Origin of the sequence: Asanoa hainanensis (assembly GCF_900188485.1) — a bacterium.
GTDB lineage: Bacteria > Actinomycetota > Actinomycetes > Mycobacteriales > Micromonosporaceae > Asanoa > Asanoa hainanensis.
On record NZ_FZPH01000028.1, the window covers coordinates 1 to 57,671 of the forward strand.

49 protein-coding genes (1 of these 49 running past the window's edge) are annotated in these 57,671 nt (G+C 69.6%); 38 read left to right on the top strand and 11 right to left on the bottom strand.

The window, feature by feature from the left end; translation table 11 throughout:
* Nucleotides 1-114: 114 nt before the first annotated feature.
* Together CHC05_RS38105 and CHC05_RS38110 are read right to left on the bottom strand one after the other, a co-directional pair.
* On the bottom strand, nucleotides 115-453 hold the full coding sequence (locus CHC05_RS38105; RefSeq protein WP_089255524.1) for a hypothetical protein: 339 nt from the start codon (nucleotides 451-453) through the stop codon (nucleotides 115-117).
* 59 nt (nucleotides 454-512) lie between these two features.
* The gene (locus CHC05_RS38110) at nucleotides 513-1,613 is read right to left on the bottom strand and encodes a hypothetical protein (RefSeq protein WP_089255525.1); all 1,101 of its coding nucleotides are present in this window, start codon (nucleotides 1,611-1,613) and stop codon (nucleotides 513-515) included.
* A gap of 111 nt (nucleotides 1,614-1,724) precedes the next feature.
* Here CHC05_RS38110 and CHC05_RS38115 point away from each other — a divergent pair, with 111 nt between their 5' ends.
* The 15 genes from CHC05_RS38115 to CHC05_RS38185 all read left to right on the top strand — a co-directional run bounded on the left by CHC05_RS38115 (nucleotide 1,725) and on the right by CHC05_RS38185 (nucleotide 12,564).
* Nucleotides 1,725-2,228 carry a hypothetical protein gene (locus CHC05_RS38115; protein ID WP_144022963.1) on the top strand — a complete coding sequence of 168 codons (504 nt, stop codon included), beginning with the start codon at nucleotides 1,725-1,727 and terminating at the stop codon, nucleotides 2,226-2,228.
* 5 nt (nucleotides 2,229-2,233) lie between these two features.
* Nucleotides 2,234-2,686, top strand: a complete 453-nt coding sequence (locus tag CHC05_RS38120) for a DUF4262 domain-containing protein (RefSeq protein ID WP_144022964.1) — start codon at nucleotides 2,234-2,236, stop codon at nucleotides 2,684-2,686.
* Nucleotides 2,687-2,731: 45 nt separating this feature from the next.
* Nucleotides 2,732-3,541, top strand: coding sequence for a hypothetical protein (locus tag CHC05_RS38125; RefSeq protein WP_089255528.1), 810 nt, complete (start codon nucleotides 2,732-2,734; stop codon nucleotides 3,539-3,541).
* A gap of 16 nt (nucleotides 3,542-3,557) precedes the next feature.
* Nucleotides 3,558-3,926, top strand: a complete 369-nt coding sequence (locus CHC05_RS38130; protein WP_089255529.1) for a hypothetical protein — start codon at nucleotides 3,558-3,560, stop codon at nucleotides 3,924-3,926.
* A 154-nt stretch (nucleotides 3,927-4,080) separates the two neighbouring features.
* Nucleotides 4,081-4,578: a hypothetical protein gene (locus CHC05_RS38135; protein WP_089255530.1), complete on the top strand. Its 498-nt coding sequence runs from the start codon at nucleotides 4,081-4,083 to the stop codon at nucleotides 4,576-4,578.
* Nucleotides 4,575-5,015, top strand: coding sequence for a hypothetical protein (locus tag CHC05_RS38140; protein WP_089255531.1), 441 nt, complete (start codon nucleotides 4,575-4,577; stop codon nucleotides 5,013-5,015). The genes CHC05_RS38135 and CHC05_RS38140 overlap by 4 nt, the downstream gene beginning before the upstream one ends.
* The gene (locus CHC05_RS38145; RefSeq protein ID WP_089255532.1) at nucleotides 5,012-5,434 is read left to right on the top strand and encodes a hypothetical protein; all 423 of its coding nucleotides are present in this window, start codon (nucleotides 5,012-5,014) and stop codon (nucleotides 5,432-5,434) included. The genes CHC05_RS38140 and CHC05_RS38145 overlap by 4 nt, the downstream gene beginning before the upstream one ends.
* Nucleotides 5,435-5,655: 221 nt before the next feature.
* Nucleotides 5,656-6,018: a hypothetical protein gene (locus CHC05_RS38150; RefSeq protein WP_089255533.1), complete on the top strand. Its 363-nt coding sequence runs from the start codon at nucleotides 5,656-5,658 to the stop codon at nucleotides 6,016-6,018.
* Nucleotides 6,011-6,976, top strand: coding sequence for a hypothetical protein (locus CHC05_RS38155; protein ID WP_089255534.1), 966 nt, complete (start codon nucleotides 6,011-6,013; stop codon nucleotides 6,974-6,976). The genes CHC05_RS38150 and CHC05_RS38155 overlap by 8 nt, the downstream gene beginning before the upstream one ends.
* The gene (locus CHC05_RS38160) at nucleotides 6,976-7,779 is read left to right on the top strand and encodes a hypothetical protein (RefSeq protein WP_089255535.1); all 804 of its coding nucleotides are present in this window, start codon (nucleotides 6,976-6,978) and stop codon (nucleotides 7,777-7,779) included. The genes CHC05_RS38155 and CHC05_RS38160 overlap by 1 nt, the downstream gene beginning before the upstream one ends.
* 53 nt (nucleotides 7,780-7,832) lie before the next feature.
* Nucleotides 7,833-8,219, top strand: coding sequence for a hypothetical protein (locus CHC05_RS38165; RefSeq protein ID WP_144022965.1), 387 nt, complete (start codon nucleotides 7,833-7,835; stop codon nucleotides 8,217-8,219).
* Complete coding sequence (locus tag CHC05_RS38170) at nucleotides 8,216-9,424, top strand: tyrosine-type recombinase/integrase (protein ID WP_245871434.1); 1,209 nt, start codon at nucleotides 8,216-8,218, stop codon at nucleotides 9,422-9,424. Before CHC05_RS38165 ends, CHC05_RS38170 begins: the two co-directional genes overlap by 4 nt.
* Nucleotides 9,425-9,591: 167 nt before the next feature.
* Nucleotides 9,592-10,527: a hypothetical protein gene (locus tag CHC05_RS38175; RefSeq protein ID WP_089255538.1), complete on the top strand. Its 936-nt coding sequence runs from the start codon at nucleotides 9,592-9,594 to the stop codon at nucleotides 10,525-10,527.
* Complete coding sequence (locus CHC05_RS38180; protein ID WP_179266567.1) at nucleotides 10,524-11,951, top strand: hypothetical protein; 1,428 nt, start codon at nucleotides 10,524-10,526, stop codon at nucleotides 11,949-11,951. Before CHC05_RS38175 ends, CHC05_RS38180 begins: the two co-directional genes overlap by 4 nt.
* Before the next feature lie 196 nt (nucleotides 11,952-12,147).
* Nucleotides 12,148-12,564, top strand: a complete 417-nt coding sequence (locus tag CHC05_RS38185; protein WP_089255540.1) for a hypothetical protein — start codon at nucleotides 12,148-12,150, stop codon at nucleotides 12,562-12,564.
* Between the two features lie 170 nt (nucleotides 12,565-12,734).
* Here CHC05_RS38185 and CHC05_RS38190 read toward each other — a convergent pair whose 3' ends face one another.
* The 3 genes from CHC05_RS38190 to CHC05_RS38200 all read right to left on the bottom strand — a co-directional run bounded on the left by CHC05_RS38190 (nucleotide 12,735) and on the right by CHC05_RS38200 (nucleotide 15,166).
* The gene (locus tag CHC05_RS38190; protein WP_089255541.1) at nucleotides 12,735-13,001 is read right to left on the bottom strand and encodes a hypothetical protein; all 267 of its coding nucleotides are present in this window, start codon (nucleotides 12,999-13,001) and stop codon (nucleotides 12,735-12,737) included.
* Between the two features lie 111 nt (nucleotides 13,002-13,112).
* A complete protein-coding gene (locus tag CHC05_RS38195; RefSeq protein WP_218824815.1) occupies nucleotides 13,113-14,285 on the bottom strand; it encodes a S8 family serine peptidase in 1,173 nt (390 codons plus the stop codon).
* A gap of 110 nt (nucleotides 14,286-14,395) precedes the next feature.
* Nucleotides 14,396-15,166 carry a hypothetical protein gene (locus CHC05_RS38200; protein ID WP_089255543.1) on the bottom strand — a complete coding sequence of 257 codons (771 nt, stop codon included), beginning with the start codon at nucleotides 15,164-15,166 and terminating at the stop codon, nucleotides 14,396-14,398.
* Nucleotides 15,167-15,892: 726 nt separating this feature from the next.
* On the opposite strand from CHC05_RS38200, the gene CHC05_RS38205 reads away from it, so the two are divergent.
* The 4 genes from CHC05_RS38205 (at nucleotide 15,893) to CHC05_RS38220 (ending at nucleotide 18,085) form a co-directional block, all read left to right on the top strand.
* Complete coding sequence (locus CHC05_RS38205; RefSeq protein ID WP_089255544.1) at nucleotides 15,893-16,084, top strand: hypothetical protein; 192 nt, start codon at nucleotides 15,893-15,895, stop codon at nucleotides 16,082-16,084.
* The gene (locus tag CHC05_RS38210) at nucleotides 16,081-17,136 is read left to right on the top strand and encodes a hypothetical protein (protein WP_089255545.1); all 1,056 of its coding nucleotides are present in this window, start codon (nucleotides 16,081-16,083) and stop codon (nucleotides 17,134-17,136) included. Before CHC05_RS38205 ends, CHC05_RS38210 begins: the two co-directional genes overlap by 4 nt.
* Before the next feature lie 105 nt (nucleotides 17,137-17,241).
* Entirely contained in the window at nucleotides 17,242-17,619 is a 378-nt protein-coding gene (locus tag CHC05_RS38215) for a histone-like nucleoid-structuring protein Lsr2 (protein WP_089255546.1), read from the top strand.
* 217 nt (nucleotides 17,620-17,836) lie between these two features.
* Nucleotides 17,837-18,085 carry a hypothetical protein gene (locus CHC05_RS38220; protein ID WP_089255547.1) on the top strand — a complete coding sequence of 83 codons (249 nt, stop codon included), beginning with the start codon at nucleotides 17,837-17,839 and terminating at the stop codon, nucleotides 18,083-18,085.
* 87 nt (nucleotides 18,086-18,172) lie between these two features.
* Here the strand turns inward: CHC05_RS38220 and CHC05_RS38225 are convergent, their stop codons facing one another.
* From CHC05_RS38225 to CHC05_RS41915, 3 genes are read right to left on the bottom strand one after another with little or no spacing between them, the layout of a single operon-like run.
* The gene (locus CHC05_RS38225) at nucleotides 18,173-18,409 is read right to left on the bottom strand and encodes a hypothetical protein (protein ID WP_089255548.1); all 237 of its coding nucleotides are present in this window, start codon (nucleotides 18,407-18,409) and stop codon (nucleotides 18,173-18,175) included.
* A gap of 28 nt (nucleotides 18,410-18,437) precedes the next feature.
* On the bottom strand, nucleotides 18,438-18,926 hold the full coding sequence (locus CHC05_RS38230; RefSeq protein ID WP_218824816.1) for a DUF4231 domain-containing protein: 489 nt from the start codon (nucleotides 18,924-18,926) through the stop codon (nucleotides 18,438-18,440).
* Nucleotides 18,923-19,108: a hypothetical protein gene (locus tag CHC05_RS41915; RefSeq protein WP_179266570.1), complete on the bottom strand. Its 186-nt coding sequence runs from the start codon at nucleotides 19,106-19,108 to the stop codon at nucleotides 18,923-18,925. The genes CHC05_RS38230 and CHC05_RS41915 overlap by 4 nt, the downstream gene beginning before the upstream one ends.
* Before the next feature lie 226 nt (nucleotides 19,109-19,334).
* Here CHC05_RS41915 and CHC05_RS38235 point away from each other — a divergent pair, with 226 nt between their 5' ends.
* The gene (locus CHC05_RS38235) at nucleotides 19,335-20,276 is read left to right on the top strand and encodes a hypothetical protein (RefSeq protein ID WP_144022966.1); all 942 of its coding nucleotides are present in this window, start codon (nucleotides 19,335-19,337) and stop codon (nucleotides 20,274-20,276) included.
* A 108-nt stretch (nucleotides 20,277-20,384) separates the two neighbouring features.
* On the opposite strand, the gene CHC05_RS38240 is transcribed toward CHC05_RS38235, so the two are convergent.
* The 3 genes from CHC05_RS38240 to CHC05_RS38250 form a co-directional block, all read right to left on the bottom strand.
* A complete protein-coding gene (locus tag CHC05_RS38240) occupies nucleotides 20,385-20,705 on the bottom strand; it encodes a DUF6300 family protein (protein WP_089255551.1) in 321 nt (106 codons plus the stop codon).
* The gene (gene dnaE, locus CHC05_RS38245; RefSeq protein ID WP_089255552.1) at nucleotides 20,702-24,244 is read right to left on the bottom strand and encodes a DNA polymerase III subunit alpha; all 3,543 of its coding nucleotides are present in this window, start codon (nucleotides 24,242-24,244) and stop codon (nucleotides 20,702-20,704) included. Before dnaE ends, CHC05_RS38240 begins: the two co-directional genes overlap by 4 nt.
* A 208-nt stretch (nucleotides 24,245-24,452) precedes the next feature.
* Nucleotides 24,453-25,649: a helix-turn-helix domain-containing protein gene (locus CHC05_RS38250; protein ID WP_089255553.1), complete on the bottom strand. Its 1,197-nt coding sequence runs from the start codon at nucleotides 25,647-25,649 to the stop codon at nucleotides 24,453-24,455.
* A 395-nt stretch (nucleotides 25,650-26,044) separates the two neighbouring features.
* On the opposite strand from CHC05_RS38250, the gene CHC05_RS41110 reads away from it, so the two are divergent.
* The 18 genes from CHC05_RS41110 to CHC05_RS38330 all read left to right on the top strand — a co-directional run.
* A complete protein-coding gene (locus CHC05_RS41110) occupies nucleotides 26,045-26,869 on the top strand; it encodes a hypothetical protein (protein ID WP_144022967.1) in 825 nt (274 codons plus the stop codon).
* A gap of 50 nt (nucleotides 26,870-26,919) precedes the next feature.
* On the top strand, nucleotides 26,920-28,917 hold the full coding sequence (locus CHC05_RS38255; protein WP_144022968.1) for a carbamoyltransferase C-terminal domain-containing protein: 1,998 nt from the start codon (nucleotides 26,920-26,922) through the stop codon (nucleotides 28,915-28,917).
* Nucleotides 28,918-28,921: 4 nt separating this feature from the next.
* Nucleotides 28,922-29,791, top strand: coding sequence for a glycosyltransferase family 2 protein (locus CHC05_RS38260; RefSeq protein ID WP_179266571.1), 870 nt, complete (start codon nucleotides 28,922-28,924; stop codon nucleotides 29,789-29,791).
* Entirely contained in the window at nucleotides 29,788-31,077 is a 1,290-nt protein-coding gene (locus CHC05_RS42940; RefSeq protein WP_089255556.1) for a cytochrome P450, read from the top strand. The genes CHC05_RS38260 and CHC05_RS42940 overlap by 4 nt, the downstream gene beginning before the upstream one ends.
* Nucleotides 31,078-32,087: 1,010 nt before the next feature.
* Nucleotides 32,088-34,244, top strand: coding sequence for a non-ribosomal peptide synthetase (locus CHC05_RS42945; protein ID WP_245871436.1), 2,157 nt, complete (start codon nucleotides 32,088-32,090; stop codon nucleotides 34,242-34,244).
* A 51-nt stretch (nucleotides 34,245-34,295) separates the two neighbouring features.
* On the top strand, nucleotides 34,296-35,555 hold the full coding sequence (locus CHC05_RS38275) for a Zn-dependent hydrolase (RefSeq protein ID WP_089255558.1): 1,260 nt from the start codon (nucleotides 34,296-34,298) through the stop codon (nucleotides 35,553-35,555).
* On the top strand, nucleotides 35,552-38,686 hold the full coding sequence (locus CHC05_RS38280; protein WP_144022970.1) for an amino acid adenylation domain-containing protein: 3,135 nt from the start codon (nucleotides 35,552-35,554) through the stop codon (nucleotides 38,684-38,686). Before CHC05_RS38275 ends, CHC05_RS38280 begins: the two co-directional genes overlap by 4 nt.
* Nucleotides 38,683-39,627, top strand: coding sequence for a TauD/TfdA family dioxygenase (locus CHC05_RS38285; protein ID WP_089255560.1), 945 nt, complete (start codon nucleotides 38,683-38,685; stop codon nucleotides 39,625-39,627). Before CHC05_RS38280 ends, CHC05_RS38285 begins: the two co-directional genes overlap by 4 nt.
* Complete coding sequence (locus CHC05_RS38290) at nucleotides 39,624-42,311, top strand: amino acid adenylation domain-containing protein (protein WP_089255561.1); 2,688 nt, start codon at nucleotides 39,624-39,626, stop codon at nucleotides 42,309-42,311. Before CHC05_RS38285 ends, CHC05_RS38290 begins: the two co-directional genes overlap by 4 nt.
* Nucleotides 42,308-43,990, top strand: coding sequence for a condensation domain-containing protein (locus CHC05_RS38295; RefSeq protein ID WP_089255562.1), 1,683 nt, complete (start codon nucleotides 42,308-42,310; stop codon nucleotides 43,988-43,990). The genes CHC05_RS38290 and CHC05_RS38295 overlap by 4 nt, the downstream gene beginning before the upstream one ends.
* A 46-nt stretch (nucleotides 43,991-44,036) precedes the next feature.
* Entirely contained in the window at nucleotides 44,037-45,287 is a 1,251-nt protein-coding gene (locus CHC05_RS41115; protein ID WP_179266572.1) for a condensation domain-containing protein, read from the top strand.
* The gene (locus CHC05_RS41120; RefSeq protein ID WP_144022972.1) at nucleotides 45,284-45,619 is read left to right on the top strand and encodes an acyl carrier protein; all 336 of its coding nucleotides are present in this window, start codon (nucleotides 45,284-45,286) and stop codon (nucleotides 45,617-45,619) included. The genes CHC05_RS41115 and CHC05_RS41120 overlap by 4 nt, the downstream gene beginning before the upstream one ends.
* Entirely contained in the window at nucleotides 45,612-51,062 is a 5,451-nt protein-coding gene (locus tag CHC05_RS38305; RefSeq protein WP_089255563.1) for a condensation domain-containing protein, read from the top strand. The genes CHC05_RS41120 and CHC05_RS38305 overlap by 8 nt, the downstream gene beginning before the upstream one ends.
* The gene (locus tag CHC05_RS38310; RefSeq protein WP_089255564.1) at nucleotides 51,049-52,863 is read left to right on the top strand and encodes a CDP-glycerol glycerophosphotransferase family protein; all 1,815 of its coding nucleotides are present in this window, start codon (nucleotides 51,049-51,051) and stop codon (nucleotides 52,861-52,863) included. The genes CHC05_RS38305 and CHC05_RS38310 overlap by 14 nt, the downstream gene beginning before the upstream one ends.
* 411 nt (nucleotides 52,864-53,274) lie before the next feature.
* Nucleotides 53,275-53,577 (top strand): hypothetical protein, encoded by a 303-nt coding sequence (locus CHC05_RS38315; RefSeq protein ID WP_089255565.1) that lies wholly within the window; start codon nucleotides 53,275-53,277, stop codon nucleotides 53,575-53,577.
* Between the two features lie 463 nt (nucleotides 53,578-54,040).
* Nucleotides 54,041-55,372, top strand: coding sequence for a DUF2637 domain-containing protein (locus tag CHC05_RS38320; RefSeq protein ID WP_089255566.1), 1,332 nt, complete (start codon nucleotides 54,041-54,043; stop codon nucleotides 55,370-55,372).
* A gap of 1,087 nt (nucleotides 55,373-56,459) precedes the next feature.
* Nucleotides 56,460-56,714: a hypothetical protein gene (locus CHC05_RS38325; RefSeq protein WP_089255567.1), complete on the top strand. Its 255-nt coding sequence runs from the start codon at nucleotides 56,460-56,462 to the stop codon at nucleotides 56,712-56,714.
* 478 nt (nucleotides 56,715-57,192) lie between these two features.
* Nucleotides 57,193-57,671 carry the 5' portion of a hypothetical protein gene (locus tag CHC05_RS38330; RefSeq protein ID WP_089255568.1) on the top strand. The gene runs 955 nt beyond the window's last position, so only the first 479 of its 1,434 coding nucleotides appear in the window; it begins with the start codon at nucleotides 57,193-57,195; its stop codon lies off the right edge, out of view.

Here is a 57,671-nt window from a genome sequence, read left to right on the forward strand (position 1 = left end):
CGCCATGCGCCGCGGGGCCGCCATCTCCTTGGCGGCAGGCCGTGCTGGTCGAGGCGCTTCGTTTAGCGGTGACGGCGGCGGTTCCCGGTTGACCAGGTCACCGCCGGAGAGTGGCTACGGTCGGCTGGTGTGCCCGACGGTCCAGACGTCATCCTCGAATCTCCATGACCAGGGCAGGTGCCGGCCGGTGAGCCAGGCACCGATCGCGTCGACGAGGCGGTGGTGTACCGCGGCGTCGGCGGTGTGGTCGGTGCCGGTGGTGGTGAAGACCAGCAGCACGGTGGCGTCCGGGTCGGTCTCCTCGTCGGTGACCGATCGGCGGTGCTCGGGATCGAACTGCACCGCGACGTGCGCGGCCGCGCCCCGGAACTCCTCGGCGGTCAGCAGCGTCACGCCGCTGACGGTGGTGTGGTGTCGGGGCGCGGCCGCCGGGTAGCCGGCGATGGTCAGCACGGCCTCGAACAGGTCGTGCGCGTCGGTCGGCTGTTAGACGATGACGGCGCTGGTCACGCTCAGCGGTCGATGCCCGTCGACGGCTGCGGGTCGTCCTCGCCCGCGGTTTGAGGCGTGAAACCGCCGGCGGCCAGGGCGGCGACGAGGGCCTGGTAGCGCCGCTCGACGTCGTCGCGCTGCGCTTCGGCGGCGGTGGCCCGGCCGGTCAGCTCCTCGGCGTGGCGGCGCGCGTCGGCGTCGGCCTCCTCGAGCGCGGCCTCGGCGACGGCGAGCTGGTCGGTGAGGGCGCGGGCCCGTGCGGTGGCCTGGTCGCGGTCGGTGGTCGCGGTGTCGAGGGCGGCCTGGGTCTGTGCGATCTGGGTGGTCAGGTCGCTGTTGCGGGCGTCGGTGCGCTCGAGCTGGTGCTCGGCCGCGATCCGCTGGTCGTGTTCGGCGGTGGTCTGCGCCCGGGCGGTGTCGAGGTCGGCGCGGGTGGCGTCGAGGTGGGCGCGGACGGCGGCGAGTTCGGTCTCGAAGGTCGCGGCGCGTTGGTCGGCGATCTCGCGGCGGCGGGTCTGGTCGGCCTGCGCGGCCCGGGCGGCCTCGGCCGCGGCGAGGGCTTGGCCGTGTTGGCGTTCGAGGTCGGCGAGCCGGTCGGTGGCCTCGCGGACGCGCCGCTCGGCGTCGCGGCGGGCGGCCTCGGCGCGCCGCTCGGCGTCGGCCGCAGTGGCTACGGCCCGGGCCCGTTCGGTGTCGGCCTGGTGCCGGTCGCGGTCGGCCTGGTCGCGGTCGCGCTCGGCGGCCTCGGCCCGGGCGAGCGCTTCCCCCATGGCCTGCTCGGCGTCGGCGATGCGGGCCAGGGCGCCGCCGTCGACGGCGCGCACGAGCGTGACCGTGTCGATGAGCTGGTCGGCGAGGGCGGCCGCGGCCTCGACCAGGGGGCCGGCCGCGCCGCGGAAGCCATCCAGGGGCACGTCGAGCCCGGTGGCGCGCTCGGCGGACTTGCGCGCGGCGTCCATCTGCTGGCAGGTCTTGCCGTCCGGCCAGCGCGGGTTCGGGTCGTCCGGGCAGAACTTCACCGGGCGGCCGCGCCCGGCGTACGGCGGGAGCAGCCGGCCGCAGGGCGGGTACGCGCACGGCCGTCGCCGGGAATCGGCGGTCACGATGGTCTCGACGGTCACGCTGGACAGCCTACATTAAATCTTTCCAAGAAAAAATAACACTTAAAAATTATCAAAAAAGATAATCTAGCCGGACTGTCTCCATAGGATAATGACTGTTATCCTATGGACGTGACGATGACCCCCGGCTCCTCCGAACCCGGCCCGCCCGACGACACCCCGGCCGGCCCGCTGTGGCTGAACCCCTCGCTGCGCGCGAGCATGGACGCCCGGCTGCGGGCGCTCGACCACCACCTCGCCGCCGGCGACGGGGACGGCGCCGCCCACGACCTGGACACGCTCGCCGCGACCGCGGCCCGCATCGCCCGGCAGCTGCGCGGGCAGGACGCCCAGGACGGCACCATCCGGCCGACGATCAGCGTCGGCACCGGGCCCCTCGACGCGGCCGACACTGTTCCCCATGACCCGGACGACCCGCGCGAGCACAACCTCGCGGTCGCCGGCCGCATCGCGGACGGCGACGCCGCCTCGCCGGCCGCCGTAGCGGCGCTGGCCCAAGGCCTGCTCGACATCGCCCAGCTCGCCATGCCCGACACCTACTTCGCGACCGACTCGCGCTGCCAGCTCGCCCGCGCGGTGCTCGCCGCGACCGCCGCCACCCCAAACCAGGGGTGACCGCGATGGCCGGCACGCACCACGGCGACGCAGGCGCGCGGGACGCCGCCGACCAGCACAACCTGCGGGTCATCGCCGAGCACGGCTGGATGGTCCAGAGCGTCTTCCCGGCCCGGGGCGGGAACGGGGCGCCGTTCGCCTACACCGTCGGCCTGACCGCCGCCGGCCTGCCCGAGCTGATCGTCTGCGGACTACCGGCCGACATCGCCGGCCACCTGCTCAACACGGCGGCCCACCGCAGCCTCGGCGCCGAACTGCGGCCGGGCGAGGCCCTCGACGAGATCGCCTCGGTCCCGTTGCGGGTCGTCGACGCGCCCACCGCACCGGTCACGACCGCCCACCGTCTCTACCCCGACCGGACCGTGCGCGCGCTGCAGCTCGTGTGGCCGGACCTACACGGCCACTACCCGGGCGATGACCGCTGGTCGCTCGGCGACGCCCAGCCGGTCCACGCCTGATGGCCACCGACCTGCTGGCGCCGCGTGCGGGGACGGAGGACGACGGTGGCCGCTGACCGCGCCCGGAAGGTGCGCCTGTTCGCCCGCCGGCTGGAGCAGCGCTTCGGTGGCCGCTTCGAGGTCTCGTACGACACCGGCGCGAGGTGGCAGCTGGACTGGGTGGACGGGCCCGGCGAACCAGCCGTGCGCGCGCTGGCGGCCGCCGCCGATCTGGCCGGCGCCGACCTTCGCCTGTACCGGCGCTACTCGACCAAGGCGATCGCGGTCACGGCGATCCGGATGAAGACCGCGGGAAAGCTGGGCCGCCACGACGGTGGGCGCCATCCGCAGGAGATCGTCGAGTGGGAGGCCCTCGATCTGGACCACCCCGACCGTGGTACCGACGCGCTGCAGGACGCCCTGGCAGAGCTGCTCGTCGCCACGGCCATCGCGAAAGCGAAGACGGCCCGAGCCGACTGGGAAGCGACGCGGCCGCAACGGTGGGTGCCCGGCGGCAGCCCGGTGCCGCTGGACGCGACGGAAACCGCCGTCGACCTGATCCGCACGCGCGGCGTCGGCTGGCTCGTCGAACAGGTCATCGCCAACGGCGCGACGGTGCCGCCGCTGGTCGTGCTGTCCGCCCGCTACGCCGCGCACGCCGACGCCGGCGCCGCGGTCGCCTGGGCCCACCGGGCCCAACCCCTGCCGCTACACACCGCCGTCGCCCTCGCCCTAGCCGACGACGACCCGCCCGCCGCGGCGGGGGCGGCACTGCTCGCGCTCTTACCCGACCTGCGGGCCGAATGGGTCCGCACCGAAGCCGCCATCACCGCGGCCGCGCGTCGGGCCGGGCCGCCCGAGCCGGCCCCGCGCTAAGCGAAGGAGGGACACCGTGGGGTACGTCATCATCCGGCCGGCGGCCGACGCCGACGAGTACGTCATCTGGTGCACCGGAACCGAACAGCCCTTGGCGGTCGGCGACCGCGACGAGATCGCGGCCGACGTGGCCGCGCTCGAGCCGGACCGCGGCGACATCGTCGCGCGCCTCGACCACGTCGACCTGCACGGCTCGTCGATGACCGCCTACCCCTTCGGCTGGTGGGACCACGGCGCGTTCCTCTACCAGCACGGGCGCGGCCTGCTGCCCCGGAACCGCCTCGGCGAGGCGGCCCGCCTGCTCGCCGCCGCCGACCACGACACCGCGGCCGACGACCTTCTCGACCCGGTCGACGCCGGCGCCGAGGCACCCGGTGGCGACTAGGTCAAACCGACGGCCGTTGTGCCAGCGGCACCCCGCCGTCCGGGTCCGATCCACACCCCGGGCGATCCCCCAGACCACCGGTCCCTCCGGTGAAGATTGATATCCGAGCCCGTGGGCCGGCGCCCACGATCAGTCCCCACCGGAGAGACGGCCAATGACCGACCTGCCCAACCTGTACCCGGACCCGCCGGCGCGCCCGGTGACCTACGCCGACGCGCAGCGGGTGCACCCGCTGCACCTGGCCCGCAGGGTCGGTGACGTGGTGCGCTGGCTCGGCGACACTGACCTGGCGCTCGACGTCCCGCCCGGCGAGCCGCGTCGCGTCGCGCGGCTGCCGCTGGAGCTGGAGCACCTCGCGAGCGTCCGCGCCCTGCACGACCACCTCGGCCGCATCACCGCCAACCGGATCCACAACGCGGTGATCAGCGGCGCCACCGCCGAGCAGGTCACCCTCGCTACCGGGCTCAGCTCCGACGAGGTCACCGCGATCTGGACCACCTGGTCAGACGGTCAGCGACAGCTCGAACGCGACCTGCCCGACCTGCCGCAGCACACCAGGGCCTACGACTACGTCGCGAAGGTCCTCGGCGTCGTCGACGGGCCTCCGGCCGCGGCGGCCGCGCCCGACGGCGGCCCGGGCGGGCAGCGATGACCCGCGAGCGGTACGACCACCGCGACCCGTGGACCACCCGGGACCGGCTCAGCGCCCGCTACGAAACCAGCGTGGCCGCCGCCGAGCCGATTCACCGGCTGTGGGCCGCCGTGACCGCGCACGCCGAGCACGCCGCCAACGGCGGCGACGAGTACACCACCATGACCCCGACCGGAGAGATCCACTACCCGCTTCTGGGCCAGACCTTCCCCCGCCCGACCCCGCAGGACCTGCTCGACGGCCTGACGCTGGTCGACGAGACCCGCTACCACGCCGAGCGTCGCGAACTCGACCTGATCGACGCCGCGGTCGCCGCCGGCATCGGCTGGCAGCAGATCGGCGTCGCGCTGGGACACACCGCCGCCACCGCCGTGCGGGCCGCGAAGGCCCGCCGGGCACAGCTCGCCCGGCTGATCACGCAACACGAGACCCGGTGACCACGATGGACCTCATCCCCGCAGACGCGGTCCCCCGCTTCCAGACCCGACCGGACGGCGGGCTGGACATCGACACCGTCTACACCCGCTGCCCGCAATGCGGCATCGTGGCCACCAGCACCGGCGTCGACTACGCGATCACCGCCGGCGGCGACTTCGACCCCGGGGAGCCCGTCGAGCTGGCCTGCCCCGCGTTGCACCATTACCGCGTGACCGTCGCGGACTTCCTGCCGCGCGACGCGTCCTGCTTCTGCGTACGGTGCGGCTCCCCGATCGTCGTGCCGGCCACCGCCGACCAGGTCGTCTGCCTCACCTGCCGGCTCTACCAGGACGGCCCAGCCCGGCCCACCGATGCTGTGAGCCACTTTGAGGCGGCCGACGCTCTGTCACGTCCCCCCAAAGCTGCCCTCAAACGGTGACCCGCTCGAAGATGACCAAGCCCGCCGCACCCGGTCCGCCGGGACCCGCCAGGAAGGCCTCGATGCATCGTGATCGTTCGCGTACGGGATCATCATGGCCTCGTTGTTCACCGCGGCCGTGACCACCCCGTGTCGGCTGTCTGACCAGTGGCCGCACGACCGCGCGCGGATCGCCGCCGCCCGGCGAGGCCTGCGACGAGCGGCGGCGTGGGCAGGTCGCCGTGGCTGACACCGACCGAAGCGCCAGCCAGCACGAAGAGCACGAGGCCATGTCGACCCTGATTCCCCCTCATCTGGTCCGGCAGGGCTGGGCCTCCGAGGAAGACCGCCACCGCGAGGGGCAGCAACGTGCGCTCGAGGCCGCCGCCCGGCACCTCGCGCAGGCCCTGTCGGCGGCCCAAGCCGGCAGCGCGGACCCCCACGCCTTGCGTCAACTGGTGACCGAGGCAGCCGAGGCGGACCGGCACGGGGCCGCCGTGACCGCGATTGCTCGGCTCCGCTTCGCCCTGCCCGCGGCCGGCGCAGCCGAGCAACCACCGCCGCCTCGCACCGCACCGCAGGATTGGGACCCCAACGATGGTTGAGCTCGCGCCGACACCGGACCTACTCGACGCCGCCCGCCGCTGCGGCCGCCGTGAATGGACCGTCGACACCGTCTCGATTAGCACCAACCGGCACCTGGGCAAGCTGGTCGGCGCCGGCTTGGCCACGCTGTTCTACGTCACAGCGGAAGCCAAACACAGCGGGCAGCAGGACTACTGGCGGCTCACCGACGCCGGCGAACACTGGCTCGCCACCCACGACCAGGCACCCGCTTCGCCAATCGCGCCAGGCGCCGCTGCGCCCCGGGCACGCGGCCGCGGCGCCGAGCTTGCCCGGACCGCCGACGGGTTCGCGCCGGTCGCTGACCGGGACGTCGTCAGCGGCGAGGTCCTGGCCGCCGAGGAGCACTGGGAGACCGGCGACATCGTGTTGGCCGCCGACCGCTCCCTGTGGTGCCGCGCCCACCACGACGACATCGCTCAAGGGTGGCCGTGGGCGTACGCCGCCGAATACGCCCCGCGCCGGTCCGGCGGCTCCGTTCCGGAGGGTGCCGTCGAGGAACATGTCCCGGTGCGGCCGCTGACCCTGCTGCTGCGTGACGGGCGGCCGGTCATCACCGCGCCGCCGACCTTGGTTGGGTCGCCGTCGGTCGCCGCCCGGGCGGCCGAGCCCGAGCCGGCGCGGGCGCCGGCCGACCCGAACGCGTCGCTGCGCGCGGCGCTGCGGGACTGGGCCGCCTCCTGGGTACGCGGTGTACCTCCGCACCTGACCACAGAGGTCGCGGCCGGGGTCTTCGAGCGGCTGCTGGCGACCCATCCCGGCGCGGCGCCCGAAGTGATCGCCGTGGCGCTGATCGGCCAGGCCGATCAGTGGGACGAGGTCGACGCGGTGATCGCCGCCGTCCGGCGGTTCGTCGCGGCAGACCCACCGCGGGACGCGCGGCGGGCCGCAGCAGACGCGCCCGGATCGCTCCGCGCGACGCCCGATACGGGGCGCTGATGACGGGCACCGACCGCCCCCGGCGGCTACGCACCCTGGCCCGCGAGCTGGAGAAGCGGTACGGCGCGCCGGTTGAGCCGACCCATGACAACGGTCCTGTCTGGCGGCTGGAGTGGACCGACGGGCCGGGCATGGCTACCGTCCGCGCGCTGGTCGACGCCGCTGACCTGGCCGGCGCGCAGGTCCGGCTCTACCGCAGCCACTCGATGATGGCGATCGCGCTGACCGCGATCCGGCTCGCGGCCGCGGGCCGGCGCGGCCGCCTCGACGGAGGCAGCAGCCGGTCCGGTCCGCTGTGGCTGGTCGAATCTGAGCTTCGCGACCTCGACTCCCCCGACCGCCCCGATGACCCACTCCAGGAGGTCCTTGCCCGGCGTCTGCTGGCCGAGGCGACGGCAGCCGATCCCGGCGGCTACGTCGACGACCAGATGGTCGCGTCCCTGGTCCGCGATCGCGGGCTGGGCTGGCTCCTGGCCGAGGCCGCGCAGGCTGGCGCCGAACTCGCGCCGCTGACCGTGCTGTCCGCCCGGTACGCGCCGCACGCCGACGCGGACCACGCCGTTGCGTGGCGGGAGCGCGGCGCACCGTTGCCGTTGCAGGCCGCTGTCGCCGCGGCGATCGGCGACGACCACCTCAGCCCGGCGGCCGCGGTCGCGCTGCTCTCGGTGCTCCCCGACCTGCGCGCCGGGCTCTCCCGCACCGAGCAGCGTGCGGTCGTGGCCGCGCGCCGGTCCGGCCTGTCCGACGAGGCGATCGCCGCCGCGATGGTCGATCCTGCGGCCGCGTTGGCTGGTGGGCGCTGATGGCTGGCGATCGTCCCGCAGTCGGCCCGGGGCAAGACGGGGCGGCTGGACCGATGGTGATGCACCTGGTCGCCGGGTTCGCGTCCTCCGGAGCGAGATGGCGTGCGGTCTGCTCGTGCGGTTACACGACCACGCCCCGCGTCGACGAGCGACGCGCCTTGGCCGCGCTACACACCGAGCATGAGCTCAGCGTTCCGGTCTGTGGCCTGTGCGGGCACGACTACACCGGACGGTCCTGGCGGCAGCTCCGCGACGTCGACCTGCGCATCCTGGCCAGCGGCCCCGCCGGCGACCAGTTCCTGGCCTGCCGAGACCTGCCGCAATCCTGCCGCGACGGCGCCGCCCAACGCCAGATGCACCTGGACCGGGCCGCCCGCGAAGGCTTCGGGCTGCCGGTGCCGCCACCGCGACTCCGCGTCGTCCCCGGCGGCCGCCGATGACGGCGACCCCGCCCAGGCCGACGGGCACCATGGCGTTGAACCCGCACGAGGTGGGTCGCGCGCCCGCGTCGAGCGCCGCAGCGGACTGGGATCCAGCCGGCGCGCGGGTCGCCCGGCTCAGCGCCGACGTCGCCCGGCTGCCGGCCCTTCCGCCCGACGACGGCAGCCGGTACAGCATCCGCCGGCTGACCGTCGCCTGGCTGCTGGAGACCGAGTCACCGAAGACCGAGCAGGCCTACCAGCGAGACCTGTCCGTATACCTGCAGTGGTGCGAAACCGAACGACTCGACCCGCTGTCCGCCCGCCCCACCGACGTCGGCCAATTCCGGGTATGGCGGTCGCTGCGCGGCCGCGCCGGCCGCGCGGCCGCACCGAGCACCGTTGCCCGGGCGCTGGCAGCCGTGTCCAGCTGGTACACGTACCTGGTCGTCAACACCGACGGCCGGATCACCCGGAACCCACTCGACGGCGTCAAACGCCCGAAAGTCCCCAACGAGTCGGCCACCGTGGGACTCACCCTCGACGAGGTCGACGCGCTGCTCGCCGCAGCGGACGCGCGGGCCGCCGACCGGGCCGCCCGCTGGAGGGCCAACCCATCCCCCACCCTGCTCGCCAGGTACCTGGCCGCGATGCGCGACCGGGCCTTGCTACACGTCCTCGCCGACCTCGGTCTCCGCATCGACGAGGCCCTCGCCCGCGACGTTGACGACCTCAGTTACAACGCCAGCCACCGCACCCTGCGATTCGTGGGCAAGGGCGGCCGGCCCCGCGAACGACCGATGCCACCGGACACTGGCGCCGCCGTCGACGACTACCTCCAAGCCCGCGCGGCGGCCGCCGGGCTCAGCGTGAACAGGCTGGCCGGTCCCCTTTTCGCGACCGGCACCGCCGGCACCGGGCGACTGGCCGCCCCGAACGTCTTCCTGCTGATCCGGCGTCTCGCGGCCAAGGCCGGCATCCCCTCGGCGGCACGGCTGTCCCCGCACTCGCTTCGACACGCATCCGCGACCGCTGCCAAGCAGTACGGCGTCGCGCTCGAGGACGTCCAGGACGCCATGGGTCACGCCGACCCCCGTACTACCCGCCGCTACGACCGCGACCGGGAGAACCTCGACCGCGACCCCGCCTACGTTCTCGCATCGGGCCGGGCCACGCGCCGCGCCGCGAAGCGAAACGAACCCGCCGCTGGAGCACCGATCAGCTAACCCCCTCCGCCTTAGTGCTGAGTAGAAGACAGGAACCGAACCATGGACCCCATCACGGCAACCCAGCACGACAAGCCCCTGACCGTCGAAGAGCTCGAACGGGACTGACGTCCAACGGCGCCCGGCCGCCGGCACCAGCCCCATCCGCACCTCGTTTGAGGGAGCCAATGCGCTACCAGTACACCGTCACCGAGTTCGACGCCGCCACGGCGGAGATCGATCGGCACACCGGCGACGACACCGCCGATTGGGATTTGGACGGCGGCCACCGCCTCACCGCCGCGCGGATCGCCCGGACGATCGCCAACCAGTGGAAGCCGGCGACGCCGGCCGCGACGGCGTGGAGGGTTCAGGTACACGCCGGCGGCGAAGACGCCGAGGCGTGGGATCCAGCGAGCCGCGCCGGCCATGGAGGGCCACCGCCGCTGACCCGGGCGCAGTTGGGCGCCCAGCAGACCGCCGCGGCGCGGGCCGTCACCGAGGTGCTGGACCGGGTCGGCCGCGAGGTCGACACCGCGGGTGACCTTGCCGCTTTGATGGCGGCGTTACCGGCCCACACGCCGGTCAGCGTCGCCGAGACCATCCACATCGACCCCGACCTGCCCCCGGACGTCCCGACGGCCACCGCGACGACCGTGAAGAGCGTCAACCTGCTGGACCCTGACGGGGTCGACGTCATCGAGGACGACGGCCGGGTCCGGGAGTACGGGCGGCTCGTTCCCGGCGTGCAGCTGGGGGCCGTGGTCGTCGCCGAGGGGCGGCCGGTCCCGGCCACGACGGTGCCGTGGCCAGCGGCCGAGCGCGCGCTTGACGCCCTGGCCCGCGCTGACGCCGTCAGCGCGCTCGCCGCCTACGTGCGGCTGCTCGGAGAGGTCGCCGACCTGATCACCGACACCCCCGCTGGGCCTGACGGCACACCCGAGACGGTGCCGTCGTTCGTCAACGACGCCGGACTGCGCCAGCAACTCACGGTCGAGGCCGACCGGCTACGCCATGGCGCCGGCCGCCTGGAGGCGCTGCGGCAACAGATCGCCGCCCACGAGGCAGCCGAGGCCGCTCGGGACGCCCGGGACGCGGAAGAGGATCGTCGGTGGGACCGGTGACCGGCAGCAGGACGGCGCCGCCGCCGTCACAGCAGTGGGCGACGTTGAACCGGGTCCAGCAGGAGCTGCTTCTTGCGACGTACGTGCTTGACCAGGCGGCAGAGGCGCACGAGCGGGACGCGTGGTCCGACGGCCGGCGGCGTCGGCCTGCTGAGGAATGGCGGTGGCACCGGTTCGGGTACGTCGATGCCGGACCCGGCGCTCCGCCCGGCAAGGTGCGCGCCGCTCTGGACGCGACCACCCGACGCAGCAGGCGACTGCTGACCGCCCCGGCCGAGCTCGCCGATCTCGGCCTGGTCGACCAGCGCCTGGAGGAGGTTCCGCAGGGCTCGGAGCGGTGGTGGCAGCCACAGGTCCGGCTGCTATCGCTGCGGATGACCACCCGCGGTCGGCGAGTTGCCCGGACCAGCGGCGTCGACGACCGCAACGCCGGTCGGCCACCGCGCGGCCTCGTCTCGCAGTGGCTGTGGGAGGTCATTGTCGAGCTGTGGCGGGCTGGGCCTGGCGGCGTCCCCGCCGACACCCGATGGTCCGCCTGGCAATACCTCGAGGGGCGAAAGACAGGGCCGCTGATCGAGCGGGTGGCCCTCACCGCGCAGACGGCATCCCGCTGGAAGTATGCCGTCGCGGGCGCGCCGGGCTGGGCGCTCAACGATGCCGGCCGCGACCACTACCGGCGGCATTTCGCCACCTACGCCCGCGTGTACCCGGCGGTACGGGCCCCCGACCCGACCGGGCGGCTCACGTGGCCCGGCGAGGTCGACAAACACCTGTCCGCACTGGGCAGCGTGGCATGGTCGCTGCGGCAGCGCCTCGACGACGTCATCGCCCGGCGTGAAGAGCTGCAGCGGGATGGTGCCCGCCACGAGGCGCCCCGTTGTCCTACCGACCAGACGCCGCCGGTCAGCGCTGAGGCCGCACACCGCGAGGTGCTGCGGGCCGCGGCCGACGCTCTCGACGCAGACCACTGGCGCCAGCGCACCGCGTTGCTCGCGGAGCACGAGCCGGTCCTGCGTGCCCTCGTGCGGACCTCAGCCGCTCGGCACGCCGCGGCGGCGATCGCGGCGATCTGCGCCTGCATCGCCGGCCACGAGCCAACATCGGCCGTCATTGCCGCTGAACCGCTCCCCCTCGATCACGACGGCCGACCGGCTGATCTGCCCGTCTTGACCACCGGTCTACCCGGCATCGACGCCGAACTCGCCACCCGCCGCGCGGCGGCGCTCGCCGCCAGCCCGCCCGCAGCCCAGCGCCGCGGCCGCGGCCGGCGACAACCACCGGCGACGCCATCGCTCGAGCCAGCGGCGGTTGAGCTCTCTGTCTACGCAGCACATCTGGCCGATCTCGTCGCTGGTGGCCAGCTGCAACGCCTGCTGCTCCGCACCGACCAGCAGACAGACGCTGCTGCCCCTACAACAGCGTGAACAGGGACGTGCCCCTCGTGATGTGACCCATGGGGCTCGGCGCTCCGAGCGCCCAGGTCGGAGCCGCGCCGAATTAAGTGCGCCGCGCCATGGGGGCCGCTGACCCCGCACGTGGTTGGACCCGACGGAGGGAGCCAGCCCTGCGCCCGCGTGTCCCCTCGCCCGGCAGCGGACAGCGTCGTTTACCGTCGCGGACATGTCCCGACGCCCTGACCTCGTCCAGCTCGGAGACCGAATCTGGTACCTGCCCGACGGGATGATCGAGCTGCGGTGCATTGCCCGCGTCGTCCAGAAGAGGCGGCGCTGTCGGAACGCCGTCGAAACCAGCCAGATGGCCGGCTGGACGCAGTTGCGCTCGGACCGAGGGCTCATCACCGTTTACGACTGCGGCGGACTCGACGACGCGACGGTCCGACGCTGGCTGGAGCAGCACTGCACGGTGCACGACAGCCCCGACGCGGTCGACTTTTCGGCACCGGAGTGGGAGCCCTTCGACCCGGTCAGGCACGCCGAGATGGTGACCACTCTGGACGCGCAGGTCGAGGCGTACGAACGGCAACTGCGCGATGGCGTAACCGGCGATTGGCGGCCCTGGTACCCATCACCGATGTAGCCTTCGTCGTCGTGCCCGCACCGGGATCGCTGTTGCCGGCGGTGGCGCCTTCCGGAGGCGCCTCACGGGACTCCGGCGGGGTTTCGAAAAGCGACCCGGCACGGAAAGCCGGCAATCCTGCTGGACGCCCGCTCGGATCCCGCGGGAGGAGATCTGGTAGCGGGGTTCTGCTACGTTCGCTTCCCGCGATGCCACACCCGCAGCCGGTCGAATGCCAAACCGCACAGCACGGAGCTAACAACGAAGCGCACAACCTTGTTCACGCCGAACTCATCAAGCGTCGCCGTGATGGCCATGATGACGCTCAAGGCCAACAACGCCCGGACGGCCGTCTGCAGCCGAAGATCATCGGTGCTCCTCGGTGCCTCGTCCTCTCCGTCGGGCGCGCTCGTCAGATATTTCCACGACAACCGCTGGCGCCAGCGCGGCTCTACCATTGGCCACCCCTCAACTCAACGCGCAGCCTTCGCGCGACCGGGACGGGACAGAGAGACGGGACGATACCGTGGTCCCGCCACCGTTGGACCATCTGCTCAGCTTTGGTGCGGCTACGTCCTAGATCTGCCGCGCACGAGAATAGCCACACCGAAGGCGAGCACAAGGATCACAACAGCTGCTATGACGATCGCGACGACCAGCGTCGGGAAGCCGTTGCCGGTATCTGCCCGGTCCCGGACCTCCGCAACTGCGGGGTCACTAGCGAACGCTGTGGCGGCCGTCGGCGTGCCAAGGGGATTGTGGTCGACGGTGGCGACGTCGGCGGTGAGGGCGCCGAGGGGATTGACTACGCCGTAGCCGTACGACTCGTCGCGGCCCTTCGGCCCAAGGTCGGTCGCTGTCTTGAGGAGCCGGTTGACGACGTTGGCGGCGTCGAGGTCGGGGTAGCGGGCGCGCACCAGGGCGGCGACGCCGGACACCATCGCGGCCGCGGGGCTGGTCGCGGCGTCCGTCACGTAGGCGTAGTTGGTGGCGCCGCGGTTGACGGCGACGGGGATCTTTGCCCCCGGCGCCGCGATCGCCAGCGACGGGCCGTGGTTGGTCAGCGGCGACACCTCGTTGTCGGGGTCGACGGCGTTCACCGCAATGACGCCCGGCGCCTTGGCGGTGGCGGCGACGTCTGCGCCGCTGTTGCCGGCGCTCGCGACGACCACGATGTCGTTCCGCACGGCATCGGCGATGGCATCGAGCAGCTCTGGGTCCGGCGTGCCCGTCGCGTCGGTCCCGAGGGACAGGTTCATCACGCCCGGCTTCTGCTCCGTCGCCCAACGAATGGCCTGGACCAGCGCTTGCGAGCCCTGGCCGTTGCTGCCGGCGCCGGCGTTCGCCGGCAGGATCTTGGCCTTCGGCGCGATGCCCAACATGTGATCAGCGCCGCCGCCCTTGCCTGCGATGATGCTGGCCATCGAGGTGCCGTGACTGCCCTCGGCGTCGACGTCGGTGCGGCCGTCGTTGCCGACTCCGGGCGCGAACCCCTTGCCCGGCAGAACCTGGCCCCGCAGGTCCCGGTGGTTGGCGTTGACGCCGCTGTCGATGACAGCGACGACGACGCCGGTGCCTTGGCTGATCCGGTGAACTCGGTCGATCTTGAACGTGTCGAGGTGCCAGGAGAGCTCGCGCACGTTGTCGGCGGCGCGCGCGGCTGGCGCCGCGACGAGCGTCGAAAGCACGCCGACCGTGACGGCCGCCGTGCCACGTGCGACGAGCCTGAACCGATTACGCATGATCATGAACCGCCTCATCCCCCGTGCTGACGGCCGTGGATATCGGTCGTCATGCGTGCTGCGGCGGCAGTCTAATGACGAACGGCGCCAGGGTTCGCCCCTCGAGCGGGTCAGCGGTGGTCGGTCTCGGCGTACTCGCCGGCGTTAGCCGCCCTGGCGCACGTGGTGGAGCAGACGGTGAGTTTGCGGGATAAGGGCGTGGCGACCTCGATGGTCCGCGCGACGTCGGCGCCCACGATGCGCGCGCAGATCTGGCAGGTGACCTCGTGCCCCGCCGGCCCGCACATCGGGATGCCGTCCGCGACGGGCTCGAGGACAAGCTCGCCGAGCGCTCTGCCGAGTTGATGCAAGTGGTGGGAGGTGCGCAGCAGGGTCGCCGCGGTGTGCTGGCGTGGCATCGGGTTCACGCCGCGGCTCGCGGTGACCCTGATGGTTCTGCGCAGGTCCGCCCTGATGGCCACGGTCAGGAGCCGTCCGGTGTCCGTGAAGTCAGGTGGGGTGAGCTCCACGACGCCGGCGTACGCGCGGGCGGTGGTGGCCACTTCCTGCTCGATCGCGTCGAGGTTTCCCAGCCGGTCGCTGGCCCGCTCCATGCTCAGGCCCTCAGCTGCCACCGTCAACGCTTTGTCCGTGATGTATGCGGCGCTGCTGGCGACCTCCTCCCACCGTTCTCGGCGCTGCTCGTCGACGGGCTTGTCCGGGAAGTCGAGGTCGCCGGCCGCCGCGGCCAGGAGCTTGGCGGCGAACCACAAGGCCTCGATCTCAGGGCGCGGCCGCGCGCTCATGTCCGGGCCGAGCGCGGCGAAGAGCAGCTCGGCGGCCTCGTGCGCGGCTGAACTGACCCGCGGCGGCAGAGCGGTCGGGTCCGGCTGGTCGTTCATCGGGGGCTGCTCTTTCCCTCGTCGGTGCGGGTCGTGTGCCGATGGTGTCGACCTCGTGTAGGCCGGCGGGCCGTTGATGACCGACCCTCGGCCGGGGACGGCACCGGGCGAACGGTGAGCGAGCGGTCCGGACTGACTACGGCGGCGCCGTGCTGGTCAATGGTAGGAGTGCGCCAGGCGCCCACGGCGACGCCTCCACGATGGGGCGCCGGCGCCGGGGGCCGGCCCGTCTGATCTGGACGGTTGCTTGGCTTCCCGCGAAACTTACAGGGGCGTGTCTCGCGTCGCGGTCAAGCTCACCCCTAGCCAGGTCCGCTCCACCTGACCCGGATCGCGGCGACCGTCACAGCGCCCGCGGAGACGAATGACCCTCGCGGCCAGGGCGCCCACTGTGGGCGAGGTGCCCGAGTAGGCGACTACCCCGGCGTTGCTCGAGATGCCCAACGTGGACGGCGCCGCCGACACCGGCTCGATCGAAATCTCTGTGCGCGCTCTCGCAACGACCCGCTGACCGCACCAGAACTGCTGCTTCGTAGGCTCCAGTAGTTCTGGTGTGGTCAGCCCGCTCAGCCACCTCAAGATCAGCGGCGAGACACCTAGGCCGGAGCACGGCACTCTTGCTGTCGGGCCCGCTGATCGGCAGGCCGGTAGACGAGCCTCCCGCTCGCCTCGACCGTAGGAAGAAGCGGCGAGCGGGGACTCTGCCGAACGTAGGGAGACTCGCACATGCTGGGCGTCGACGACCAGTCCGGATGGGCCGCCACGGCCCTGCTGGCCATACTCCCCGCGCTGGTGCTGCCAGCCGGCGTGGTCTTGGTGGCCCTGCTGGCCTTGGCAGCGCGCAAACCGCGCACCCGCCGCCATTGCCTCGACGTGCTGTCCCAACTCACCCGCTACGCAGGTCGGAGCAGGCGATGACGGACGCGACAACCGCGCCTGCGCCGGGGCGACCACGTGCGTCGCGGCCACCGCGCAGCGCGATCAACGACCGGCTGCAGAGCGCGAGCGACGGGCCGGCCGGCAGCACGCCGCTGCACGTCGAGGTCCAGCAGAACCTGGAGCACCTGTGGAACACCGGGGGACGCCGCGGCGCCACCGAGGCGGGCCGCCGGCCGGATTGGATCTACCTCCGGCCATCGTTCATCGTCCAGCACCCCGACGATCCCAGAGGACCAGCCCTGGCCCGACTCGTGCCGGCCAAAGGGCTCCCGCTGCGCATGGAGCTGCTGATGCTCTTCGACGCGCAGTGCCGATTCGCTCCCGGGGAAACGGTCCGGCTGCGGCGCACGATCGAGGCTGTGGAGGACGAGCGCTACCAGAGCTGGCAGAAGCTAGTCCTGTCCGACTCGAGCTCGGACTACCGGCAGGCCGCCGACCTACGCGCCAGACAGATCAAAAAGGCGTTACGCGTGCTCGACGACCCCCACGGTCTGGTCCACGTCGGCCGCGAGAAAGGACGGCCTGCTCGGCGCGACTACGACCACCTGCAGCTGCGGTCCGAGGCCAGCACACCGGTGTACCGGCCGCGCTACACCGTGCCCGAGAGCGGCTCGGGGGTGCGCATCTCCCGGCATTTCTTCACCAGCCTGTGGGTCTTCGCCCTGACCAACACCGAAATCGCGGCGTTCCTCGCGTTGTCGTTCAAGCGCGCGCAGTTCCCGCTCACCCACCTCAACACCGGCATCTACGCGGCGTCAACCACCCGCGGGAGCCAGTTCGGGCTCAAGGAGAACACCTGGCGCAGCGCCCGCCAGCTCCACGCCTTCGGTCTGGTCGACCGTCAACACGACGCCAACCGAGACCCAACCAACGGGATGATCAGCGACTTTGGTGGCCGCTGGAAACGACACGAGGTCATGCCTACGACGTTCACCATCGTGGACCAGGCCCTACAAAACCACGCCGTGCCGACAATCCATCGGGTCCTGCGCGAGCCGACCTACACCGACCAGCTGCGCCTCGTCCTCTGATCCGTGCCGCGCGTACGGGCAATGGTGATCTCGGTCTGTCCCTGCGCCGGATGCGCTTGTAATGTCGCGAGCAAACCTCACATCTCATGCGAACGGGCGGCCCGGGTGGCAAAAAGGACTGAGGTCAAGCTCCTCGACGACCTGACCGGTGGCGATGCCGACGAGACAGTTGCGTTCGGCCTCGACGGAACCCACTACGAGATCGACCTGTCCAAGGAGAACGCCGACAAGCTCCGCGGAATCCTCGACCTCTACATGCGAGCTGGCCGGAAGGTCACCCCTCGTGGCCCCGCGGCGGCCCGCCGCGCTACGAAGGCCCGCACCGGCAACGGCGCCCACGAGTCGCAAGACAAGGCGATCCGGGCCTGGGCCGAGAGCGAGGGCAAGCCGCTGCCCGCCCGCGGCCGCATCCGCCGGTCTGTCGTCGACGAGTACAACACCCGAGCCTCTCGTAGGCCCCCGGCGGCGGTGTTCAGTTCTTAACCGGTAGCTCTGGCGGTCCACCGCGACCATGGACGATCGGCGCCGACAGCGGAACGGCATCCCTCGATCGTGCCCGCTCCCCCGAACGGCGAAGGCACAGTCCCCTTTTCACCTGAGCCCCACGGCGTGAACGAACCGTGACCTCCGCGTAACGGCCAGCAACGTGGACACGCCTGACCGATCGCCAGCGCCACCTGCACCAAGACAAGATCGAGCGATGGAACGTGACGGGTGGGAACCAACCCAAGGCTTCCGGCAGATCTTCACCAGACTCGACCTCGGCCAGGAGAGGCAGATCGCGGTCCTCGGACCCGCCGACGCCATCGAGTGGGCACGCGCTCATGGCTACCGGGTCCGAGAGGTGTGGTTCGGGGAGACAAAGGCGTACGAGCTCTCGTCCGCCGTCAGCGACGACGAACATTCGGCACCCAGCCGCGGCGGTCGGCGCCTGTGGCCCTTCCGTTAATGGCAGAAGGCTGCGGATCCGCGCGAGACTTGCCCGGCCCCGTCTGTGGCCCACCGCGTTACGACGTCGGCGCCCCGGGTTCGTCCGCTAGGTGAAGGCTCCCCGGGGTACCCAGATGTAGTGCCACGGGCGCGTCCCGGGCGGCCCGACCGATTCGATCTCGTAGTGGCCCGAGGTGTCCGCGTCCAAGAGTTCGCCGCCGTATGCGACGAACAAATCGGTCTCGCTCACGATCGCTGGTGGGTAGCCGTCGTCGTCCACGTCGACCTCCATGAGGCGACCGTTGAGCGGGCCGCCTACGCAGGGGATGTCGACCTTGGGCACGCCCCGATCATGGGCACGTCGGCAGCGATTACGTCGCCGTTTGCCCAGATTCCACCGCTTGGACCGGCTGGCTTCCCTCGACCTGCGCCGTTCCCCGCTGCCACGTCTCCAGGAAGCCTTGATCGGCGACGTCCCGGATAGCCTCGATCCGCTCGACAAACATCTCGAAGGTGCGGCTGGTCGCGTACGGTCCGGCGACCATCAGGAACAGGTTCAGCTCGCGCTCGAGGGCGTTGGACACCTTCATCGCGGTCACGCCGGACGACTGCCACTGCATGATCTGGGCGATCCCGCCGGAGGCCGCAGCGACCGCGCCAAGCGCTCCGAGGACAACCGTGGGGATCACGTCCCACGCGGCGAGCACCGGCACGGACGCGCCGGCGACCACGACCACGACGGCCGACCAGCGGTGGCGGCGGATTTGCCGAGCAGAGTAGGCGCTGACCTTCGCGATCTCGGCTTGCACGCCTTGGAGGTACTGCTTCTCGCCTAGCGCTTTGACGGTCGGGTTGGTCAACTGTCGTTGCCGGGCTGTTCGGCAGGCTCGGTGGGCGTCTGGGCGGGCTCGGCCTCGGTCCCTGACCAGTTGTCGATGAGGCTGCTTGGGGTGGTTGAGGTGTCGAGGTCGGTGTCCCATCGGCTGCGGCGCTCGTCGGGCTCGTAGTCCCAGGCTTCGACCCGGCGGATCTCTTCGGTCACGGGTGCCCCCTTTGTCGCGGTCACATTAGCGCCGCCGGGCTCGGAGGTCTGCCGGACCGGGGTAGGACTTTCGCGTCGTCCCAGGTGGATGATTGGGCGCTGGCGAACACGAATGGGCGAGGCTGCTCGGTGAGCGGGTCAGGCTCGTCGGAGTCGACCACGGCGCCACCTTTCCCACAGGTCGGCGGCCCACACGGTGTCGTACCACCACGGCATCATCAAACTCATGGTGATGCGCGAAGACCAACCCGCTGACGCGCGGCCACCGGCGGTGCAGCGGCTCCTGGCCGAGCACTCCGGCGCCCGAGAGCGGATCGTTGACGACCACATGTTCGTCTTCCAGCGGCACGGCTACCCGCCCTCGACGTTCCGCCTGCAACTCTTCACCCAGCTGGGACTGCGCCCGGTCGCCGTCGTCACCCAGACGGCCGGTGAGGGTGCCTCGCTGATAAATCGCGCCGAGCGGTACGTCGAGGCCGTCTGGCAGCGGCACTGCACCGACGACCCGACGCCCCCGATCTGGATCCAGCACCAACTGCTACGCGAAGACGCTGCGGACGACCTTCGCCACGCGGCCTTCGACGTCACCGGCCCGCACCAGGTGGGCAGCCCGCCCCGGTGGGGCGCCCGGCTCGCCCCGGGCGACCTGGCCGAGCTGGTGAGCGCACCGGTCGACCTTGGCCGCGGCAGCGGCTTCCTACCCCGACCGCCCGAGCCAGAGCCTCAGCTGCGATACACCACCGCGCTGGTCGCGCTGCTCCCCCGCCCCGACCTCGAAACCGACCAGCGGCCGTGCATGCGCGTGGGGCTGGGATGGTGGCATCGGGTCGGCCGGCAGCTCAGGCCCACCCACACCGGCCGGAGCTGCTGCTGGTACCACCGCGGCGACTGGCACGAGGTCTCTCGTATGGCGATCGCGACAGCAACCGCAGCCCTGCGCCACGGAGTCGAGGTCGAGGACGTCGCCGCCTACGTGCTCAGCCACGCCACAGCCGACCATCGCCTCGAAGGCTGGTCGCTCGAAGCGCTGGAGAGCCTGTTTGTCGAGCCGATCGAGACACATCGGCCGATCGGATACGTCGGCGGCCGCCACCGCGCCAAGGCCATGATGGACGCCGGCGTCCGCCGCACCCTTGTCGTTCTCTATACCTCCTCGCATGGCGATTAGCCACGATGATCCCCTTCAGCAGCCCCAACCTGCTGCGCGAGGGCGGTCCACTGATCTACCGCAGGTTGACAATGACGACGGCTGCGAAAACGCGGTGCGGGCCGCCGTTCATGCGTCAAAATCGCCTCGGTGCCACGCTTCCACGTCGGCATCGAAATCCTCGTCCGATACCATTGGCGGGTCCGGCACGCGATCGAGCCATTCCTGGAACAAGGCGGCGAACGTGCTGGACGTGGATAGTTCGATCATCGGGTGGACCGCGAAGAACGCTAGCAGGCCACTTGCCGCGGGATCGTCACGGTGGCAGACCGGGCACAGGTGCTGTCGGTACATCGCAGCGGGGAACCGGGGATGCGGCCGGTCTGCGGCGAGGATGATCTCAGTGTCGCAGACCGGGCACCGGTTGCCGTTGCTGGCGATGGCGGTCATGAGTCTAGGCATCCTGCCCCGAGTAAGCCCTTGAGTTCGCTGTTGAGCGCCGGTGACGGCTCGACCCGGACGGCAAGCTGAAGCTCAGTGACCCGGGCGCCGTTGCGCAACTTGACGTGTACCGGTGATTTGCCTGGGTAGCCCTGCAGTACGTGTTTTAGATCGTTGACGAGCACCGCGTTGACCCGGGCCACGTCCATGATGAGTTTGATTGGCGGGTGTTCGGCGAGGTCGCTGTCGGATAGTTCGAGAATCTTCAGATCCGAGCCAAAGATGCTTACGGCCCCGTCGCGATGGTTGACTCGACCTTGCACGGCGACGATTCGATCGGCGACGAGCTCATGGCCGAACAGTTCGTAGGTCTTGGCGAAGAAGAGCACGTCGATGCTGCCGGTAAGGTCTTCGAGCTTGACTATCGCCCAGATTTTTCCTTCTTTGGTGACTCGGCGCTCGACAGCGGATATCAGCCCTGCGAGCACGACGGGTTGCCGCTCCGGAGTTTCCTCGTTGAGTTCGGCGATTACCGTGTCGGCTACCTTTTTCAGCGACCGCTCGGCGCCGGCGAGTGGATGATCGGAGATATAAAGACCAAGCATGTCTCGCTCGAAGGCGAGTTTGGTCTTGCGGTCCCATTCGCTGGTGGAGTAGTCGGCTGGCAAGCCGACCCCGGTCGCGGGGGCTCCTGCGGTGGAGGGTTCGCTGAACAGGTCGAACTGGCCGTACGCTTCCTTCCTCTTGACGTCCACGGCGACATCCACGGCCATCTCGTGCTTCTCAAGCAGGCCTTTGCGGGTGGCGCCGAGCGAGTCGAACGCACCGGCTTTGATCAGGGATTCAATCACGCGCTTGTTGCATGCCACGACGTCGATCTTTTCGATGAAGTCGTTGAACGAGGTGAAACGACCCTTGTCGACCCTAGACAGGATGATCGAATCTACAACGTTGGCGCCGATGTTCCGTACCGCATTCAGCCCGAAGCGAATCTTCCCGTCGACTGGAGTAAAGGGGCCGGTGGATTCGTTCACGTCCGGCGCCAGGACGGTTACGCCCATGCGGCGGCACTCGTTGAGATAGATTGCCATCTTGTCTTTGTCGTCACCGACGCTTGTCAGCAAGGCCGCCATGTACTCAGCCGGGTAGTGGGTCTTTAGGTAGGCGGTCCAGTAGCTGATGATGCCGTAACCGGCGGTATGAGATTTGTTGAACGCGTAGCCGGAGAACGGCAGCAATACGTCCCACAGCGCTTGGATCGCTTCGTCGGAGAAGTCGTTGGCCTTCATCCCGGCCCTGAAGTTGACAAACTCCTTCTCGAGGATGTCCGCCTTCTTCTTGCCCATGGCGCGGCGCAGCAGGTCGGCTGCGCCCAGCGAGTATCCGGCGACGCGCTGAGCGGCCTTTTGCACCTGTTCCTGGTAGACGATCAGCCCATAGGTCTCGTCGACGATGTCGGCGAGCGGCTCACGCAGCTCCTCGTGGATCGGCACGACTGGTTTGCGGCCGTTCTTGCGGTCGGCGTAGTCGTTGTGAGCGTTGACCGCCATCGGGCCGGGTCGGTAGAGGGCGAGAACGGCCGCGATATCGGTAAACGCTGTCGGGGCCATCGACTTGAGCAGGGCACGCATCGGGCCGCCGTCAAGCTGGAACACCCCGAGGGTCTCGCCGGTGGCCAGCATCTCGTAGGTCTCGGCGTCTTCGAGCCAGCCATGGTGAGCCGACAGCTCGAAGTTTGGGTCATGGTTGGCGCGGACGTTGTTCACCGCGTCGTCAAGGATTTTCAGATTGCGCAGGCCGAGGAAGTCCATCTTCAGAAGGCCGAGCGATTCGCAGGCCGGGTAGTCCCAGCCGCTGATGATGGTCCCGTCGTCGGGGCGGCGGATCACGGGGATCACGTCCTGCAAGGGATCCCCGGACAAGATGGTGCCGGCCGCGTGCACCCCGGTTTGGCGGATCAGCCCCTCGATCCCCCGCGCGGTGTCGATGACCTTTCTGACGTCGGCATCCTGCTCGTACAGGCTTCGAACTTCACCAGCCTCGTGGTAGCGCTTATGTGAAGGGTCGAAGATGCCGGCCAGCGGGATGCCTTTGCCCATGACGTCCGGCGGTAGGGCTTTCGTGATCTTGTCGCCGACAGCGAATGGGTAGCCGAGCACACGGGCGGCGTCCTTGACGGCAGCCTTGGCCTTGATCGTGCCGAAGGTAACGATCTGGCAGACATTGTCGCTGCCGTACGTGTCGGTCATGTACCGGATGATTTCGCCGCGCCGACTTTCGTCGAAGTCGAGGTCGATGTCAGGCATCGAGATGCGCTCGGGATTGAGGAACCGCTCGAAGATCAGCCCGTGGTGGATCGGGTCGAGTTCGATGATCTCCAAGGCGTAGGCCACGTCGCATCCGGTCGCCGAGCCGCGGCCCGGCGCGTACCGGATCTTTCGTTCCCGAGCGAAGCGCAGCAGGTCGGCAACGACCAAGAAGTAGGACGGGAAGCCCATCTGCTCGATGATGCCGAGCTCGTACTCGCATCGGGCGAGGTGCTCCGGCGGGATTCCGGCGGGAAACCGGCGAGACATTCCTGCCAGGGTTTCCTTGCGCAGCCAGGACATCTGCGTCTCACCATCGGGCACCGGAAACAGTGGCATACGGTTCTTCTCGGCGAACACCTCGGCGTACGGCTCGACCCGGCTCGCGACCAGAAGCGTGTTGGTGCAGCCCTCCTGCCACGCATCGGAGCTGTCGACTGCCCGCATCTGCTCGGCGGACTTGATGAAGTAGCCGTTCCCGTCGAACCGGAACCGGTCTGGATCCGCGATGTTGCTGCCCGTCTGCACGCACAACAGCACGTCGTGGGCCTCGGCTTGCGCCTCGTGGGTGTAATGGGAGTCGTTGGTGACTAGAGGCGGGATGCCGAGCTTCTTGCCAATCTCCAACAGGCCATCGCGGACCTGGCGCTCGATCGGCAGGCCGTGGTCCATGATCTCGAGGAAGTAGTTCTCCTTCCCGAGGGCATCTTGGTACGTCGCGGCGGATTTGAGCGCCTCGTCGAACTGTCCGAGCCGCAGCCGGGTCTGCACCGCGCCGGATGGGCAGCCGGTGGTGCCCATGATGCCCTCTGCGTGCTCCGCGATCAGGTCGAGATCCATGCGCGGGTACTTGCCGAACTGTCCTTCGATGGAGGCTCGCGAGTTCAGCTTGAACATGTTGCGCAGGCCCGTCGGGTTGCGCGCCCAGATGGTCATGTGGGTGTAGGCGCCGCTGCCGGCGACATCGTCCCGCTTCTGTTCAGGCCGGCCCCATTTAACGCGATTTCTGTTGAACCGCGAGTCGGGCGCGACATACGCTTCGACCCCGATGATCGGCGTAACGCCGGCGGCAACAGCCTGCTGGTGGAAGTCGTACGCTCCGTGAATGTTGCCGTGGTCCGTGATCGCCGCGGCGGGCATCCCCAGCCGTTTTGCCTCGGCCAGGAGTTCCTTAAGCCTCGCAGCGCCGTCGAGCATTGAATACTCAGTGTGCACATGCAGATGCACAAACGAGTCTGCCACTCTGTCACCCCTGTCCCGCCGACCAGCGAACCAGCCTAGCGGCCAAGGGGTGGCCGTCGCGGTGTGCGGTTGAATGACACTCCAGAGGCCGCAGGCGACCCCGGTCGTGGCCCGCAGGCGACCCCGGTCTTGGCGCCCGGACAACGCTCAGTGGGCAGGTCGGTCTCTTGCGAGGGCCTGCTGGCAGGTGGCTTCCTCAAGCAGTCGATCAATCCTCGATGCCCATCCAATTGGCGACACTTCGCAGCGTTGATGTTGAGCGGCGCTCCGTTTGGGCGAGGGTGATGACGGTGTCGCGCGCCAGCGGGTGGTGACGGACTTGTTGGGGTGTGATTGACCGTGCGGTGAGCAGGGATCGCAGCGCGGCATCGCGGCGGCCGTGCAGGAGCTGAGCGCGTGCTAGGTCGATGTAGTGGTGCCCAGCGCGTTCAGGAGGCGTCGAGGGGGTCAGGTGCACGTGTTGGGCGCGCTCGAGCGCCTGCGCGCTGTCCATCAACTCGACGCCGAGAGCTGTGCCCCATATAGCAACGTTCGTCGGGCCAAACGCAAGGCGATAGTGATCTTGATCGGTGGCGAGACTTTCAGCGGCGGCTCGGGCTTCTTCGTAGTGCGCCCACGTGGCGGCGGAGTCCTTCGCGTGGGCTGCCATGTATGCGGACATGAGGTGCAGCCATCCCCACACCGACAAATCGCTCGACGACCGTGCGTGGAGATCAAATCTTGAGGTGGTCATGCGGAGGACGGTCCGGGCGCTGCGGCAATCGCCGACGGAGTCAAGATCACCGGCACGTAGGACATCCGCGAGGGCCTGCAAATGTGGGTTCCCCGCCTGCCCCGCTGCCCACCCATAGCGGTCCGCGAGCAACGACGTCAGGTCGAAGTAGCCAAGCTTGTGAGTGAGCTGCCGGGCGGCGTAATACACCTCGGCGAGCATTGCCATGACGGCTTCCCTTGCCGTTCCTGAGGTCGCGTGTGTGGCATGTCTGAGCTGTTGCAGGGCCAGCGGCAATGCGGTACCGAGGGCATCGAAGTCGGCCCGGTGGCGCATCGCCGACACCTTGGCGGTGAGCGCGCCCAGGGCCGCCAAGTCCGGTGTGGGCACCTCGTCTTCAGGCGGCATCTGGTACGAGGCCAGTTCTCGGCGAATCGCGGTCACCGACGCGTGCACGTTGTTCTCACCGCGGTCCCGGGTCAGATACGGCTGGCCTGTGAGCGTCCCACGGTCGATCCCGAGGTAGCGCGAAGCGGCAGAGATCACCGAGCCTGTCGCGGCGCGCTCGCCACGCTCGATCTTCTGGATAAGGCTCAAGGAGGTGTTCGTACCTTCGGCCAATTGACGCTGAGTATGCCCACGTATCCGTCGCCATGTCGCAATCCGTGCGCCGATGTGCTCGTCGTTGCGCATGAATCAACCATCACGCCGAGCGCAGAGCCCCGTCAACTGCCGAAACCGCGCGCGCGATGCCTCACTGGAGCCCACCTGAGGGTTGACCTTCGGCAGCGCTCCTTGTCGCCTCAGTCGCAGCGCGGACCAGCCACAGATCAGCATCGTGGCGCAAGCCGGGAACGCGCACAAATTGTGCGCGTTCCCAGGCCAGTCGGCTCTCGACACGCAGCCTGCGCAGGAAGCACAGTGGTCAATGCGTTCGTAACGTCTGCGCCACCCTCCGTTACCTCACCGTCGTGTGATCAGCACAACCCGCCGCAGAAGCGCTTGGCTAGCCAGCGCCGCGACATTCCCGATCGGAACGGTCGCGCACGTCTCGCAGTGCGGTTCGCCTGGTAGAGGAAGGAAACAGCGTGACAACGTCCACCGCTCCTCCGCTAGACACCAGCCGGTATCCGCGGGTAGCCGCGTATCTGGACGCTTACTGCTCAGGACCCGGGGCCGGCACCGAGAACGAACCCCACGCCGCCGAGCTCGCCTTCTCTATCGGCCGCGCCCGCGTTTCCCAGGAGCCGTTCACCGTCGCCACGGTCGACGGTTTCCTCCCCGACCCCCTGTACCAGGACGTGCTGCGCGACTGGCCGCAGCTGACGTTGAACCCCGTCAACGTCGGGGGCGGCAGCGCCAAACATGTCGGCTCACGCCACAGCGCCGGGCTGCAGAGCTGGAAGCCCGAAACCGTCGACCCGCCGGACACCTGGGGAAGCCTGGCTCGGCTCACACGCTCGGCTCCGCTCACCCGCGCCTTGTTCACCCGCTTCGCCGACGTCGTCGAGGAAAACCTCGCTCACCCCGATGTACGGAACATCACCCAGCCCGGGTTCCGGCTATGGGCCAACCAAGACCAGGGCCAGGCAGAAGCCCTCGGAGCCCACGTCGACTCGCTGCCGAAGCTGCTAACCATCGTGCTCTACCTCGACCTGCGCGGACCAACCACCGACGAATCACCGGGCCGATGGGGAACCACCACGTACGCCATCGCGCCCGACGAGGTCGAAACCGTGTCCTTCAGCCCGAACACCGGCCGGACACCGGCCGGACACATCTACTTTTGCCCCAACCGCGCCTTCATCATGCCCAACTGCTCCAGCGCACTACACGGCGTCACCGGCGGCGAAGCCGGTGTCACCCGGCGCTCACTCATGTGGGGTTACTGGCTGATCACCGCGAAGTCCTGATCCGGGCCTCGTCGTCTCCTCCCGCCCTCTTCCTCCCCGGAGCAACCCACATGCCTCTCGTCATCGGCTACAACCTCAGCCACGACAGCAGCGTCTGCCTGGTCGACGACGGCCGGATCCGTGCCGCGGCAGCGCTCGAGCGCAGCTGCCGCATCAAGCGGGGTGTCGTAGCAGCGCATGCCTACGCCGCCGCGATGGCCCGGCTCACCCGCGAAGTCCTCGACGGCGAGCGGCTTTCGGCCGCCGACATCGACCACTGGATCGCGACATCCACCGAATCACGCGACCAGCAGGACGAGGATCAGCTTGCCGACAGCCTCGGCCTCATCGTGCCCGCGGCCAAGCGGCTCGCAATGCCGCATCCGGCGCACCACCTCGCGCACGCCTCAGCGGCGTTCTACACCTCCGGATTCGAGCAGGCCTCGGCGCTGGTCGTCGACGCCTACGGCTCGCGCTACGGCGCCGGCCGCGAACGCGAGACGGGGTTCGCCTTCCGGCCGGGCGAGATGCCGCAGGTCGTCCTGCGCACCGAGCGCGACCATCATCGGATCGCGGGCCGAATACGGCAGGACGGGACGATCGGGCTGCCCGAGCAGCTCAGCGGCATCGGAGAGCTCTACCGCGTGATCACCCTGGCTCTCGGGTTCTTCGAAGCCGGCACGTACGACGATGCCGGCAAGACGATGGGTCTTGCTCCGTTCGGCAAGCGGATTAGCAGGGAAAACCTGTTCATCGACGTGACGCCGGGCGGGCTGAGGTTCGACCGCGCCGCCGCGTCGCTCGTCGACCTCGGCTTCGCCGTCCGCGACGCCGCGGGCCTGCGCCTGCTGCCCCGTCCGGCCGGCGCACCGCTGCAGGACAAACATCGCGACCTCGCCGCCCAGATCCAGATTGAGTTCGAGGAAGCCTGCCTATACCTGGTCCGTGACCTCGTCTCACGAACCAACCTGCCGTCGCTGGTTCTCAGTGGCGGATGCTTCCTCAACTCCGTGCTCAACGCCCGGCTGCTCAGAGACGCGCCGATCGACCGGCTGTCGGTCTTTCCCGCCGCCACCGACGACGGCAACGCTGCCGGCGCCGCGTTGTACGCACACCACAACCTCACCGCGGCTGCGGGCCGGCAGCTCAAGGCCGGGCCGGCACCGCGGCTACAGCACGTCTATTTCGGGCCGCCCCGGCTGACCGGCCGGGACATTCCCGCGTTGGCGCGGGAATGGGGACTGGAGCCGATCGAGCATTCCTCGATGGCGGACGCCGCCGCCGCGGCCGCCAAGGCCATCGCGGAGGGACAGATCATCGGTTGGTTCGACGACCGCGGTGAGCTCGGCCCCCGCGCTCTGGGCGCCCGCTCCATCCTGTGCCACCCTGGGATCCCTGGCATGAAGGACCTCCTCAACCACAAGGTCAAGTACCGGGAGACGTTCCGCCCGTTCGCCGGCGCGGTGCTGGCCGAGCGGGCCGACAAGTGGTTCGAGATGGCTACCGCCGACAGCCCGTTCATGCTGCAGGTGTGGCCGGTGGCGCAGCACGCCCGCGGCCAGGTCACCGAGATCGTCCATGTCGACGGCACCTGCCGGGTGCAAACAGTGGCAGCCGACCTGCCCGGCAGCTTCCGGGGGCTGCTGGAGGCATTCGACCGGCTAACCGGGCTACCGGTGCTGCTGAACACGTCGTTCAACCTTCGCGGAATGCCCATCGTGGAAAGGCCAGAGGAAGCCCTCGACTGCCTCTACGGGTCGCGATTGGACCGGGTGTTTCTCGGGCCGGTCGAGGTCCCGGCCCCGGACTTCGGAGCTCTCGCACCGGCGGCCATCGACATCGCCGAGGCGCAAACCGATGGTGTCGCGGCCGCGGTGCTGCAGTTGGCCGACGGCGACCGTCCTCTCACGGCCATCGCGCAGGTCGCCGGGGCGAGCGTCGACGACGTCATCGACATCGCGCTGGACCTTCGCCGCCGAAAGCTGCTGCGCTGGAACAACGGGTTGCCGGCGCTCACACCACCGTCGCTGCCGCTGCCGCAGTACGAAGCGCAGCCGACGGGACAGTGACCCGATGAAGCTGAGCGTTGTCGCGATCGCCCGGAACGAAACGCCGTACCTGCTGGAGTGGGTGGCCTACCAGAGGGTGATCGGCGCTGACCGCGTCATCATCTACGACAACGGTCACGACGTCGCCGGACACCGCCTGCTCCACGCGCTCGACCGTGCCGGCGCCATCATCTGCGTCCCCTGGACCGGCCGCTTCCGACACGGACCGCAAGTTCCGGCATACGAGGACGCGTTGGGGCGTCTGCGAGGCACCAGCGACTGGGTGCTGTTCTGCGACCTCGACGAGTTCGCCGTCCCTGTCGAGGCCACCCGCCTTACCGATGTTCTCGCCACCGTCGATGACCTGGACGGCATGTGGCTTCCATGGCTGATCTTCGGGTCGAGCGGGGAACTCGTCCATCGTCCGGAACCCGTCATCGAACGTTTCCAGCGGCGCCAGCACGCAGACGACGACACTGTGACCCCCGTCAAGAGTGTCGTCAGGCCCGCCCGGGTCGTGCGCCCCCACCTGCATGTGCACCATCTCGACACAGCCGCCTACGCCAACCCGCGCGGAGAGCGTGACTTCCTGCTTGCGCGCGACGGCGTCAGCCGCAGGTCCGCTCAGCTGGCCCGCGGTATGGACATCGTCCGGATCCACCACTACATGACCAAGTCGCAACTCGAGTGGCGGGCAAAGGTCGCCCGCGGCCGCGCCGACAGAGGATGGGCGGACGAATCCGTCTCTCGCGAACATGACGAGTTCGCCCAATGGAACCGAAACGAGGTGCGTGACGCCACGGCGCTGCGGTTCCTTCCCGCACTGCGTCAGCAGATGGCTGCACTCGCGCAGCTAACTGCCGGCGAGGACACCTCCGCCGGGGCACCGCTATGAACGGCCACACCTTCTCGGCCGGACAGGTGGGCACCGCGCGCTTCCCGTTGACCTGCATCGACCTGGCCGATCCGGTCTTGTACACCGCGCCCGACGGCGGCCTCGACCTGCTGCGCCAGCTGCAGCGTGAACACCCGGTCTACTGGAATCACCGTCCCGGCGGTGCCGGATTCTGGGCGTTCACGCGCTACGCCGACGCGGTGACGGTCTTTCGGAGCAAGAACGCTTTCACCAGCCGACAGGGCATCCAGGTCGGCCAGGCCGGAGGCATGGAACAGCCCGCTGCCGGCACGATGCTCGTCCAAGCTGACCGTGGCGATCACCGCCGCATCAAGGCCACGCTCAGCCCGCATCTGAGCGAAACCGCGATGCAACAGCTCCTGCCTGTATTACGTGCCGCCGCTCGAATGGCGGTGGACAAGCACGCCGACGGAACCGAGTTCGACTTCATGACCGAGATCGCCGCCGAACTGACATGGTCGGTGCTCGGCGCCATCCTCGGGATCCCAGCCGCTGACCGCAGGACGGTGGCACGGTGGACCGAGACGGCGTTCGGAGCGACGAGCGGCCAGAGGCAAGACCATCCCGCTGCCGAAGGCGGCGGCACCGCTTCGCCGGCCGTCACCGCGAACGCCGAACTCTTCGGGTACTTCGCGGATCGCCTCCGCGAGCGTCGCAGAAACCCGGGCGACGACATCATCAGTGCCCTGGCCCGCCCCCAGGCGGGCAACGACACCGGCCTCACGCCCACGGAGATCCTCGTCAACGCGCACCTCCTGCTCGCCGGTGGGCACGAGACGACACGCCACGCGCTGGCCGGCGCCGTTGTCGCACTGGCCGAGCATCCCGGGCAGTGGGCCCGCCTGCGCAAAGACCCATCGCTCATGCCGGCCGCCGTGGAAGAAATCATCCGATGGTCCGCGCCCAGCCTGAACATCGTGCGTACCGCGACCACGGACATCGAGATCGCTGGTCAGAGGGTCAGGGCGGGGCAGCAGGTGAGTCTGTGGCCGCCGATCGCCAACCGGGACCATGCCGCGTTCCCGGACGCCGAGTCGTTCGATGTGGGCCGGGAACCAAACCGGCACCTGAGCTTCGGGATGGGGAGCCACTTTTGCCTCGGCGCGTGGACCGCCCGGCAGGAGATTCGGATCCTGCTCGAAGAACTGGCCACACGCGCAACGGTCCCGGAAGTCAGCGGCAGCGCCCGCCGAATGCGGTCCAACCGCACCTGGGGCTACCAGACCTTGCCCGTCAGGCTCATCACCGCCCACCCGTCGACATGAGCTACAACCCCGCGCCGAGAAAGGAGAGCCCGTTGAGCACGAGCACCGCCGACGCTGAAGCGCTCAGCGAATCGCAGCTCGCGCTGCTACACCTGACCCACCGAGCCGGTCAGCATCACCCTCGGTTGACCGCGGTCAGCGTCTGGCCGCGCCCGATCGACGTCGACATGTTCGCGGCGGCCGTGAACTGGCTGAGCGACCGATACCTCGCGCTGCGGTCCGCGGTCGACGTCACGGCCGGCCGGCCGGCCTGGATCGAGCGGCCGGGCACCGTTCCGGCGATCGTCTTCGCCGGCAGCGGCCCGGGCGCAGCCAATATTCTTTCCGAGGTACGCAGTGAGCCCTTGGCCATGCAAGAAGCTCCTTTGATCAAGTTCGTCCTGGTGGAACGCGACAGCACCGTCGAGGTGCACACCGTCAGCCACCCGGCGCTGCTCGATCCCGCATCGGCGGCCACCCTGCACCGGCAGTTACGCGCCCGATACACCGGTGCGCCCACGGAACTCGCTAACGGCACGCGGGCCGCGACGGCAATCGACGTTGAGAGTCCTCGAGGGCCGCAAGGAGCGCGTCGCGACGGCGTCTTACCCGCTGAGGCCCTCCCGGACACGCCGACGGAAGGCTGGGCAGAAACCTTCGTCGACTTCGTCCCGAGCACCCCGGCATTCTGGGCACACGGCTCCGCACGGGACGCAGCGGAGACCGTCGTGCGGATGCCGCTGCCCGACGACGTCAACGCCAGGCTGGGCCGCTTCGCCGACCGCTGCGGGATCTCCCTGGCCGACGCGGCGCTGACCGCCCACGTCAAGGCGGTAGCCCTCGCCACCGGACGTTCCGACCTCGCCGTCGGAGTCGAGACCACACCCACCGACACCGAGCACGCCGTTCCTGTCGGCGCGCGCTGCGTCACCGTCCCTGTACGCGTAAGGACCGGGGGCGGGACCTGGGCCGACCTGTCCCGGGAAGTGACCGCTGCCCGGGACCGGGCCGCGCGTGCCACCGACCGGTCAATGCTGCGGCTGCACCACCGGCTGCGGTCCGACCGGATCCTCGACACCACGTTCGCCGTGACCGTCCTGCCCGATCCGTGCTCGGCTTCAGACCTGGACCGCGCAACCTCGGAGCACATCGAGTTCAGCGCACCGTTTGACGGAACCTGCCGGGTGGACGTCCTGCACCACCCGGACAGCAGCCAGTTGACGCTACAAATCACCGCGGGGCCCGAAATAACTGCCGGGCAGGCACGCGAACTGCTGCGGCTGCATGCCACCGCGCTCGGCGCCATCGACGCCTCCGCCAACCACCAAGACGTTTCATCGCTGACCGGCGACCAGGAGGAGTTGGTCCTGCATCAGTGGAACGGCCGGAACATCGCGTACCCGCCGCCTTACTGCGTTCATGAGTTGTTCGAGCAACAGGCCCGGCGAACACCCGACGCGGTCGCGGTCGTCGGCACGCACGAACGGCTGACCTACCGACAGCTGAACGAGCGGTCAAACCAGCTCGCTCACAAGTTGCGAGCGGACGGCATCACCGTCGGGTCGGTCGTGGGGATCTACGCCCGACGAGACGTCTCCATGATCGTCGCCTTCCTCGCCGTACTGAAGGCCGGCGCCGCCTACCTTCCCCTGGAGCCGGGACAGCCCGCAGATCGGATCCTCTACCTGCTGCAGGATGCGGGCGTCTCGACCGTCCTCACCGACGCCGTCTACCACGCCCAGGTGCCGGCCGGCGCCTGGACGGTGCGGCGGATGGACGTCGGCGACACGCTCCAAGAGCCGGTTACCGCCCTTGGCCGCACCTGCAGCCCGCAGGACCTGATGTACGTGATTTACACGTCCGGGTCGACCGGAGTTCCCAAAGGCGTCGAGGTTCCCCACGCCGGCGTGGCGAACTACCTGCGCTGGTGCGTGCAGGAGTACGCCTCTCACGGTGACGGCGGGGCCGCGCTGTTTTCCTCCGTGGCCTTCGACATGGTGGTGCCCAACGTCTACACGCCGCTGATCATGGGCCAGCGGGTGTGCGTTCTCGACGAGACGCTCGACACCGGTCAGGTCGCGCGGCGCCTAAACGAGCTCGCCCCCTTCAGCTTCCTCAAACTCACCCCAGGTCAGCTGGCGGTCCTCGGTGAGCTGCTCACACCGGAACAGGCACGCTCGCTGGCGCACTTCCTCGCCGTGGGAGCCGACGCCTTCCCGGTGCGGATCATGCGGAGCTGGCGCCGGATCGACGACGCGACACCGATGATCAACGAATACGGGCCGACCGAGGCGTCCGTCGGCAACTGCGTGCACACGGTCACCGGAGACGAAGTCGGCGAGTCCCTGCCGATCGGCCGGCCCATCCCCAACACCACCATGTACGTCCTCGACGACGCATTGCGCCCGGTTTCCGTGGGAGTCCCCGGCGAGCTCTACATCGGAGGCGCCTGCGTCGTGCGCGGCTACACCGGCAAGCCACATCTCACCGAGGAGAAGTTCCTGCCGGACCCGTTCAGCTCCGTGCCGGACGCCCGGATGTATCGCACCGGCGACATCGGCCGGTGGCTTCCTACCGGCCTGCTGGAGTTCCTCGGCCGCATCGACGATCAAGTGAAGATCCGCGGCTACCGCGTGGAGCCCGCCGAAGTCGAGGCCGCCCTGGTCGCCCACCCCTCCATCGACGCGGCCGTGGTCACCGTGGTCGGGGCGACGCGAGCAACGTTCGCTCTGGCGGGGTACTACGTGTCAGCCGACGGACTCGCCCCGGACGAGGCGCGCGCCCACCTCAACAGGCACCTGCCGGACTACCTCGTCCCCTCACAGCTGCACCGCATCCCCGCCGTACCGCTCAACGACAATGGCAAGGTCGACCGGAAAGCGCTGCACGCACAGGGGGCCACCGGGTCAGCACAGCGGCGCCGGCGAGCCGCCCTGGACGGGCCGGCCGGTCAAGCGCTGCGAGACGCATGGACCACCGTGTTCGGACGCCCCCCTGCGGATCCGGACGAACGGCTGCCCGACGACGACATGTTCGCCGCCAACGCGATCCGTCTGGCGGCACTCGTCACGGCCGAAGGAGCCGTCACGGCACCCGCGGCATTCCGGCTGACCTGCGTCGCCGCCACGGTCGGTGAGCTGGCGGAACTGCTCGAGCAGAGCGCCCACAAGCCGAGACCACGACCCTGACGGCCCGCAGCGCCTGCGCATGGACAGCGACCAGCGGCGAAAGGCACCCCGATGACCTCGACAACAGGCACAGATCTCCTCAGCGTCGACGCGGGACGGCTGCTCGACCACCTTCGCCGGCTCGCCGAGATCGGCAAAGATCCCGCCGGCGGCATCACCCGCCCGGGCTTCAGCCCGGGCGCATCACTCGCCAACGACTTCGTCGCCGAGATCGCCCACTCGCGAGGGCTCGACGCACGGATCGACGCCGGCGGCAATCTGCTGATCTCCCACAACGCCGCGCCGCCCGCCCGGCCGGCACTTCTCCTCGGGTCTCACCTCGACACCGTCGTCAACGGCGGTTGGCTCGACGGCGCGTACGGGGTGCTGGCCGCGGTCGAAGTCCTGCTCACCCTCACCGAACACGACACTGACCTGCACACCGATGTCGTGGTCGCGGCCTTCGCCAACGAGGAGGGAGCGCTGTTCCCGCAGCCCTTCTGGGGATCTATGGTGCTCGCCGGCATGAGCTGCGACTTGCCCGCCGCGCCGACCGACTACCACGGCAACCCGCTATCGGCCGCCCTGCAACGCGCCGGAGGCGACCTGGCGAACCTCGCCTCGGCGGCCTGGCCCCCCTCCGTGCTGGCAGGCTACCTCGAACTGCATATCGAGCAAGGCCCAGTCCTGGCCGACGAAGGCGCCCACATCGGCGTCGTCGACGCCATCGTCGGGCGCACCGTGCTGTCCATCGAACTGCTCGGTGTCGCCGCACACGCCGGCACCACCCCGATGCGAAGCCGCCGCGATCCTCTCGTCGCCGCCGCGGACCTGACCATGTTCGTACACCAACTGCCGGACGACGGCCGAACCTGCCAGGTCGCCACCGTGGGACGGATCGAGGTGGAACCGAACTCCGCCAACACCGTGCCCGGCCGAGCCCGACTCACCGTCGACCTGCGCGCCACCGACCCCGGCCGGCTGGACGCCGCAGACGAGGCGGTCCGCGCATACCTGCACGCCCTCGACCGCCGGTACGGCATCAGCCACCGTTGCACTCTGGCGGTCGGCTCGCGCCCTGCGGTCATGTCTCCGAACCTGCGCAGAGCCATCAGAGCCGCCGCCGACGACCTGGGGCTTCGGGCCCGTGACATGAACAGCGGCGCCGGACACGACGCCCAGATCATGGCCACCGTCACCCCAGCCGCGATGATCTTCGTCCCCAGCATCGGTGGCGTCAGCCACGTCCCCGACGAGAACAGCCATGATCAAGACCTCGTCGCTGGAGCGCAGGTCCTGCTCCATACCGTCCACCGGCTGGCGGCGCGGTGAGACCGCGCGATCCGGCATCTGCCGCCAGCGATGACGATCTCGCGCACTGGGTGCTGCACGAACTCGCCTCACGTCGTGGTGTTGGCAACCGCATGGCGGCGGCTTCCACATCCGTCACAGTGCGGGCGGACCTTGCTAGCCAGGCAATGGACACGCTCCTGACCCGCTATCCCCGTTTGCGCCGAACGTTCGGCGCGGGACCGCGGGCCGCCGGGACCTACGTCGCCGAGTTGCCGGAATCGTCGCGCGCCACAACCATCGAGATGGCCCTCGGCAGCAGCGATCCCGCCAGGACTGGCACCGGCGGGCATGCCAGCCCTGGGGGAACGTCCGTGCCATCGACCGACGCAGTCCGCGTCCAGGTCGACGAGTTGGGCAACCGCCGCTTCGACGCCGGCGACCTGCTGCTGCGCCTCGCGCTGCTGCGTGCACCTGCGGGAACGGTGGTTGTCCTGGTCACTCATCAGCTGGCGTCCGGACCGCTCGACGCCGGCCGCCTTCTCGCTGAGCTGCTCACGACGTACGACACCCTTGCCGCAGGGCGCCCCCTTGCCGCGCAGCGTCCCGCCTCAGCCATGGATACGCCGCCGGATCACCCGTGTCTCGTCGGCTCGGTACCGGATCGCCTGCCGATGGGCACTGCCCGCACCCCGTCCGGCCGGCCCGGGTTCGAACGCCGGATGCGGCGGCGCCGGCTCGGCCCGTCCGGCCGCAGGGCCCTGGATGCCATCGCGCATCGGCACGGTGTCACACCGCCGGTGGCCCTTCTGGCGCTGTACGCCATGCTGCTGACCCAGCACGGCGCCGGCTCCGACATCGCCGTCGGCCTACCCGAGGAGCTGTGCCGCACGGGCACCGGGCGAGGCGCGACCGTACGATTGCAGATCACCGCGCAGGCCACGTTCGCAAGCCTGCTCTCGGCCACCGAATCCGCTCTCGAGTCCGCGACCGCCGCCGGCTCGTGCGGCCCCGGCTGCCCCGGCGCCGCGGTCAGGTGGCCGAATCTGCTGTTCCGGCACACCTTGGACGTGCACTCTCCCGGCGGTCCGCTGGACTCGGTCACCCTCGAGGGACAACGTGTCACGTCGGTGCCCACCACGGCGCCGGCCACCACCGAGGACCTGCACCTGCTCGTATCGATCCATGCCGACGGAATGGACCTCGATGCCTCCTTCAATCCGGCGGTGCACGAGGCCGCCGACATCGCGGCGTTCCTGGCACGCTACGAGCACCTGCTGCACCACGCCGGCCCGCATACCTCGCCCGTCATCCCCCTGCTCACCGCATCCGACCAGTCCCGCGTCGCCGCGAGGCGATCCCTACGATGCGGCCGACCAGGCGAGACGGCTCTCACGGACGTCCCGCCGGAACCGGTAGCGGAACTCGTGCTCGACCAGGCTCGCCGTACTCCCGGCTCCCTCGCCGTCGACACTCTCACGTACGAAGGCCTGGTCAGCGCCGCGGCCGGGATCTGTCGCCGCCTCGTCGACGCAGGTGTCCGACCGGGCGGCGTGGTCGCCGTCACCGGGCCCCGCGGCGCCATGCTGGCGGCGGGGCTGCTCGGCGTCTGGCTGGCTGGTGCCGCGTACCTTCCGGTCGGGGATCGGATGCCGGCCGGCCGGCTGATCACACAACTCGGCCAATCCGGCGCCACGGTCATCCTCCGTACCGGCGGCAGCGCACCGGCCGTGGCAGGTTGGCCGGTGATCGATGCCGAGAGCGCCGGCGGCGCCCCGGGCCACGCGCCAGTCGTCAACAGGCGGGCCTATGTGCTGTTCACCTCCGGTTCCACCGGCGAGCCCAAAGGCGTCCTGATCACGCACAACTCACTGTCGAACCTGATCACCGACATGACCGGGCGGCTGCCGATCCGCGCTGCGGATCACGTGCTCTGGTCCACCTCGGTCACCTTCGACATCTCCGCCCTCGAGCTGTGGGCCCCATTGACCGTCGGCGCCCGGGTGACCTCCGTTGCCGACAGCACGCTGCTGGACCCGAACGAGGTGCTCGACGTCATCGCCGGACGCGGCATCACCGTGGCGCAGGGCACTCCGACGCTGTGGCAGCACGTGGCGGCCGCTGCGGATGGGCGGCTGCGTGACCGACTCCTGCTCGTGGGCGGTGAGCCCTTCCCCGCAGATCTGGCCGAACGGCTGCTCGCCGCAGGAGCGCGGGTCCGCAACATGTACGGGCCAACGGAAACGACGATCTGGTCCACGACGCACGCCCTCACCGCACCGGTGCCCGATCCGGTGCCCATCGGCACAGCGATCAGCCGCACATCCGTGCAGGTCGTCGGTGACCACGGCCGCCCCGTATTCCCCGGAGTGCCGGGCGAACTCATCATCGGCGGCGTCGGCGTCGCGGACGGCTACTGCCAGGACCCGCCAGACGGCCGGAGCCCGTTCGGCTCCGACGGTGCCGAGCGTTTCTACCGCACCGGCGACCGTGTCCGGCAGCGCGCCGACGGCGTCTTGGAGTTCCTCGGCCGCCGGGACCGTCAGGTCAAAGTCAACGGCCACCGGATCGAGCTCGCCGAGGTCGAGGCGGTCCTGAGCTCCCATCCCGATGTCAGCGCGGCAGCGGTCGTGGCCAGCAGCGACCCGTCAGGGCGTGCGCGGCTGTCCGCCGCGATCACGACCTCCGAATCCGGCGACCACGCGACACTCACCGCCGCAGTACGGCGGCACGCCGCGAACCACCTCCCGCGGGTGGCGGTGCCGGCGCCGCTGCTCGTCCTGGACACGTTACCGACCACCCCGAACGGCAAGACCGACTACAGCTCAGTAGCAGCGCTCACCGGCAGGCACACCACGGCGGCGGCCGGTGCAGCGCACGACGACGGCACAAGCTGGACCACAGGTCCTTCGGCCCCGCCCGGGGAACTTGGGACGCCCGAGGACATGCCGCGGCTTCTGCTCGGTCTCCTCCGAAGCGAGGCGCAACGACCGGACCTCGCCCCCGACGGCGACTTCTTCCGGCACGGAGGCACCGTCGCGCAAGCTCTGGCCCTCGCCGACCGCATCGCTCAGTGCACCGGCCGGACGGTGCCCCTCACGGCGCTGTTCCGGGCCCCGACCGTCGACACGCTCCACCGTGCTCTGATCACCAAGGAGGCACCCCAGCCATGAACTTCCCGCACCTGGTGAACGCCCCGCACCGCGGCACCGACCTGAGGACATGGCTGGAGGGCCACGCCGGCCACGTCGACGAGGCTCTCGCTGGGGCCGGTGCCATCCTGCTCCGCGGCTTCGACGTCACCAGCGCAGAGCAATTCCACGATCTCGCGACTGTCCCGCTGGGACCGCTAATGCAGTACGTCGAAGGCGCGTCACCGCGGGCCGCCCGCGGCGAGGGTGTCTACACCTCGACCGAATACGCGGCTGACCTCACTGTGTCGATGCACAACGAGCTGTCCTACAGCCACCGGTGGCCGGCGCGGGTCGCGTTCTTCTGTCGGGTACCGGCCGCCGACGGCGGGCACACACCGATCGCCGACAGCCGGCGCCTGTACCAGCGGCTCGCCGCACGCGGCCTGCTGCCGGACACGGTCCAGTACCGCCGACGGATGCCACCTGACAAAGGTTTCGGTCTGTCTTGGCCTACGGTCTTCGGCACCACCAACCAGCAAGCGGTCAACGAATACTGCCGGGACGCCGAGATCGACGCCACCTGGCTCCCGGACGGCACACTGATCACCCGTCAGGTGCGCCCCACCGCGGTGGTCCATCCGGTGACCGGCGACAAGGTGTGGTTCAACCAGGCACACCAGTGGCATCCCTCCAACTCCGGCCCCGAGTCCGAGGCCGCGCTGCGCGAACTATTCGGCGACGAGCTGCCGATGGACGCGCGCGCCGGTGACGGAACACCGCTGGCCCCCGCCGCACTCGACGCCATCCGCGAGGCGTACGAGCAGGAGACCACATCATTCGCCTGGAAGGCCGGCGACGTGATGATCATCGACAACATGTTGTCGGCGCATGGACGAACCCCGTTCACCGGAGACCGGGAGGTCCTGGTGGCCATGGGAACCCCGGTGAGCCTGGCCGACGTGAAACAGGTGGCGGCGTGACCACCGACAACCCGCACATCCCCGAGCTGGTACGTACCTGGGCGTCGCGGACTCCCGACGCCGTGGCTCTGGAGAGCTCCGCCGGCGCGCTGACCTACCGGCAGCTGCACGACGCCGCAGCCGCTGCGGCCGCCCGCATCAGCCGATGGTCAGTTCCCGGGGATGTCGTCGCCGTCGAGGCGGCCCACACCGCGGAGACTGTCGTCGCGATCCTGGCGGCGCTGCAGGCCGGCTGCACCTACCTGCCCCTGGACTTCGATGCTCCCGCGACCTGCGCCGAGATCCTCGAACGCGTAACACCAACCCTGCTGATCTCCGCCGGCCCAGCGCCGGAGTGTGCCCAGACGATCCATCGGACCACGATCGATACTCAGGACACCGCGCCTCATGCAGGGCGCGCGTTCCTCCCAGGCTCGGTCGACGTCCCGGCGTACCTCATGCCGACGTCCGGCAGCACCGGGACCACCAAAATCGTCGAAGTCGGGCATCGCAACGTGTGCTACAACGTCCGCGCGCTGAACGAGACGATCGGGGGCATCACCTCCAACGACGCCTACCTGCATTTCGCGTCGTTCGCGTTCTCCTCGTCGGTCCGGCAGCTGTTCCTGCCGCTGTCCCGTGGTGCCCGGGTGGTGCTCGCCGCTTCTGCGGAACGGCGCGACCCCGCAGAACTGCTGAGGCGGGTCAGGGCCAGCAAGGTGACCGTCGTCGACGTCATCCCGTCATTGCTGGCAGTCCTGCTCGACGCCGCCGAGGCGACAGACGGCGGCTTCGGGACGGACCTTCGGCTCTTGTTGACCGCCAGCGAACGGCTGCCCGGCGAACTGGTTCGCCGCTGGCACCCACTCGCGCCGGCGGGGTGCCGGTTCTTCAACATGTACGGACAGACCGAGACCACCGGCATCGTCTCGGTCCACCCGGTCACCGCGGCCGACGCCCAGCGCGCGGTCGTGCCGATCGGGCAGCCGATCCCGGAGACGTCCCTCACGCTGGTCGGATCGGCCGGGGCGCCGGTCCCGCCTGGTGGCATCGCGGAAATCGTCGTCACCGGTCCCGGCCTCGCCCGCGGATACGCCGGTGATCCCGGCCGCACCGCGGCGGCGTTCCCGGTGTCGGCCGCGAGCGCGCGCACTTACCGCACCGGGGACCTGGGCCGGTACGACGGGCAGACCCTGCGGTTCGCCGGCCGACGCGACGCCCAGGTCAAAGTCCGTGGCCACCGGGTCGACCTGACCGAGGTCGAACTGATGCTGAGCCAGCACCCAGCCGTCGCGGAGGCGGTCGTGGTCGACATCGGTAACACCGAGGTACGGGTGGCAGCCGCCGTCCAGCTACGGCCCGGGCACCTGGACGCTGCGGTGCTGCAACGGCTGCGGGAGTTGCCCGACGGTCCCCGCGTGCTCGACCTCAACCCGCCAGAGACCGACTTCATGTTCGACGAGATCTTCACGCGTGAGGTCTACCTTCAGCACGGGATCGTCCTACCCCGTGATGCATGCGTCATCGACGCCGGCGCCAACATCGGCCTGTTCACCCTCTTCGCCGCTCGGCGGGCACCGCACGGCCGGATCATCGCCGTCGAGCCAGCGGGCCCGGCCGCCGAGACGTTGCGGATCAACCTCGCCGCCAACGGATGTACCAACGCGGTGGTCCGCGAGGTGGCGCTCGGCGACCACCGCGGCACGGCGACGCTGACGTTCTACCCGCACAGCGTCGGCATGAGCTCGATCCACGCCGACCCCGCCCGCGAGGCCCGCACCATCTCCTCCATCATCGGCAACCAGGTGGCGGCCGGAGACGTACCCGGCGAGCTGCGCGAGGTAACCGGAGAGCTGGCCGATGCGAAATTAGTGCCGCAGAAGTTCCCCTGCACGCTGACCCGGCTGTCCGACATGCTCACCGCCGAGGCCGTCGAGCACGTCGACCTCCTGAAGATCGACGTGCAGGACTCGGAGCTTGATCTGCTCGCCGGCATCGACGACGCGGACTGGCTCCGCATCGCCCAGGTCGTGGCCGAAGCCCATGACGTCGACGGTCGACTCGCACGCACGGTCGCGCTTCTTCGCCAGCGCGGATTCCACGTCGCCACCGCGCAGGACGCTATGTTCGCCGGAACGGATATGTACTACGTGTACGCCCGCCGTCCCGGCTACGAACAGCAGCCGGCCCAACGGGTGCGCACGACGGCCTCGACCCCGGCATTGCCTCGCCCGGTGACGACCGGGCAACTCCTCGAGCACCTGCGAGATCGGCTACCCGATCACCACGTCCCCGTCCTACTGCTGATCCTCACCCAGATACCGCACACCTCCAGCGGCAAGGCCGACCGCCCTCGGATTGCTGACGCCCTGCGAGCCCACCTGCGACGCCTCCCGCAACAGGTCGGCACCAATGACGATCCCGTCGTGACCGTCGTCGCTGAGGTATGGAGGGAGGTCCTGGGCCGGCCTGTCTCCGCCGGCGACGACTTCTTCGAGATCGGCGGGAACTCGCTCACCGCCGCGCGCGTCATCACCCGGCTTCGCGACCGCCTCGGCCGCGAGATTCCGCTCCGCCTCATCTTCGCCACCCCCGAGCTGGTCGCGTTCGCCTCCGAGCTTCGGCCCGAGACCACTCCACCGGCGGTGAGCCCGGCGAGCGGCACCGCCGGCGCGCCAGCACCGGACACGGAGACCGTCCGATGACCCCTACACCCACGGCGGCGAACCGCCCCGGCCCGGACACGAACACTGCGGCGCCCGGTCAGGTCCGGCACCTGTCCGCGGGGCAACACGGAATCGCGATGCAGCAGCAACGGGCCGGCGACAGCCCGATCTTCAACGTGCCCGCCGCGATCGAGATCATCGGCGACCTCGACATCGCCTCGCTACGGCGAGGCCTCAGCGAGTTGATCCGGCGGCACGACGTCCTGCGCTCCAGGCTGGTCCACGACGGGCCCGCCTTCGCCCAGGTCGTCGACGAGCCGCAGCCTGCCTTGATGACAGTGCACGATCTGCAGGATCTACCCCAGCAGCAGCGCGAGAACGCCGCCCATGCCCTGTTGGACAGGGAGGCGGCACGTCCGTTCGACCTGTACACCGAGCACGGCCTGCGGCTCGTCCTGGTGATCCTGGCCCCACGGCGGCACGTGTTCTTCTGGACCATGCACCACCTCTACTGCGACGGCTGGTCTAAGAGCGTCTTCGCCCGGGACCTTTCGTTCCTCTACGCCGGGCGGGACACGCAACTACCCGCCCTCGACGCCGACTACGGCGACTTCGTCATGGCTCAGGCGCAGGCCGACGCGGCGACCGAGCAGGATCACCTGGCGTACTGGCAGCGCCAGCTCGCGGGAATCGCAACGCTTCCCGGACTACGGCACGACCATCCCGCGGTCCCGGCGCCGCAGCCTCGCGGCGCGGAAGTCCCGTTGCGGATCCCGGCAACAGACCGGGTCCGGATCGAGGCACTCGCGCGTACCCGCAGGGCGACCACGTTCATGGTGCTGCAGGCCGCACTGGTTGCGCTGATGCACCATGCCAGCGGGCAGCCCGACATCGTCATCAGCGTCCCGTACGGCGGCCGCCCCGCCGCGGCGTTCGAGCCGTTGATCGGCTTCTTCGTCAACGTGCTTGCCTTGCGGTCACGAGTCGCCGGCGCCATGACGTTCGAGAACCTGATGGACCAGGTCCGTGATACTGCGTTGGACGGGTACGAGCACCACGCGGTGCCGTTCCAGCGCGTCGTCGAACGCGTGGGCGGGGCGGCGGTGCTCCAGCAGACCTCGCTAGCGTTCGCCAACCTGCCGTACCAGGACATCGTCCTGCCGGGAGCCGAGATCCGCGCCTTCCCCGTCACCCGCGTCGACATCCGCTACGAACTGGAATGGCACGTGTGGGAGGACGACTGTTCCGGTGGCCTCGGCGGCCGGCTGATCTACCGATCCGACCTGTTCGACGAGTCCAGCGCCACCGCGCTGGCCACCGCCTACCAGCAGTTGCTCGCCGCGGCCGCCAACGACGCCGGCCGGCGGATCGCTGATCTGGCCGCCATGCTGCCGGTCTCCGCGGCCAGTCTGGGACACCAAGACGTGCTGAGCGGTGCCGCCGCTGGTGACGTCCCGGCGCCGCCGCGAACCCCGACGGAGGAAGCCGTCCACGATATCTGGGTGGATCTGCTGCACCGCGACGAGATCGGAGTGTTCGAGGACTTCTTTGACGCCGGTGGCAACTCGTTGCTGCTCGCCTTCCTGTCCGCCCGGATCCGGGAGGACCTCGACGCCGAGCTGACGATCCAGCACCTGGTAGGGCACCCGACAATCGCCGCTATCGCCGCGGCGATCGACGGTGCCGGGACAGGCGAGAGGGACACCAGTGCCCGGTAGCCCGGATCTGCCCGGGCCCGCACCGGACAGCATCCTGGACCCCGCGTTGTCTGCACCTCAGCTGGGGATCCTCGCCGCGGAGACCTGGGCGCCGGATCCCGCCACCTACACCGTCGTCAGCCCGGTCGAGGTATCCGGGGTGCCGACGTGGGAGGAACTGCCGGAGGCAGCACGGGCCACCATCACCCGCCACGAGGTGTTCGCCTGGCAACCCGCCGTCAGCCCTGCCGGGGACATCATCGTCACCGTCGAAGACAGCGACGTCCTCGCCACGGAAAATGTGGATCTACGCGCGGCGGATCCGGAGCACGCCGGCACGACGATCCAGAAACGGCTCCGGCGGGAGCGACACCGCTACGTCCAGGTCCTCGAGCGGGCCGCGCGGCCGCACACCACCATCATCTTCTTTCGCCGCGGCCAGGACAGCGGGGTCTGCGCCCTCGTCACGCACCACCTTTTCGTCGACGAACACGCCGTCGATCTACTCTGGAACGAGATCTTCCGCCGGGCGGCCGGACAGCCGGTGCCGACCGGCCACGACCCGCGCTACAGATGCTGGGCACAGACGACCATCAGCGAACCTGCACGTGCGGCTGGCCGGCAGGCCACGCTGGAGGCCGCCACCGCGTTACGGGACGCCACCCTGACGAGCACCGGCACCAGCACCGTGCGCAGAGCGGAGCCGACAGCTCTGCTCAGATTCGCCATCCCACCCGAGGTGACCGACGGCTGCGCCCGCCAGGCCCGCATCGCGCGGGTTCCCGTCGCGGCCGTGTACGGCGCCGCCTTCGGCGACGTCCTTCGCGACCATTTCGGCAGCCCGGCTGTGACCGTCGCGGTTCCCGTCTCACGCCGCGCGGACCTCGCTGACCACGACGTCGTCGGATGCTACGTCAACACGGTGTGGGTGCCGGCCCGCCCCGCGGCCGGCACAGTCGAGACCATCCGCCGCTGGCAGCACGACCTGGAGTTCGCGGCCGCGCGATCCCACGCCGACATCGCCCAGCTCCGCCCGCTCCTCGGTGGCGAGCCCCACGCCATGCTGTCCTTCGAGTCCCGTGCTGGGCACCGCGCCACCGGTTCCGTCCGGTGGCGTCAGCTTCCTCCTCCGGACAGCCCGGCCAAGGCTGGCCTCGCCTGCTTCCTGGCGCCAGGGACCCGCCAAACGCCCGGCGACGGGCGGCTGCTGTGGCGCGACGGAGTTCTCGACGACGCGGCGGCAGGTTGCATGACCCGCTCGTTCCTCGAAACGCTCGCCCGGTACGCCGGGCTCGCCACGGATCAGGAGCACAGATGAGCGATGACGTCCGCGCAGCCGGCAGCCAACCTCCGTCGGCAGCCGAACCCGAGACCGCGACCTGTTCCGGTGCCGCCGCGGCGGCGCCGGGACCTGCCCTGACCGCCGAACAGATCGCCGCGTTGTGTACGGGCATCGCGGGAACCCCGATCGGCGCCGACGACGACATACTCCTGGCCGGTCTGAGCAGCCTCGACCTGGTCCGGCTCACCGGGGCAGTCCAGCAGGCCGTCGGTGCGCGACTCACCGCTCTGGACGTCCTCGACCATCCCACCCCGCGCGCACTCGCGACACTCCTACACACCCGACCACAGACCGCCGGCCATGGCTGACACGACGGCCCCCAGCTCACCGGTGCGCGTGACCGGCGTGTTCGCCGCCACCGGTGGTGAGCCGTTCCTGCCGGCGCATCCCGCTCAACGCGGCCTGCTGCTGTCCCGGGCCGCCGGCGGTGAGGGCATCAACTGTGCCTACGCGTACACCGTCACTGGCGCCCTCGATAGCGACCGTCTCTGCGCGGCCTACCGGAAGACGTTGGCGACCTACGACGCCCTGTACCTGACCTGGCACCCCCGCCACGGCTGGGCACGGGGCACAACACCGCGTGTTGAGGTGCGCTACGTGGACGCGCGAGCCACCCCCGACGCCAACGAATGGTTGCGGGATCAAGTCGACCGTCACCGGCGACGCCGCTTCGATCCTGCCGCAGGCCCCCTCGCGGCCGTGGAGGTCTTGCGACTGAACGACGACAGATGGGCAGTCGTCGAGATAATCGATCACATCGTCGCCGACGGCCAGTCGATGGCCCTGCTGCACCGAGCGGTCGCCACACGGTACCGGCACGACGAGACGGCGACACCGCCCGAGCTGCGGCAGCCGCCGGCCTACTCGGCGGCGCTGTCCGCCGCAACCGATGCCGACGAACACACCCGTTCGTACTGGGCACGCCAGTTCGAGGGGTTCACCCCCACCAGCGGCGCCGCCGATGGCAGCGATGCCCAGGTCTGGCGCACGACCCTCGACAGCATCACGCTTGGCGACATCGATCGTGGCGCTGCCCGGGCGCGCGCGACCCGGGCGGGTGTCCTTCTGGCCGCCCACGCCCACGCACTCGCCCGGTACCAGGGCCGTGGAGACGTCACCACCTTCGTCGCGATCGACACCAGAACTGCGAATCAGCTGGACATGTTCGGCCAGATGACGACCGTGGTGCCGGTGCGGATCCAGCACGACTGGGCAGACACGCTCGGCGTTCACGTCGGCCGGGTAACCCGATGCCTGCTGGAACTGCGTGAGCACGCCGCAGTCGACGCCACGCTGTTGGACGAGCTGGGCGCACCCGCCGCCCTCACCACGCCCGACGCCGCGGTGCTCGTCGTGCAGCGACGCGACGACCCCGCCATCGCCGATAACGACGCCACGGCCCGGCGCATCGACCTGCCGAGCACCGACCAGGCCGGCGGCCTCATCACCATGGCGACACAAAACCCGGACGGGCGTCTGGACCTCGTCGTCCGCGCCCCGGCGGGCAGTTCCTTCGCCAAACACCTGCCCGCGCTCGGCGCCACGATAGGTGCCTTTCTTTGTGCCTTCGTCGACGCGCCCGCGACACCGCTGCATAGCGACACCCTCTTACCCGCCGACGCGCGGGCAGCCGTCGAGCGGACCGCGACCCCGCGCCGGCCCTACCCGTTCCGCGCCGTCGAGGCCGCCGCGATGGCAACCTTGCTGGAACACCCCGAAATCGTCGTGGTCGAGGACGGCGGGCTGACCTACACCGCGAGGCAGCTGCACCGGAGCGCCGAGGAGATGATCCAGGCGCTGCGGTCCGTCGCCAAGCCCGGCGACTGCGTCAGCGTGGGCGGCCTACCCTTGATCGACCGTATCGCCGCCTTCCTCGCGACGCTGACCGTGAACGCGGTCTACGTGCCGTTCGACGACTCGACCGGCACCGATCCGGCACCGATGGAACGGCGATGCCGGGCCGTCGCCCGCATCACCGCCACCGGTGTCGACCGTCTCCGCGTATCACCCGGTCATGCTCGGCCGCCAGCCGGGCCGGATAGCCCTGCCTACATCATCTTCACGTCCGGCACAACCGGAACCCCCAAGGGCGTTGTGGTCAGCCGGGCCGCGTTATCGAACCTGATCCAAGGAGAGGCGCAGCGATTCGAGATCTCCGCCGGCAGCAGAGTCCTGCTGATCGCACCCCCGGTCGTCGACCCGTGGATCTGCCACGTGGCCGGCTCGTTGACGGCAGGAGCGACCCTCGTCCATGTCGATCCGGCGACAAGCGACCTGAGTTCCGCTCTGGTGAGCGCCCGAGTGACCCACGCCTTCCTGCCCGCACCCATGGTGCGCCTGCTCGCCGGTGCCGACGCGCCCGCCCTACAGATGCTCGCCTCGGCCGGGGACCATTGCCGAAGTGCGGACCTCGCCTCCGCGCCCGGCGCGCGGCATTTCAACATCTACGGCCCCACCGAGGCGACCGTCACCGCCGCCGTCGCCACCGTGACCGGCGGCGCAGAGCCGGTGCCGGTCGGCGCGCCCATCCGCGGGCTCGGCGCCCGGGTGCTCATCGACAACGCCGCTTCCGCACCGCCGGGCGTGTCCGGCCACCTGCTGCTCACCGGCGCTGGCGTCGCTCTTGGATACCTCGAGGACGCCGAGCTGACCCGCCAACGGTTCCGCGACGACCCTTGCTCGCCCGGCCGCCGCGGCTACCTCACCGGAGACGTGGCGCTGCTCGACCATGACGGGCAACTGGTGATCACTGGACGGACGGACCGGCAGGTCAAGATTCGCGGAACCCGCGTCGAGCTCGACGCCGTCGAGGCGGCAGCCCGGTCAACCCGGCTGTGCACCGACGCCTGCGCGACAACGACCGTACGGGACGCGGCGGCCGATCTGGAACTGATCCTGTTCGTCGCTGGCTGCCCGGATGCCGCACAGTTGGACCGGGCCCTACGCCGCGACCTGCCGCCGGCGGCGGTTCCGCACCGGCTCGTGCCGGTAACCGCCATCCCGCGGACCCCATCGGGACAGGTGGATCAGACGGCGTTGCCGCTCCCCGAGCCCGTGACCGCAGCCCGGCGCCCCGGGGAAACGGGCCCGCTCGCCACGGCGTGGACGGCCGTCCTGGGGACGCCGCCGGCCGACGACGACGACTTCTTCGCTGCCGGCGGGGACTCGCTGACCGTGCTGCGTCTGGTCCGCACCGCCCGCGACAGCGGGCTGACCGTGAGCCCGGCCGATGTGTATTCCCACCCTCGCTTCATCGACCTGCAGCAGCTGTGTAGCCCCGCACCGCGTGAGGCAACCATGCCCGCACCGGCCACCGTCATCGAGCTGAGCCCCACGCAACGATGGTTCTTCGCCCTACAGCTTGCCCAGCCGCACCGCTGGCAGCAGCGCCATCTCATCTCGTTCGATGTGCTGCCGCCGCGAACAACGCTGGAACAGGCGATGTCCGCGCTGATCGGCGCGACACCGGTTCTGCGCGCGGTCTTCGACACCCCGGACTCTCCCGCACATGCCGCGCACGTTGACTACGTCGCCGTCGAGGTCCTGGACAGCGATGCCACCGACCAGCGGCTGGAGGCGGCGATCTCGTCGCTGCACGACGCCGTCGACCACCGCGCCGCCCCGCTGCTGCGCGCCCTCGCCGTCCGCGACCAGCACGGTTCCGGGGTGCTCGTCCTGGCCGCGCATCACCTCGTCATTGACGTGTGGTCATGGCGGGTGCTGGAAGACCGGCTCCTTGCGCTGCTGTCCGGGGAACCGGCTCAACCCGACAACGGCTTCTCCGCGTTCACCGACGCCGTCCTGCGGCAGCACCGGGCAGGGGCGTTCACGCTCGATGCCGCCGAGTGGCGGCAGCGACTGGCAGCCGGCCGCACCGGACGAATGGACGCCCAGCCCCGGCGCGGCCACCGACTGACCGTCGAGCTCGGACCTGCCGACCGGATCCGCAGCCGCTGGCAACGCCCACCGTCTCGGGTGCTACCCGCCGCTCTTGGCCACGCGCTAGCCGTGACTGAAGGCCCGGGAGCCACCGTCGTCGACGTGGAACGCAACGGCCGCACCACCGTTGACGAGATGGATCTCAGCGCGGCCGTCGGCTGGTTCGGCCTCCACCACCCCATCGTCGTCGAACACGTCCCGCTGACCGAGTCCGCCGTCGACCGGATCAACGCCGGCCTTGAGGAGGCGCCCGACGCCGGGCTCAGCTACGGTGCGCTGCGCTGGTTACCGGCCGAGCACGACGATCTGCGGATCGGCCGGTTCGCTATGGATCTCCGTCTCGACGACGACGCGACGCAGCCACACAGCACACCGCTGATCCGCCGGCTCGCCGCCGTGCCCGCGTCCGCCGCAGGCGCCGGCAATCTTCTGCCCTACGAGGCGGCCATCACCTTCCGCCAGCAATACGCAGACATCCAGGCAGTCCTCGACTTCGACCCAGACCGTCTCCCGGACGCCCACGCCGCCGCGATACTCGACGCCCTAGCCGACGCGATTCGCCGCACGACGCCGGCCGCCGACACACCGGCACGCCTCCGCCCAGCGAGCACGATCCCGGCCAGCGCAATGCAACAGATGATGCTGCACCACGCCACCGGAGGCCCCGGCCGTTACCTGCCCCGGCAGCTGATCGCCGTCTCCGGCGTCGCGGACACCGCGGCATTCGTCGACCTGCTGGGCGACCTTTGCGCGCGCTTCGACCCCTTCCACCGGCGTTTCGACACCGACGGCCGCACCATCGTCCAGCGGTGGTTGCCAGACGGCGCCCCCGCGATCAGCCTCGCTCCTGGCGGCCGTCCCGCAGCCCTGCAATGGGTCGACGGCCCCGACACCGTCAGCGCCGCCGACGCCGTGACCGGGTCGCCGCTGGTCGACATCACGCTCTTCTCCCAGGACGACACACTTCTGCTCGGCATGCAGACTCACCACGCCCTGATGGACGGAGCCAGCAACCGCGCCTTCCTGCACCTGCTCGACGCCCTGGCCGCACACCTCGACGGGGGGCCCGCGCCGCACCTACCGTCATCCGCGCGGATGCGCCGGCTGCTGTGCAAGCACGTCGCCGCAGAGACGGCGAACATCAGCGTCCCGATCAGCCACGGGCCACCACCACCTCCAACTGCCGGGGCAGGCCCGGTCCTGCTCGACGTGGAGGTCTCAGCAGCCACGATGAGTCAGCTACGCGGCTGGGCCCGGGACCGCCGCGTCGACACGAAAGCCGCTCTGGCATCCGTCGTCGCCCACGCCGGCCGTGACACCGTCGGCGCACGCACGCTGCACGTGGTGACCAGCGGCCGCGACCCCGACATCCCCGGCTCGGACGCGGCCCTGGGCATGCTTTGGTACCTGCACCCCTTAGGCATCGACGGCGACCGGGACTCCATCGCCCACTCCGTCCACCAAGGCTCGCCCGCACTACCCGCAGCCCGCGCAGCGGCCGCAGGATGGCCTGGCTGGAACACCCCTGCGATCAGCTTCAACTACCTCAAGCAGCACCCGCCTGAAGAACGCAGCAGGATCCGGCAACTGGCGTACCGCGACGTGTTCCATTTTCCCGTCCAAGTTGAGGCCACCGTGCGCGCGGACGACAGCGCCCGGATCCGCTGCACCACCCTCGGCGATCGCGATCAGGACGCGGTACACCGGCTCGCTCGGCGGCTAATGGAACGACTGGACGGCGGGGAGATCGTGCCGGCGCAACCCCACCCGCCGGGACGGCCCGGGACAGAAGGCCGGCATGCGACGCCCTAACCGCCGCGAGACCGCCGACCACATCGCGACGCTTGTGACGTCGGCCCTCGTGCCAGTAGGTCTGCTGACACCTGCCTGGTGGCTGCTGAGCTTGCTGGCTGCCGACCTACTGACCGAGGCATGCCGCGACAGTCTGGGTGCCTCCAACCGCGCGGTGCAGAACCGGAGCGCCGTCGCTAGGGCGGGCCTTCGCGGCGTCGCTGCGCTAGCCGGGCTCGCCGCCGTCCAGAGCCGGGCGTTGCCGGTGATCGCCGGTTTCGCGGTGCTGGTCTGCTCCCAACTCGGCGCTGTCGGGCTATCGCTTCTGCGGCGGCAGCTCGCGCAGCACCGAACTTTGCCATTCATCACCCGCAACATCGACCTGGCCGAGCTTCGTATCCCTGCCCCACCTGGCCAGTTGTTGCGACTCATCGACCCCGGCGTGGAAAGATTCGGGACCAGCGCGATAGCGGTCGCGGTCGCCGCGACCGCCGCCACCGACCGGCCGGCGGTCGCAATATCCACTGCAGTAACGGTCCTGACAGGTGAGACTGCATGTGCTGTCGCCCTGTCGGCTCACGTGCGCCGCAACAAGCATCTGGCGAACCGACGATCCGTGATCGACGTCATCCGGCGCCAGGTGGAGAGCTTCCAGCCACGACTGATGCTGTACGCACTCAGCCATCCGACCGACCGCATCCACGTCGCGATGTGGCTGCCCGTATTCGAGCGGCTGCCAATGCCGACCATCATCGTGATGAGAGATCGCGAGATCTCCTACCTGATCGAGGAGGACTCCTTCGAACTCAACCCGCCGTCCTGCCCGCTTCTCGTCGGTGCGTCGTTCGGCGACCTGAGAGCCGTCATGCCACAGGATGTGGCCATCACATTCTTCCCCAGCGGCCTGATGGACAACTATCTCGTTGCAGCGCACCTACCCTCGTCACGGCTTGTCCTGTTGAACCACGGGGACAGTGACAAGAACAGCAGCGCCAGTCGCGCTGACCTCCTGTACGACCAGGTATGGGTGGCCGGTCGGATCGGGCGGGAGCGCTATCTGCGCGCCCCTTTTCATCTCGACGAGGACCGCATCGTGGAGATCGGCCGCCCACAGCTCGCCGGGTTGTCCGCCACAACACGGCGCAATTGGAACACGCCGTTCGGCATGACCGTACTATATGCGCCGACGTGGGAGGCGTGGAACGCCGACAACAACTACTCGTCGCTAGCAGAACGTGGCACCGCCATAATCGATGCGCTTCTGGCGCACCCAACAGAGCTGCGAGTGTGGTTCAAACCTCACCCGAAGACGGGATTTTTCTCCGAACAGGCACGCCGGGCGCGAGACGACATCTCCCAGCGCCTAGAGGCGGCGAACGCGTCGGCTCCACCTTCTGCCGCACCCGAGCAACCGCACCGCACCATTACTGACTCCCAGCGGATGCTCCACGAATACTTTGATGAAGTGGACCTTCTCATTACCGACGTCTCCGGAGTAGCGTCCGACTTCGTTGCCACCCAGCGGCCATTTGCTATGGTCAACATGACTTCGCATACAAACGACGAGTTCAGGCATAATTTCCCGGTGGCGGCGGGCGCCTACATCATCGGCCGAACCGCGAATGACGTCGGCGACTTCATCGACGCATGTATGCGGTCGTACCCCGACGATCCCCTCGCCGACGCCCGTAGAGATCTGGCTAATAGTCTTCTCGGGTCGGACTATCAAGACTCATTCCCACGATTCGAACTGGCAGCTAACGACCTCCTGAACTCCGGCCGGATGGGGCTGCGGGACCACCCGGCCCACGAAGGCGGCTAGCTAGGGCCTGGCGCAGATGGTCGACCAACTGCTGTCAGCGGCTGACGAGGCACAGACCGCAACTTGCACCGTACTGCTGACGGCTTGGGCGACCGCAGTACCGGCCCCCGCCCACGACAACACCGACCCGGACGTAAAGATCATGTAAGCCGGATCATGCGGCCCGGTCTCCGCGCAAGACCGCGCGGCGAATGCGAAAGCGATTCCGGTGGTGATGCACCTCTACCGGGGGGCCCGTGCGAGCAGACCGATGCTCCCTGCTCACGTTTCCGCTAACGACAATTCGCTGCAGTTGCCCCGGGGCTACGGCCTTCGCGACAGCGCCGAAGGGAAGACGCTCATGAGGACGGGCCGCACCTTCCGCGCCGCGCTGCGGTCACTCCCGCGCACCGTGCCACAGGGAGTAGCTCGATGAGCCAGGATCCGTTTGGCGCCCGGTTTGTCGCAGGCTACGACGAGCCTCCCATCGAGGCCTGCGTGCGGACTCGGCTGATCATGACGATGCTTGGCCCGCAGCCCGACCCTGACCGGCAGCACACGAGCCCCCGGCTGATCGAGTTCGACTTCGACCCGGCCAAGCAGGACCCCATCGTGGGGTGGCAGGTGGTCACCACCAGCGAAGCCTGCCTCCGCTGCCTGCGCCCGGTCGAAGCCGGCGAGCACATGGCCATCACCGTCCGCGGGCGGAAGCTGTGCACCGACTGCGCCACCTGAACCCGCACGTTCGGGCCCCCGGATGGCAAGCTGCCGACCCCCGAAAGGTCACCCGTCACGACGGCGGCCCTCACCGACCAAGGCCAGCCAACCGCGACGCTGGCAGCAAGACCAAGACCAAGTGACTGCGATTACCGGCGCATCGACGGGGCCTACAGCGTAACCGCTAACGGTTTGCCGCGAGAATTGCGCGGGCCCGTGCCGTTGTCCAGAGATCAGGGCAACCCGAGAAGCGCCCCGGTCCAGTGAGCGAAGGAGCCCCGCTGGTGATCGCCAAGGAAGGGTTGCCAACAGCCCCGGCCGCGTACGACGCGGACCACTTCGCGTGCGGCGGCCACGCCAGCGGTGAGCCAGCACACTCGCTCTGCCGGGCCGGCAGGCTAGCGTGCGGATCTCTACCCCACGTGTAGCACGTGACGCCTGGCCTGTTGTATGGAACCGCAGACCATCAGGAGGACACTCGATGAAGCTCGTACTGCCCGCCACCGTCCCGATATGGCAGTGGATTTTCGGTGCCGTTCTGGGGCTGCTGCTGATGACCGTCGGCTTCTGGGCCCTGCGGAAGGCCGCACGTAATCGCACGGAAGCGCGGCGGTTGCGTGATCAGCTGCGCGAACTGCAGAGGAGCAGGCCCGGCTCTGCTGACGAACAGGCCAAGGCTGCGGAGGCCCGTTCGAACGCCCGCACGGCCGATCGACTGGTAAAATTTGCCGCTACCGTCTGCATCCTGCTCTACATTGGGCTTTTCGCATCGAGCTTCCAGGCGATCGCCGGCTTCGCTGAGGACTTCCTCGGCCGTCACGGCGTCATGGTGCCGGCCACGCCGCTCACCCTCGACGGCGTCGTCATCGGTGCGCTGCTGTTGTCGCTCGCCTTCGTTGCCAAGCGAAAGAGCCCGGCCAAAGCCCACATGCTCATCTGGGGCATGACGATCTTTTCCGCCTTCTGCGGCTTCCAGTACGGCGAGGGTGGCGCCGACGGCTCGATGGCGGCAGGTCTGTACTACGCCGTGATGAGCATCGTCGGGATGTTCATGTTCCACATGGTCCTCGAGCTGTTCATGCCCGACGGTGACTTCGTCAAGTCGAAGTACCCATCGATGGGCTGGCGTTGGTTCACACACTGGTCGACGATCCCGGTGATGCTGTGCTGGATCAACCACCCGCCGCGGCGCCGCGAAGAGGGCCAGCGGCCCAGCGTCCGCGAGGCGATCGACCACTGGCAGCACGTCAAGACCATCAGGGTCCGGGCACGAGCCGCCGCGGCCGCGGCGGTGCATGCCCGCAATCTGGAGGATGCCCGCCGCCAGGGCGAGCTCACCGCCATCCGCCGCGAGATGGAAGAGGCCGCAGCCAGGGCATCCGCACCGGCCCAGAAGCCCGCTGCCGGCTTCACCGCCGCCCGGAGCATCCACGCGGCAAGCCGGCCGACTGTTGGCGCCCTCGACACCGCCGCGCGGCCGGCGTCGGTCACCGCCTCGGTGCCCGAGGCGCCAGAGGCCGAGACGGCCCAACAGGTGAAGGTGCCGTCAACGGCGGAGGCGTGCGCTACCTGGATGGACCAGTGGGTCAGGCTCGCCGCCGCCTACCCCCAGTTCGCTGACGGCAGCCGCGGCATCAAGAATGAGGACGCGCAGAGCTCCGCCGGCTGTAGCGACCGACAGGCTCGCTTCGTCCGCGACGCAGCCCGCTCCGGACAGCTGCGCGCCAGGGCCGCCGAAGTCGGCGTGCCGGTGCCCGACGCCTACCAGGACCGGCCGGAGAACGATCGGAGGATGACTGCAGTCGCATCGTGACTTAGGCGAGCCACCAGCGCGATGGGGGAATCTTCCCTCGGCCCCGTCGTCGTGTCCGGTCCAGGACGGCACTCGCCATACCACGCGGCGTACAGTCCGCGGTCATGATTGGCGAAACTCCTGGTGGTGCGTGAGTCCGCACGGCGCCCTCCCCTACAAAGCCGCCGAGGGTGCGATGGAGGTGCGGCGGCAAGACGGCCGCCGGCCGCGGCCCGATAGGCGCTGCTGATGACCGAACTCGACGGGCCAGCACCCCCTTGGCGGCGTCGCCAGCGGCCGGCACAAGTTGGCGATGAGCTGGGTCATCTCCGTGGGCCCCGGTAACGCCCGGGTGTCGATGGCCAAGCCGACGCGCCCTAGCTTCGGCGTGGCGGCGGCGAGCCGTTGCGCGTCGTCCCGAGTCTTGGCCCCCAATTCGCCCTCGCAGCCCGAATATCCGGCGTACGGGTCCCACGACGAGCCGCCGGGCCGTACGGATGACCCGGCGATGACGGCGGCGATCGCCTCCGGCTGTGGCCGAGGTGCACTGCCGGGCGCGCGTGGCCGGCTTGCCGCAGTCGGCCGAGGCCCTCACAGTTGACCAAGGTGGACCACAGGATCGAGTTCGGCGCGAGCGCGCCTAGCGGCTGGCGGTCGATCACCTGGTAGTTGTGCGCCGGAACCCGCTCTTTATGTCGCGTGAGATGCGCGAACCCGCTCAGGGCCCCGGTCAGCGCCGCGGTACGGTGTCCTTTCCGACCGCGGACGGCCCATAGAGGACACTCCCCTATTTCGCGAACTCTCGCCAACGCGGGCGTCCGCCGGCACCCATGCCGGGTCAACTCGGCCGAGAACGTGGCTGCGCTTCCGAGTCGGCTGCCGAAGCTAAGCCTGGCCGCACCAACGGAGTCGCCAGAGGCGGAGAAGGTCCCCCCGATACGAGTGGCGATAAGGCCCACGCCGGGATCGTGACCTTGGGCGGCAGCTTCCGTACGGTCACTCGGACGGGTTTTCCAAGGAAATACAGCGACACGCCGATCCTTAAACCTAGGAATGTGTCGCCGGCGGGTAGAGGATCTTCACCATGCCACGACCAGCAGGACGCCGCGTGCGTCGCCATTCCGATCCCGGAAAGCTGGCGACGCTGTACGCCGAGGTTGACCCCAGCGCCAAGGAGTTCTTCAGCAAGATCGCTGTGGCACTCAACTGCAGCCTCGCCGAGGCTGTGGAGCGCGTTGTTCAGCGTCTGGAGCCGCCAGGCACTGACCCAGAGGCGTTGCCCGAGTGGGTCCAGCAGGAAGTGGCCCGTACCCAGCTTCCCAGCGGGGAGGGTTCAGCGGGCGGCCGCCTGGCGGCTGCCTGATCAGGACACTCGAACGCTCGGTAGAGCGAGCCTGGAAGGAGTGTGTCTCCTACAAGTTCATAAAAGACAACGACGGCCCCTGGTTCTGAGCTTGCCGGCTTTTCCAGGAACCGCCGTTCATCCCTAACCGAAGGATCAGCATGCGCCGACCTCCGGGCGGGACCACATGTCTTTGTGGCGACCCGCTCTCACTGTAACGGAGGCGGCCGACAGTTTCGACGGGCAGGGCACGTTTTTCCCGCGTGTCCTGGCTCAGGGTGCCCTTTCGCGTGACAAGACGACCGATTTGTCACACGAAGAGCATATCGCGACTGTGGCCGCCCCCGACACCAGACACCCGGAAACGGGCTGGACCAAACCGTCCGGGCGCCGCACCGGGCGCGCCCGTGTCCACCGACTCTCCCACGCTGTTACGCGCCGGCACCCCGCTGGAGAGCAACGTGAGTGCGAGCCGTGCGCCATCGCCGGCCGCCACAAGATGGGTGTCACCCGGGCGCCCGGTCTGGTCGCCTGCCTGCGCTGCTGGGAGACCCACGATCGCGCCGGCGTGCGTCCCGGCGAGCACAACCCGCACGACGTCGACGCCTGCCGGCTCTGCCGCCCGTCCGCCGAGCCGGAGGACGCGGCCGCGGAGGCGCCGATTCTCGGCTCGCTGCTGCCGTACAACCCCGTCGACCGTCCACTATCGGCGAGCCGCCCGGCTCTGAGCAATCCGTGGCAGGTCGTCGAGATCGCTCAGCAGCTCGCCGACGAGCACGCGGCCTCTGGCCGCCCCGTGCGCTACGGGCACGACTTCGGGCGCGTAGAAGTTGCTGTGGCTGAGGTCTACGCGGGTCTCACGGCCTCGTATGGCCCCGTGGTGCGCCCGTCGGTGCATGAGGTGTACACACGGGTCGGCTGCAGCGAGCGGCGCGCTCAGTACGCCCTGCGGGCGCTGCAGCGGGCGGGGCTGCTCTA

Bases quoted from the DNA above. Each gene is read 5' to 3' on its own strand.
- CHC05_RS38240 (WP_089255551.1), bottom strand. From the start codon at position 20,705: ATGACCGCCATCGCCAGCAACGGCAACCGGTGCCCGGTCTGCGACACT.
- CHC05_RS38170 (WP_245871434.1), top strand. From the start codon at position 8,216: ATGACGGCGACCCCGCCCAGGCCGACGGGCACCATGGCGTTGAACCCG.
- CHC05_RS38120 (WP_144022964.1), top strand. From the start codon at position 2,234: ATGGCCGGCACGCACCACGGCGACGCAGGCGCGCGGGACGCCGCCGAC.
- CHC05_RS38190 (WP_089255541.1), bottom strand. From the start codon at position 13,001: ATGGTAGAGCCGCGCTGGCGCCAGCGGTTGTCGTGGAAATATCTGACG.
- CHC05_RS38140 (WP_089255531.1), top strand. From the start codon at position 4,575: ATGACCCGCGAGCGGTACGACCACCGCGACCCGTGGACCACCCGGGAC.
- CHC05_RS38315 (WP_089255565.1), top strand. From the start codon at position 53,275: ATGAGCCAGGATCCGTTTGGCGCCCGGTTTGTCGCAGGCTACGACGAG.
- CHC05_RS41120 (WP_144022972.1), top strand. From the start codon at position 45,284: ATGAGCGATGACGTCCGCGCAGCCGGCAGCCAACCTCCGTCGGCAGCC.
- CHC05_RS38310 (WP_089255564.1), top strand. From the start codon at position 51,049: ATGCGACGCCCTAACCGCCGCGAGACCGCCGACCACATCGCGACGCTT.
- CHC05_RS38155 (WP_089255534.1), top strand. From the start codon at position 6,011: ATGGTTGAGCTCGCGCCGACACCGGACCTACTCGACGCCGCCCGCCGC.
- CHC05_RS38160 (WP_089255535.1), top strand. From the start codon at position 6,976: ATGACGGGCACCGACCGCCCCCGGCGGCTACGCACCCTGGCCCGCGAG.
- CHC05_RS38295 (WP_089255562.1), top strand. From the start codon at position 42,308: ATGACCCCTACACCCACGGCGGCGAACCGCCCCGGCCCGGACACGAAC.
- CHC05_RS42940 (WP_089255556.1), top strand. From the start codon at position 29,788: ATGAACGGCCACACCTTCTCGGCCGGACAGGTGGGCACCGCGCGCTTC.
- CHC05_RS38285 (WP_089255560.1), top strand. From the start codon at position 38,683: ATGAACTTCCCGCACCTGGTGAACGCCCCGCACCGCGGCACCGACCTG.
- CHC05_RS38305 (WP_089255563.1), top strand. From the start codon at position 45,612: ATGGCTGACACGACGGCCCCCAGCTCACCGGTGCGCGTGACCGGCGTG.
- CHC05_RS38320 (WP_089255566.1), top strand. From the start codon at position 54,041: ATGAAGCTCGTACTGCCCGCCACCGTCCCGATATGGCAGTGGATTTTC.
- CHC05_RS38135 (WP_089255530.1), top strand. From the start codon at position 4,081: ATGACCGACCTGCCCAACCTGTACCCGGACCCGCCGGCGCGCCCGGTG.
- CHC05_RS38220 (WP_089255547.1), top strand. From the start codon at position 17,837: ATGGAACGTGACGGGTGGGAACCAACCCAAGGCTTCCGGCAGATCTTC.
- CHC05_RS42945 (WP_245871436.1), top strand. From the start codon at position 32,088: ATGCTGCGGCTGCACCACCGGCTGCGGTCCGACCGGATCCTCGACACC.
- CHC05_RS38235 (WP_144022966.1), top strand. From the start codon at position 19,335: ATGGTGATGCGCGAAGACCAACCCGCTGACGCGCGGCCACCGGCGGTG.
- CHC05_RS38205 (WP_089255544.1), top strand. From the start codon at position 15,893: ATGCTGGGCGTCGACGACCAGTCCGGATGGGCCGCCACGGCCCTGCTG.
- CHC05_RS38250 (WP_089255553.1), bottom strand. From the start codon at position 25,649: ATGCGCAACGACGAGCACATCGGCGCACGGATTGCGACATGGCGACGG.
- CHC05_RS38195 (WP_218824815.1), bottom strand. From the start codon at position 14,285: ATGCGTAATCGGTTCAGGCTCGTCGCACGTGGCACGGCGGCCGTCACG.
- CHC05_RS38260 (WP_179266571.1), top strand. From the start codon at position 28,922: ATGAAGCTGAGCGTTGTCGCGATCGCCCGGAACGAAACGCCGTACCTG.
- CHC05_RS38200 (WP_089255543.1), bottom strand. From the start codon at position 15,166: ATGAACGACCAGCCGGACCCGACCGCTCTGCCGCCGCGGGTCAGTTCA.
- CHC05_RS38210 (WP_089255545.1), top strand. From the start codon at position 16,081: ATGACGGACGCGACAACCGCGCCTGCGCCGGGGCGACCACGTGCGTCG.
- CHC05_RS38185 (WP_089255540.1), top strand. From the start codon at position 12,148: ATGTCCCGACGCCCTGACCTCGTCCAGCTCGGAGACCGAATCTGGTAC.
- CHC05_RS38255 (WP_144022968.1), top strand. From the start codon at position 26,920: ATGCCTCTCGTCATCGGCTACAACCTCAGCCACGACAGCAGCGTCTGC.
- CHC05_RS38275 (WP_089255558.1), top strand. From the start codon at position 34,296: ATGACCTCGACAACAGGCACAGATCTCCTCAGCGTCGACGCGGGACGG.
- CHC05_RS38165 (WP_144022965.1), top strand. From the start codon at position 7,833: ATGGTGATGCACCTGGTCGCCGGGTTCGCGTCCTCCGGAGCGAGATGG.
- CHC05_RS38175 (WP_089255538.1), top strand. From the start codon at position 9,592: ATGCGCTACCAGTACACCGTCACCGAGTTCGACGCCGCCACGGCGGAG.